This window comes from Mycolicibacterium wolinskyi (genome assembly GCF_002101965.1).
Lineage (GTDB): Bacteria > Actinomycetota > Actinomycetes > Mycobacteriales > Mycobacteriaceae > Mycobacterium > Mycobacterium wolinskyi.
This window is the reverse complement of the sequence record NZ_LQQA01000009.1, coordinates 1-57171: the sequence shown is the minus strand read 5'-3', so window position 1 is coordinate 57171 and position 57171 is coordinate 1. Positions and strand designations below refer to the sequence as shown.

Annotated in this window: 52 protein-coding genes, 2 tRNA genes and 1 pseudogene (2 of these 55 cut by a window edge); 35 read left to right on the top strand and 20 right to left on the bottom strand. The window is 66.1% G+C overall.

Annotated elements, in window-relative coordinates; all coding sequences use genetic code 11:
* A protein-coding gene (locus tag AWC31_RS07660) for a hypothetical protein (protein ID WP_085143694.1) crosses the window boundary here: on the top strand, positions 1 to 3 show its 3' portion. 273 nt of this gene lie to the left of the window's left edge; 3 of the gene's 276 nt are visible here — the last part of the coding sequence; its start codon lies beyond the left edge, outside the window; it ends in the stop codon at positions 1 to 3.
* Positions 1 to 740: the 3' portion of a hypothetical protein gene (locus AWC31_RS07655; RefSeq protein ID WP_207626319.1), read on the top strand. The gene continues 1 nt to the left of window position 1, outside the view; 740 of the gene's 741 nt are visible here — the last part of the coding sequence; only part of the start codon is in view: it crosses the left edge, with 2 bases visible at positions 1 to 2; the stop codon is at positions 738 to 740. The genes AWC31_RS07660 and AWC31_RS07655 overlap by 4 nt, the downstream gene beginning before the upstream one ends.
* Before the next feature lie 66 nt (positions 741 to 806).
* Complete coding sequence (locus tag AWC31_RS07650; RefSeq protein WP_085143693.1) at positions 807 to 1085, top strand: hypothetical protein; 279 nt, start codon at positions 807 to 809, stop codon at positions 1083 to 1085.
* On the top strand, positions 1069 to 1566 hold the full coding sequence (locus AWC31_RS07645) for a hypothetical protein (RefSeq protein WP_085143692.1): 498 nt from the start codon (positions 1069 to 1071) through the stop codon (positions 1564 to 1566). The genes AWC31_RS07650 and AWC31_RS07645 overlap by 17 nt, the downstream gene beginning before the upstream one ends.
* Before the next feature lie 129 nt (positions 1567 to 1695).
* Here the strand turns inward: AWC31_RS07645 and AWC31_RS07640 are convergent.
* Positions 1696 to 1771 (bottom strand) — tRNA-His (locus tag AWC31_RS07640).
* A 41-nt stretch (positions 1772 to 1812) separates the two neighbouring features.
* Positions 1813 to 2460 (bottom strand): oligoribonuclease, encoded by a 648-nt coding sequence (orn, locus tag AWC31_RS07635; RefSeq protein ID WP_085143848.1) that lies wholly within the window; start codon positions 2458 to 2460, stop codon positions 1813 to 1815.
* Between the two features lie 103 nt (positions 2461 to 2563).
* Here orn and AWC31_RS07630 point away from each other — a divergent pair, with 103 nt between their 5' ends.
* A complete protein-coding gene (locus AWC31_RS07630) occupies positions 2564 to 4141 on the top strand; it encodes a helicase HerA-like domain-containing protein (RefSeq protein ID WP_085143849.1) in 1578 nt (525 codons plus the stop codon).
* Between the two features lie 77 nt (positions 4142 to 4218).
* On the opposite strand, the gene cmrA is transcribed toward AWC31_RS07630, so the two are convergent.
* Positions 4219 to 5025: a mycolate reductase gene (gene cmrA, locus AWC31_RS07625; protein ID WP_085143691.1), complete on the bottom strand. Its 807-nt coding sequence runs from the start codon at positions 5023 to 5025 to the stop codon at positions 4219 to 4221.
* A gap of 32 nt (positions 5026 to 5057) precedes the next feature.
* Here cmrA and AWC31_RS07620 point away from each other — a divergent pair, with 32 nt between their 5' ends.
* Positions 5058 to 6362, top strand: coding sequence for an MFS transporter (locus AWC31_RS07620; protein ID WP_085143847.1), 1305 nt, complete (start codon positions 5058 to 5060; stop codon positions 6360 to 6362).
* Here the strand turns inward: AWC31_RS07620 and AWC31_RS07615 are convergent.
* Positions 6359 to 7114, bottom strand: coding sequence for an MmpS family transport accessory protein (locus AWC31_RS07615; protein WP_165765929.1), 756 nt, complete (start codon positions 7112 to 7114; stop codon positions 6359 to 6361). The genes AWC31_RS07620 and AWC31_RS07615 overlap by 4 nt on opposite strands.
* Positions 7115 to 7218: 104 nt before the next feature.
* Here AWC31_RS07615 and AWC31_RS07610 point away from each other — a divergent pair, with 104 nt between their 5' ends.
* Positions 7219 to 9087, top strand: a complete 1869-nt coding sequence (locus AWC31_RS07610; RefSeq protein WP_234816762.1) for a S9 family peptidase — start codon at positions 7219 to 7221, stop codon at positions 9085 to 9087.
* Here the strand turns inward: AWC31_RS07610 and AWC31_RS07605 are convergent.
* Positions 9084 to 9680 (bottom strand): SACE_7040 family transcriptional regulator, encoded by a 597-nt coding sequence (locus AWC31_RS07605; RefSeq protein WP_085143689.1) that lies wholly within the window; start codon positions 9678 to 9680, stop codon positions 9084 to 9086. The genes AWC31_RS07610 and AWC31_RS07605 overlap by 4 nt on opposite strands.
* Before the next feature lie 81 nt (positions 9681 to 9761).
* On the opposite strand from AWC31_RS07605, the gene AWC31_RS07600 reads away from it, so the two are divergent.
* The 8 genes from AWC31_RS07600 to AWC31_RS07565 all read left to right on the top strand — a co-directional run bounded on the left by AWC31_RS07600 (position 9762) and on the right by AWC31_RS07565 (position 19212).
* On the top strand, positions 9762 to 11303 hold the full coding sequence (locus AWC31_RS07600; protein ID WP_085143688.1) for a carboxyl transferase domain-containing protein: 1542 nt from the start codon (positions 9762 to 9764) through the stop codon (positions 11301 to 11303).
* 3 nt (positions 11304 to 11306) lie between these two features.
* Positions 11307 to 13304: an acetyl/propionyl/methylcrotonyl-CoA carboxylase subunit alpha gene (locus AWC31_RS07595; protein ID WP_085143687.1), complete on the top strand. Its 1998-nt coding sequence runs from the start codon at positions 11307 to 11309 to the stop codon at positions 13302 to 13304.
* Positions 13301 to 14464, top strand: a complete 1164-nt coding sequence (locus AWC31_RS07590) for an acyl-CoA dehydrogenase family protein (RefSeq protein WP_085143686.1) — start codon at positions 13301 to 13303, stop codon at positions 14462 to 14464. The genes AWC31_RS07595 and AWC31_RS07590 overlap by 4 nt, the downstream gene beginning before the upstream one ends.
* Positions 14461 to 14949, top strand: a complete 489-nt coding sequence (locus tag AWC31_RS07585; protein ID WP_085143685.1) for a MaoC family dehydratase — start codon at positions 14461 to 14463, stop codon at positions 14947 to 14949. Before AWC31_RS07590 ends, AWC31_RS07585 begins: the two co-directional genes overlap by 4 nt.
* The gene (locus tag AWC31_RS07580; protein ID WP_085143684.1) at positions 14949 to 15767 is read left to right on the top strand and encodes an HpcH/HpaI aldolase/citrate lyase family protein; all 819 of its coding nucleotides are present in this window, start codon (positions 14949 to 14951) and stop codon (positions 15765 to 15767) included. Before AWC31_RS07585 ends, AWC31_RS07580 begins: the two co-directional genes overlap by 1 nt.
* A 97-nt stretch (positions 15768 to 15864) precedes the next feature.
* Positions 15865 to 16953 (top strand): pyruvate dehydrogenase (acetyl-transferring) E1 component subunit alpha, encoded by a 1089-nt coding sequence (gene pdhA / locus AWC31_RS07575; protein WP_085143683.1) that lies wholly within the window; start codon positions 15865 to 15867, stop codon positions 16951 to 16953.
* 1 nt (position 16954) lies between these two features.
* Entirely contained in the window at positions 16955 to 18013 is a 1059-nt protein-coding gene (locus AWC31_RS07570) for an alpha-ketoacid dehydrogenase subunit beta (protein ID WP_085143682.1), read from the top strand.
* The gene (locus AWC31_RS07565; protein ID WP_085143681.1) at positions 18010 to 19212 is read left to right on the top strand and encodes a dihydrolipoamide acetyltransferase family protein; all 1203 of its coding nucleotides are present in this window, start codon (positions 18010 to 18012) and stop codon (positions 19210 to 19212) included. The genes AWC31_RS07570 and AWC31_RS07565 overlap by 4 nt, the downstream gene beginning before the upstream one ends.
* An 8-nt stretch (positions 19213 to 19220) precedes the next feature.
* Here the strand turns inward: AWC31_RS07565 and AWC31_RS07560 are convergent, their stop codons facing one another.
* A complete protein-coding gene (locus AWC31_RS07560) occupies positions 19221 to 19973 on the bottom strand; it encodes an enoyl-CoA hydratase (protein ID WP_085143680.1) in 753 nt (250 codons plus the stop codon).
* 10 nt (positions 19974 to 19983) lie between these two features.
* Positions 19984 to 20592: a class I SAM-dependent methyltransferase gene (locus tag AWC31_RS07555; protein WP_085143679.1), complete on the bottom strand. Its 609-nt coding sequence runs from the start codon at positions 20590 to 20592 to the stop codon at positions 19984 to 19986.
* 94 nt (positions 20593 to 20686) lie between these two features.
* Here AWC31_RS07555 and AWC31_RS07550 point away from each other — a divergent pair, with 94 nt between their 5' ends.
* A complete protein-coding gene (locus AWC31_RS07550; RefSeq protein WP_085143678.1) occupies positions 20687 to 21070 on the top strand; it encodes a hypothetical protein in 384 nt (127 codons plus the stop codon).
* 66 nt (positions 21071 to 21136) lie between these two features.
* Here the strand turns inward: AWC31_RS07550 and AWC31_RS07545 are convergent, their stop codons facing one another.
* Both AWC31_RS07545 and AWC31_RS07540 read right to left on the bottom strand, forming a co-directional pair.
* Positions 21137 to 21790, bottom strand: coding sequence for a hypothetical protein (locus tag AWC31_RS07545; protein WP_085143677.1), 654 nt, complete (start codon positions 21788 to 21790; stop codon positions 21137 to 21139).
* 9 nt (positions 21791 to 21799) lie between these two features.
* Entirely contained in the window at positions 21800 to 22489 is a 690-nt protein-coding gene (locus AWC31_RS07540; protein ID WP_085143676.1) for an MspA family porin, read from the bottom strand.
* On the opposite strand from AWC31_RS07540, the gene AWC31_RS37110 reads away from it, so the two are divergent.
* A complete protein-coding gene (locus AWC31_RS37110) occupies positions 22440 to 22841 on the top strand; it encodes a hypothetical protein (protein WP_165765927.1) in 402 nt (133 codons plus the stop codon). The two genes, AWC31_RS07540 and AWC31_RS37110, sit on opposite strands and share 50 nt — an antisense overlap.
* On the opposite strand, the gene AWC31_RS07535 is transcribed toward AWC31_RS37110, so the two are convergent.
* On the bottom strand, positions 22814 to 23512 hold the full coding sequence (locus AWC31_RS07535; RefSeq protein ID WP_085143675.1) for an MspA family porin: 699 nt from the start codon (positions 23510 to 23512) through the stop codon (positions 22814 to 22816). The genes AWC31_RS37110 and AWC31_RS07535 overlap by 28 nt on opposite strands.
* 379 nt (positions 23513 to 23891) lie before the next feature.
* Here AWC31_RS07535 and AWC31_RS07530 point away from each other — a divergent pair, with 379 nt between their 5' ends.
* Positions 23892 to 24500: an Rv2240c family protein gene (locus AWC31_RS07530; protein ID WP_234816761.1), complete on the top strand. Its 609-nt coding sequence runs from the start codon at positions 23892 to 23894 to the stop codon at positions 24498 to 24500.
* Positions 24460 to 25179: a sensor domain-containing protein gene (locus AWC31_RS07525; protein WP_234816760.1), complete on the top strand. Its 720-nt coding sequence runs from the start codon at positions 24460 to 24462 to the stop codon at positions 25177 to 25179. The genes AWC31_RS07530 and AWC31_RS07525 overlap by 41 nt, the downstream gene beginning before the upstream one ends.
* A gap of 88 nt (positions 25180 to 25267) precedes the next feature.
* Here the strand turns inward: AWC31_RS07525 and AWC31_RS07520 are convergent, their stop codons facing one another.
* From AWC31_RS07520 to AWC31_RS07510, 3 genes are all read right to left on the bottom strand, one after another.
* Complete coding sequence (locus tag AWC31_RS07520; RefSeq protein WP_085143673.1) at positions 25268 to 25753, bottom strand: DinB family protein; 486 nt, start codon at positions 25751 to 25753, stop codon at positions 25268 to 25270.
* A 39-nt stretch (positions 25754 to 25792) separates the two neighbouring features.
* Positions 25793 to 27328, bottom strand: coding sequence for an amino acid adenylation domain-containing protein (locus AWC31_RS07515; RefSeq protein ID WP_165765928.1), 1536 nt, complete (start codon positions 27326 to 27328; stop codon positions 25793 to 25795).
* A 615-nt stretch (positions 27329 to 27943) separates the two neighbouring features.
* Positions 27944 to 28016, bottom strand: a tRNA-Arg gene (locus tag AWC31_RS07510).
* Positions 28017 to 28153: 137 nt separating this feature from the next.
* Here AWC31_RS07510 and AWC31_RS07505 point away from each other — a divergent pair.
* The 9 genes from AWC31_RS07505 (at position 28154) to AWC31_RS07465 (ending at position 44043) form a co-directional block, all read left to right on the top strand.
* Positions 28154 to 29617: a wax ester/triacylglycerol synthase family O-acyltransferase gene (locus tag AWC31_RS07505; protein ID WP_085143671.1), complete on the top strand. Its 1464-nt coding sequence runs from the start codon at positions 28154 to 28156 to the stop codon at positions 29615 to 29617.
* Between the two features lie 32 nt (positions 29618 to 29649).
* On the top strand, positions 29650 to 31200 hold the full coding sequence (locus tag AWC31_RS07500; RefSeq protein ID WP_085143670.1) for an HAD-IB family hydrolase/lysophospholipid acyltransferase family protein: 1551 nt from the start codon (positions 29650 to 29652) through the stop codon (positions 31198 to 31200).
* A complete protein-coding gene (locus AWC31_RS07495) occupies positions 31197 to 33545 on the top strand; it encodes a glycerol-3-phosphate 1-O-acyltransferase (protein WP_085143669.1) in 2349 nt (782 codons plus the stop codon). The genes AWC31_RS07500 and AWC31_RS07495 overlap by 4 nt, the downstream gene beginning before the upstream one ends.
* Before the next feature lie 47 nt (positions 33546 to 33592).
* The gene (locus AWC31_RS07490) at positions 33593 to 35602 is read left to right on the top strand and encodes a bifunctional copper resistance protein CopD/cytochrome c oxidase assembly protein (protein WP_085143668.1); all 2010 of its coding nucleotides are present in this window, start codon (positions 33593 to 33595) and stop codon (positions 35600 to 35602) included.
* Positions 35603 to 35789: 187 nt separating this feature from the next.
* Positions 35790 to 36251, top strand: coding sequence for a single-stranded DNA-binding protein (locus AWC31_RS07485; RefSeq protein ID WP_085143667.1), 462 nt, complete (start codon positions 35790 to 35792; stop codon positions 36249 to 36251).
* A gap of 119 nt (positions 36252 to 36370) precedes the next feature.
* The gene (ettA, locus tag AWC31_RS07480) at positions 36371 to 38044 is read left to right on the top strand and encodes an energy-dependent translational throttle protein EttA (RefSeq protein WP_067847444.1); all 1674 of its coding nucleotides are present in this window, start codon (positions 36371 to 36373) and stop codon (positions 38042 to 38044) included.
* Positions 38045 to 38141: 97 nt separating this feature from the next.
* Positions 38142 to 42986: an NAD-glutamate dehydrogenase gene (locus AWC31_RS07475; protein ID WP_085143666.1), complete on the top strand. Its 4845-nt coding sequence runs from the start codon at positions 38142 to 38144 to the stop codon at positions 42984 to 42986.
* 44 nt (positions 42987 to 43030) lie between these two features.
* Positions 43031 to 43393 carry an acyl-CoA thioesterase gene (locus AWC31_RS07470; protein ID WP_085143844.1) on the top strand — a complete coding sequence of 121 codons (363 nt, stop codon included), beginning with the start codon at positions 43031 to 43033 and terminating at the stop codon, positions 43391 to 43393.
* Positions 43390 to 44043 carry a DUF8010 domain-containing protein gene (locus AWC31_RS07465; RefSeq protein WP_085143665.1) on the top strand — a complete coding sequence of 218 codons (654 nt, stop codon included), beginning with the start codon at positions 43390 to 43392 and terminating at the stop codon, positions 44041 to 44043. The genes AWC31_RS07470 and AWC31_RS07465 overlap by 4 nt, the downstream gene beginning before the upstream one ends.
* A 69-nt stretch (positions 44044 to 44112) precedes the next feature.
* On the opposite strand, the gene AWC31_RS07460 is transcribed toward AWC31_RS07465, so the two are convergent.
* Positions 44113 to 45651 carry a glycoside hydrolase family 13 protein gene (locus AWC31_RS07460; RefSeq protein WP_085143664.1) on the bottom strand — a complete coding sequence of 513 codons (1539 nt, stop codon included), beginning with the start codon at positions 45649 to 45651 and terminating at the stop codon, positions 44113 to 44115.
* Positions 45651 to 46055 (bottom strand): globin, encoded by a 405-nt coding sequence (locus tag AWC31_RS07455; protein ID WP_085143663.1) that lies wholly within the window; start codon positions 46053 to 46055, stop codon positions 45651 to 45653. The genes AWC31_RS07460 and AWC31_RS07455 overlap by 1 nt, the downstream gene beginning before the upstream one ends.
* Before the next feature lie 289 nt (positions 46056 to 46344).
* On the opposite strand from AWC31_RS07455, the gene AWC31_RS07450 reads away from it, so the two are divergent.
* From AWC31_RS07450 to AWC31_RS07440, 3 genes are read left to right on the top strand one after another with little or no spacing between them, the layout of a single operon-like run.
* Entirely contained in the window at positions 46345 to 46989 is a 645-nt protein-coding gene (locus AWC31_RS07450; RefSeq protein ID WP_067847435.1) for an HNH endonuclease, read from the top strand.
* A 52-nt stretch (positions 46990 to 47041) separates the two neighbouring features.
* Entirely contained in the window at positions 47042 to 47275 is a 234-nt protein-coding gene (gene ctaJ, locus AWC31_RS07445; protein WP_067847432.1) for an aa3-type cytochrome oxidase subunit CtaJ, read from the top strand.
* On the top strand, positions 47262 to 47747 hold the full coding sequence (locus AWC31_RS07440) for a DUF5130 domain-containing protein (RefSeq protein ID WP_085143662.1): 486 nt from the start codon (positions 47262 to 47264) through the stop codon (positions 47745 to 47747). Before ctaJ ends, AWC31_RS07440 begins: the two co-directional genes overlap by 14 nt.
* Positions 47748 to 47851: 104 nt before the next feature.
* On the opposite strand, the gene AWC31_RS07435 is transcribed toward AWC31_RS07440, so the two are convergent.
* From AWC31_RS07435 to AWC31_RS07415, 5 genes and pseudogenes are all read right to left on the bottom strand, one after another.
* The gene (locus tag AWC31_RS07435) at positions 47852 to 48196 is read right to left on the bottom strand and encodes an HNH endonuclease (protein ID WP_110774962.1); all 345 of its coding nucleotides are present in this window, start codon (positions 48194 to 48196) and stop codon (positions 47852 to 47854) included.
* 144 nt (positions 48197 to 48340) lie between these two features.
* A complete protein-coding gene (gene pepN / locus AWC31_RS07430; RefSeq protein WP_085143660.1) occupies positions 48341 to 50911 on the bottom strand; it encodes an aminopeptidase N in 2571 nt (856 codons plus the stop codon).
* 37 nt (positions 50912 to 50948) lie between these two features.
* Positions 50949 to 51332 carry a DUF732 domain-containing protein gene (locus tag AWC31_RS07425; protein WP_085143659.1) on the bottom strand — a complete coding sequence of 128 codons (384 nt, stop codon included), beginning with the start codon at positions 51330 to 51332 and terminating at the stop codon, positions 50949 to 50951.
* A 145-nt stretch (positions 51333 to 51477) separates the two neighbouring features.
* Positions 51478 to 51677, bottom strand: a pseudogene (locus AWC31_RS07420) (transposase); the annotation flags it as partial.
* Between the two features lie 253 nt (positions 51678 to 51930).
* Complete coding sequence (locus AWC31_RS07415; protein WP_207626317.1) at positions 51931 to 52263, bottom strand: MarR family winged helix-turn-helix transcriptional regulator; 333 nt, start codon at positions 52261 to 52263, stop codon at positions 51931 to 51933.
* Between the two features lie 232 nt (positions 52264 to 52495).
* Between AWC31_RS07415 and AWC31_RS07410 the strand changes: the two genes are divergently transcribed.
* The 4 genes from AWC31_RS07410 to AWC31_RS07395 all read left to right on the top strand — a co-directional run bounded on the left by AWC31_RS07410 (position 52496) and on the right by AWC31_RS07395 (position 56881).
* The gene (locus AWC31_RS07410; RefSeq protein WP_085143657.1) at positions 52496 to 53140 is read left to right on the top strand and encodes an FMN-dependent NADH-azoreductase; all 645 of its coding nucleotides are present in this window, start codon (positions 52496 to 52498) and stop codon (positions 53138 to 53140) included.
* A gap of 827 nt (positions 53141 to 53967) precedes the next feature.
* On the top strand, positions 53968 to 54567 hold the full coding sequence (locus tag AWC31_RS07405) for a TetR/AcrR family transcriptional regulator (RefSeq protein ID WP_085143656.1): 600 nt from the start codon (positions 53968 to 53970) through the stop codon (positions 54565 to 54567).
* Between the two features lie 36 nt (positions 54568 to 54603).
* Entirely contained in the window at positions 54604 to 55326 is a 723-nt protein-coding gene (locus tag AWC31_RS07400; protein WP_085143655.1) for a dienelactone hydrolase family protein, read from the top strand.
* A 37-nt stretch (positions 55327 to 55363) separates the two neighbouring features.
* On the top strand, positions 55364 to 56881 hold the full coding sequence (locus AWC31_RS07395) for an FAD-dependent monooxygenase (protein WP_110774961.1): 1518 nt from the start codon (positions 55364 to 55366) through the stop codon (positions 56879 to 56881).
* The last annotated feature ends 290 nt before the right edge of the window (positions 56882 to 57171 follow it).

Below are 57171 nucleotides of genomic sequence, written 5' to 3'. Positions count from 1 at the left end.
TGATCGTCAACATGCCCGCCGGCTCTGCCTCTCAAGGAATTCCTTCTCGCACAGAGATCGAAGAATGGAACACGTCCGATCTTGATAGTGCAGCATCGAGCTGGCGGCAGCGGGCGATCGAATCGGAGGAAGTGTTTGAGCAACACCGCCAGAACATTCTTTCGCCGGGCGGCACGGATTGGGAGGGCAACGCCAAGGACGCTGCGTTGGACCGCGTTGCCTCTGATATCGGCGTCGTTCGAAGCCAAAACGTCGTGCTGCGCGAGGCCGCGGGAATCGCACAGGACGGTGCTCACGATATCCGGGCCGTACAACGCAAAGCGCTGGATGCGATCGCTGAAGCCGAGGCGGATGGGTTCAGGGTCGGTGCCGATCTTTCGGTGACCGACACGCGGCGAATGACGATCTCTACCATGGCGGCCCGGCAGACCGTTGCCACCGAGCACGCCGAGAACATTCGATGGAACGCCGAGCAACTTGCCAACACAGACCAGTTGGTTGGCCGACGCCTTCGGGCCAAAGCCGCTGAGCTCGAAGGTATTCGGTTCGACGGTGAAGACGACGGCGACGGCGCAGTTCACCTCGTGGATAACGAAATCAGGGAGAATCCGCCACTGAACTCCCCGCCATACCCGATGTATGACGTGATCGCCGACGCCACCGACCTTGACGGCAACCATGTTGTCCTGCGGCGTGGTTACTACGACGCAGTTACGGGAAGGGGATTCGGTTGGGATTAGGCGTACTGGAAGCACGGCATCATCAACCCTAATGTGTTCAAAGACCTAATTTCACACAGCCGACCAGTGAGCAACGACAACGGAACCCTCGTCTACGACGTTCCGATCAACCGTGCCCATTGCACGAAGGGTCCCTTCGGGATGATCGACTGTCAGGACACCGGTGAGAGCGTGACGATAAGAATCGTCGTGAACAGCAGCGAAGGAAATCCTGTGGTACCAGATGGCGGACAGAAAGGTGTGATCACGATGTATCCGCTTGCGGGCGGGAGCGGAGTCGTGGAAGTGCAACCGGGCTGGACGCTGACACCGCCGTGGGTGAACAACAATGTCCCGATCAACTGAGGCCACCCCCGCCGAGCGCGAGTTCGCTGCCGACGTGCTGAGAAACTTGTTGCGCCGCATCGACTCTGAGAACCAGAAGCACGAACAGCAGACGGTTCTTGTCTCGCACGCTTGGACCGAGGGGGCGATGTTCTACGTGGTGTACAGCGCTCCGCCGTCCGACATCACGTGGGGATTGACACGTGACACCAGGGAGTCGATCGTCGACCTCGGTCCATGGACCGATCTGGATGAGGCAGTGCTCTACTACTACCTGTTGGATTTCGAGGAGAATTGGCCGGGTCGTTTCTCTCGTCAGCCTGGAGAGCCAGACGTCATCCGCTGGTCGGGGGACCTAAGCGAGGACCTTGTAGAGCACCCGTCAGATATTCCCGATGGCTATCGTCATTCACCGTCGGCAGGAGATACGGCCGTGGAGTCCGAGCCGCCTGGGCAAGGGCCTGTCACAAACGAACCTCGCCAATACGGCGACCCGCTGTAGCACTGTCTGTCATCGCACCCGAAAGTACGGATGCAATCACACAGGTGCCGCGCTATGTGGCAAGCGCATGAGCGGAACCCGTTGACCGGACCAAAACAAAGGTGGGGGCCGAAAACGGCCCCCACCTATTGGGGTGGCTGACGGGACTCGAACCCGCGACAGCCAGGATCACAACCTGGTGCTCTACCAACTGAACTACAGCCACCATCGCTGCCAAGCCTATCGGCACAAGCAGCGTCGTAGATACTAACCGCTCGGACGCTCTACAGCCGAATCGGTTGTCGTCGCGTCGGCCGACCGTGGCCCGAGCTCGCTCGCGATCGCGGCGATTTCGCTGGTAGAAGGCCCGGGCTGGGGGACGAACGCGGTCGCGCGGTAGTACTTCAGTTCGCGGATCGATTCGTGGATGTCGGCGAGCGCGCGGTGGGCGAGGCCTTTTTCGGGCTGGCCGAAGTAGATGCGCGGGTACCAGCGCCGGCACAGCTCCTTGATCGAGCTCACGTCGATCATCCGGTAGTGCAGATAATCGTCGAGTTTGGCCATGTCACGGGCGATGAACCCGCGGTCGGTCGCGATCGAGTTGCCGGCCAGCGGTGCGGTCTTGGCTTGTTTGACGTGGCCGCGGATGTAGTCGAGGACCATCTCCTCGGCCGTGGCGAGGTCGACGGTCGACTTCCGCACTTCCTCGATCAGCCCGGATCGGGTGTGCATCTGCTTGACGACGTCGATCATCGAGGTCAGCGCCTCGTCATCGGTGTGGATCACTACGTCCAGGCCGTCACCGAGGATGTTCAGATCCGCATCGGTGACCAGCACCGCGATCTCGATGAGACGATCGGACTTGAGGTCAAGGCCCGTCATCTCGCAGTCGATCCATACCAGTTCGTCTCGCACGAAGATCCACAGTATGCCCACGCCCGCCAACCAGCCGCCCATACCCACCGGTTGACGACTAATGTCAGATGCCGACTTGATCGCGCAAACGGGAGGACGCGGCATGACGACCGAATCGACAGCAAACCCCGCGCAGCAGATCGCTGCCGGCTACGCGGTCGAAGGCCAGGCACTGGAACTGGGCACTGTACTCGTCGACGGAGTCGCCGACCCGGCCGCCCAGGTGCGCATCCCGCTGGCCACCGTCAACCGGCACGGGCTGATCGCCGGCGCGACCGGTACCGGTAAGACGAAGTCCCTGCAGGTGATCGCCGAGCAGCTGTCGGCCGCGGGCGTCCCGGTGTTGATGGCCGACGTCAAAGGTGACCTGTCGGGCCTGTCGAAGCCGGGGGAGACCAACGAGAAGATCGATGAGCGCGCCAAAGACACCGGCGACAGCTGGGCTCCGACGGCGTTCCCGGTCGAGTTCCTGTCGCTTGGCACCAGCGGGATCGGGGTTCCGGTGCGGGCCACCATCACCAGCTTCGGCCCGATTCTGCTGTCAAAGGTGTTGGGGCTCAACACCACCCAGGAATCAACGCTGGGCCTGATCTTCCACTGGGCGGACCAGAAGGGCCTGCCGCTGCTCGACATCAAGGATCTGCGCTCGGTCATCCAGTTCCTCACCAGCGACGAGGGCAAGCCCGAACTCAAGGCACTGGGCGCGGTGTCGACGACGACCGCCGGCGTCATCCTGCGCGCGCTCGTCAACCTCGAAGCCGAGGGCGCCGACACGTTCTTCGGTGAGCCAGAACTGGAACCGAAGGATCTGCTGCGCGTGGACGCGCAGGGCCGCGGCGTCATCACGCTGCTTGAGCTCGGTGCGCAGGCCGCGCGGCCGGTGATGTTCTCGACGTTCCTGATGTGGGTTCTGGCCGATCTGTTCACGACGCTGCCCGAGGTCGGTGACGTCGACAAGCCGAAGCTGGTGTTCTTCTTCGACGAAGCCCACCTGTTGTTCAACGACGCGTCGAAGGCATTCCTCGAACAGGTGGAGCAGACCGTCAAGCTGATCCGCTCCAAGGGCGTCGGGGTGTTCTTCTGCACCCAGTTGCCCACCGATGTGCCGAACGAAGTGCTGTCGCAATTGGGGGCGCGGATCCAGCACGCGTTGCGCGCCTTCACACCTGACGATCAGAAGGCACTCACCAAGACGGTGCGCACCTACCCCAAGACCGATGTCTACGACCTGGAGAAGGCGCTGACGTCGCTCGGCATCGGTGAGGCCGTCGTCACGGTGTTGTCGGAGAAGGGTGCGCCGACGCCGGTCGCCTGGACCCGCATGCGGGCGCCGCGCTCGCTGATGGACACCATCGGGCCTGAGGCCATCACGGCCGCGGCCAAGGCGAGCCCACTGCAGGCCACGTACGGCCAGACCGTCGACCGGGATTCGGCCTACGAACGGCTGGCCGCCAAGCTGGCCCCGCCGCCCGCCGAGGGTGGCGACGCCGGCGGGTTCGCCGGTGTCGAGGCATCCGGTGACGTGGCACCCATGCCGGCACCGGCTCAGCCGGAGGAGCCTGGCTTCTTCGACAAGATGATGTCCAGCCCCGCGTTCAAGAGTGCGATGCGCTCGGCGGGCACCGTCATCGGCCGCGAGATCACGCGCAGCATCTTCGGGACGGGCCGCCGTCGCCGCTGACCCTTGCCGCGGAACTGCATTCCCGGTCGTTGAAGCTGACGTTTGACGACCGGGAATGCAGTTCCGGCGAAATAGAACTAGCCCCCGCCGAGCTTCTTGTAGACGGCGCCGACGATGGGGGTGACGATGGCCCGCGGCGCATAGCCGCTGGCGACCGACATCGCCTTGGACGTCACCCCGGGCACCACGCGCATCTTGTTCTGTTCCAAGCCATCCAGCGACAGCTTCGCGGTGTACTCGGTCGAGATCCACAGGAAGTCCGGGATCAGTTTCTCGACGAGCGACTGCTCGGACGCGTCGGGCAGCGTCTCGCGAACCGGTCCCGGCGCGAGCAGCGTGACATGCACGCCGTCCCGCTTGAGCTCGCCGCGCAGCGACTCGCTGAACGTGTTGGCGAAGGCCTTGGACGCGGCGTACGTCGCGTTGTTGGGGATCGGCGAATTGCCCGCCGCCGAGCCGGAAATCAGGATGCCGCCGGCCTTGCGGGCCACCATGCCGGGTAACACCGCGAGGACAAGGTCATGTACGCCAAGGACATTCAGCTGAACCTGGGCCTTCTCACCGGCCGGGTCGAGGTCTTTGACCGCACCGAACGTCGCGGTGCCCGCGTTCGCGCACAGGATCGAGATCTCGCGCGTCGACAGCTCATCGCACAGTTCGGTCCTGGCCGTCGGGTCGGCCAGGTCGACCGCGCGCACCTCGACGGTGACTCCGTAGCGCTCGGTGAGCCGCTGCGCCAGCGCGGTCAGCACATCCTCGCGCCGCGCGGTGACGATCAGGTGGTGACCCCGGGCGGCGAGCTCGGTGGCCAACGCTTCGCCGATGTTCTGCGAGGCGCCGGTTACCACGGCACGGGCGTTCGGATTGGGAGCGGGTACTGGCATCCCGCAATCGTAGAAGCCATAGGGTGGCGGTCATGACCAACCCCGGCCGGGCGCGGGTGCTCGCATGGGCATTGTGGGACTGCGGCGCGACCGGCCTGAACGCGGTCGTCATCACGTTCGTGTTCGCGGTGTACCTGACGGGGACCGTGGGGGCCGACCTGCCAGGAGACACGACCCCGGCCAGCTGGCTGGGCCGGGCGATGACGATCGCGGGTCTCGTCGTCGCGTTACTGGCGCCTGTCACCGGAATCTGGGTCGACTCGCCGCTACGGCGGCGCCGAGTGCTCGCGGTGACGACCGGTGCCGCGGTCGTGTTGACGGCGGCGATGAGCCTGATCCGCGACGATCACCGTTATCTGCTGCCGGGACTGGTGTTGTTGGCGTGCACGGCGGCGTGCAACGAGCTGGCGACCGTGCCCTACAACGCGATGCTGAGGCAGTTGTCCACCCCGGAGACATCGGGGCGGGTGTCCGGGCTCGGTCTGGCGTTGGGTTACGCAGGCAGCGTCGTGCTGTTGCTGCTGGCCTACGTCGGGTTCATCGCCGGTGACGGCGACACGCGCGGGCTGCTCGGCATCCCGGTGGCGGACGGGCAGAACGTCCGCGCGGTCATGTTGCTCGTCGCGGTGTGGTTCACCTTTTTCGCGCTGCCGCTGTTCATCGTCGTGCCGCGGGTGACCGACGCGGGGCCACCCGAACGGGTCGGGTTCCTGGGCGCCTACCGCAAGCTGTGGTCCGAGGTCCGCGGGGAATGGGAGCGCGACCGCCACGTGGTCTATTACCTGGTCGCCAGTGCGGTTTTCCGCGACGGGCTGGCCGGTGTGTTCGCCTTCGGTGCGGTGGTCGGCGTCAACGTCTACGGCATCTCGGACGCGAACGTGCTGCTGTTCGGGATCAGTGCCTGTGTGATCGCGGCGCTCGGAGCGGTCACCGGCGGGCTACTCGACGATCGACTGGGTTCCAAACCCGTCATCGTCGGATCGCTCGTCAGCATGATCGTGGTGGGACTCACGCTGATGGCGCTGTCCGGGCCGGTGGCCTTCTGGGCGTGCGGGTTGCTGCTGTGCCTGTTCATCGGGCCGACGCTGTCCGCGGCGCGTAACCTGATGTTGCGCATGTCGGTCGAAGGCAAAGAGGGCGTGGCGTTCGGTCTCTACACGACCGTGGGCCGCGCGGCGTCGTTCCTGGCGCCGTGGCTGTTCTTCATGTTCATCGACATCTTCGGCACGGACCGGGCCGGCTTGGGCGGCATCATCGTGGTGCTCGTGGCGGGCTTGGCCGGCATGCTCGCGGTGCGCACGCCCGCCCGGGCGGGCGTCGAATCCCGTACCCGCTAGCCCGAGCCCACGCAGATCGTCAGGCCCGACCCGGTGCGATGCTGCGTCTGGACTCCGTTGACCGAAACGGTGCACGACACCTCGGGGCCGAAGTTGAGCACGCTCACACTGGCGGTTTCACCGGCAGGCTCGGCGAGCTCGACGGTTTTGCTCCAGGGCAGCAACACGTTGAACTCCGTCTGGAACATGTTGCCGGTGTCCAGGTAGGTGATGTTGATCGCCCGGCCTTCCCCGGCGACCTCATACGTGACCGTCTCGGTCGCTCCAGGTGTCGTCGTGCCGGTGGGCGGGGTGGGCGGTGGGACGGGTATCGGCCGCGGGGCGCGCGATGTCGTCGTCGGCGGAGTGGTGCTCGGGGTGCTGAAGCTCGGTTCCGGGGCGATCGGCGGTGCGACGACGGTCTCTTGCCGCGAACCGTTCGCGATCACGAGGGCGATGACCAAACCGACGACGATCAGTACCGCGAGCGCGGCCAGCACCCACAACCACATGCGGGGTTCGCGACCGTCGGGCTCCTGCTGCTGCGGCGGCTCACCGGGTGGCGGATACCCCGCGCCGTACTGACCGGTGGCGTACGGGTCGTAGCCGTAGGGCGGGTACGACGGGAGCTGACGGGTGGTATTCGGCGCAGCGGGGTAGACGCCGTTGTACGGCGGCTGGTTCGCATACGCCGGATCCGGATAGTCCACGGGATAGCCGGAACCGAGCTGTTGGGTCGGTTCGGACCCGTCACGGCGTGGTGAATCAGTCATGCCCACCTCATGGCTGCAGGGTACCTGTGCGGGTGCTCAGTGCGCTGCGACCGAGGTGGGTCTGGATACCCTTCCAAGGGGTGACACAGGACGGAGGGAGGCTAGTGGCTTCGGCGAATCGGCACGTGCGGGTGAATTACGGCGCGTCGCTGTCCCCGGATGCGACGGCGTTCGCGCACCTGGTCGACGACGGCGGCTATCCACGCGCCGTTCAGCGGTTCCTGCGCGGCTGGCGGGCGAGTTCGTCGCGAGACGTGGAACTTCCCGTGGCCGGTGCGGTCACGCGGGTGATCCACTCTGCCGATGGCCATTGGCTCGCGTGCGAGGTGTCCCCGGAGGGCGGTACCCGTAGCCAGATCTGGGTCGTCACCACCGATCCCGATGATCGTGACGCACGTCGCATCGACTCATGGCCGGCCGACGCCGCCGAGGGCACGGCAGAGCTGATCGGGTGGGACGGCACGCAGGTAGCCGCGATCCTGACCGGTGACGACGGTGTCGGCAGCTCGTGTCTGATCGATCCGGCGACCGGCAACGTCGTTGTCCTCGACCGCCGGTCGGGCGGCAGGCTGGTCGACTCCTGGGCGGGTGCCTCGCTCGTGCGCGTCGGCCCGCGCGGCTACCGCGAGCTGATCATGCTGTGGGGCCAGACCGAGATGGCGCTGCTGCCGTACGACCCGGGCTCCACGACCGATGTCGGCGTCATCCTGGACGACCACCAGCCCCGGCGGTTGCGCAGCGGTTTCGAAGGCGATGCGACCACGCTGATCGAGCCCGCCAAGATGTATGGCGCCGGCAGCACCGATGGCTATGTCCGGGCATTGATCCGCAGTGAGAACGGGGCAAGCCATGCGCGGCTGCTCGAAGTCACGGTCACCGCCGACGGTGTGTCCTACCACGTGGTGGCCGAGCGTCCGGGGTACGAACTCGACGAGTTCGTCGTGAGCGACGATCTGTCCACCGTCGCACTGTTGTGGAACATCGACGGCTGCAGCGAGTTGCAGATCCTGCAGTACGCCGATGAGACGCTGTCCGAACCGATTCCGCTTCCCGGGATGGTGGCCAGTGAGCTGAGCATCAGTGCCGGCGGCTCCATGGTGGCGCTGACCGTTCAGGGCCCGTCGCTGCCGCCGACCGTCGAACTGGTCGATCCGCGCACGCGCGAGTGGGAACGGATCGACCGGGAACCGAGCCACGGACCACTCACCGGCACACCGACTTTGGCGCGGATCACCGCGCGCGATGGGCTGGACCTCAACGCGTGGCTCTACGAGCCGGACGTCGAGCCCATCGGGGCGATGATCTTCCTGCACGGCGGACCGGAAGGTCAGTCCCGGCCCGACTACAACGAGTTCTACCCGAAGCTACTGGATGCCGGTATCACGGTGCTGACCCCGAACGTGCGTGGATCCGGGGGATTCGGCCGGGCTTTCATGCACGCCGACGACAAGGAACTGCGCTTCGCGGCGATCGACGATGTCGCGGACTGCGTGCACTATCTCGTCGAGCGGGGCCTCGCGCGGGCCGATCGCATCGCCTGCAGCGGTTGGTCCTACGGCGGCTATCTGACCCAGGCGGCGTTGACGTTCCATCCCGAGCTGTTCGCCGCCGGGATCAGCATCTGCGGCATGAGCGATCTGAATACGTTCTACCGCAACACCGAACCCTGGATCGCCGCCGCGGCCTACCCGAAGTACGGGCACCCCATCGCCGATCGCGAACTGCTGGAGCGGCTTTCGCCGTTGTTGCGGGCGCATGCGCTGACCGCGCCACTGCTGCTGGTACACGGTGCCAACGACACCAACGTGCCGCCTAGCGAATCGCAGCAGATGTATGACGCGCTGCGTGCGCTCGGCCGCGATGTCGAGATGCTGGTATTCGAGGACGACGGTCACGAGATCATCAAGCGCGAGAACCGGGCAATCCTCGTCGACGCCATGGCGCGTTGGCTCACCAAGGCGTTCAGCGGCTAGACCGTCGCGGTCAGGGCGGCGATCGTCATGCGCCGCAGCACCTCGCGCGATTGTGCTTTGGGCGCAGCGGGTCTCACGCTGTGCGGCGTGGAGTTGAGCAGGCCGAAGGCGGCGTGTGCCATCACCCTGGCGTCGTCTTCGGGCAGGTCCCGGTCGAGTCGGGTGAGCACCGATACCCAGATCTCGACGTATTGGCGCTGAGCCCGGCGCACCTGCCGCTTGGCGGCGTCGGGCAGGTGGCCGAGGTCGCGATCCTGGATGCGGATCAGATCCGATTCCCCGAAGGCGAAATCCAGATGGAAATCGACCAGGCCGTCGAGCGCCTCGGCGGGATCGTCGGTGCGTGCGATGACTTCGCGGGCGCCGGCGAGCAGGCGGGTGCTGATACCCACCAGGAGTTCGACGAGCAGGGCTTCCTTGTTGGGGAAGTGCCGGTAGATCGCCGGCCCGCTCACGCCGACGGCAGCGCCGATGTCCTCGAGCCGGACCGCGAGGTATCCGCGTTCGGCCACCAGCCGTTCGGCGGCGGTGATCAGCTGGCTGCGGCGATCCGACTTGGCCTGGCTGCGGCGCGTCACGGCGCTGGCGGACATGGCGTCTCCGGAGGGTAGACAACTCGGTTAATCGTGACTAACATACCACGAGTTAGTCGCCATTAACTCAAATGGAGCTGCATGTCATCGCACCGCGACGAGCATCTGGCGTTGGTAGCCCAGCTGCGCGCCAAACTCGCCACCGCCGCCCTCGGCGGGCCCGAGCGGGCCCGCGAACGCCACGTCAGCCGGGGCAAGTTGTTGCCACGTGACCGCGTCGACGGCCTGCTCGACCCGGGCAGCCCGTTCCTGGAGATCGCTCCGCTGGCCGCCGACGGCATGTACGACGACGAATGCCCTGGCGCCGGGATGATCGCAGGTATCGGGCGCGTGTCGGGCCGCGAATGCCTGATCGTCGCCAACGATGCGACCGTCAAAGGTGGCACCTACTACCCGATCACGGTCAAGAAGCACCTGCGCGCACAGGAGATCGCGGCACAGAACCGTCTGCCGTGCATCTACCTCGTCGACTCCGGAGGCGCCTTCCTGCCGCGCCAGGACGAGGTGTTCCCGGACCGCGAGCACTTCGGCCGGATCTTCTACAACCAGGCCACCATGAGTGCGGCGGGCATCGCGCAGATCGCCGCGGTACTCGGTTCGTGCACCGCGGGCGGCGCCTATGTGCCTGCCATGAGCGACGAAGCGGTCATCGTGCGCAACCAGGGCACGATCTTCCTCGGCGGCCCGCCGCTCGTGAAGGCCGCGACCGGGGAAGTGGTGACCGCTGAAGAGCTCGGCGGCGGTGACCTGCACTCCAAGACCTCCGGAGTGACCGACCATCTGGCCCATGACGATCGCGACGCGCTGCGCATCGTGCGCAACATCGTGTCGACGCTCGGCCCTGCCGAGGCCCCGCCGTGGAACGCCGAGCCGACGGTCGACGCGGTCGCCGACCAGACCGAGCTCTACGACGTCGTGCCCGTCGACGCGCGGGTGCCCTATGACGTGCACGAGGTCATCACCCGCATCGTCGACGGCGGGCAGTTCAACGAGTTCAAGGCCGAATACGGCGCCACCCTGGTCACCGGGTTCGCCCGCATCCACGGCCACCCCGTCGGAATTGTCGCCAACAACGGTGTGCTGTTCGGTGAATCCGCGCTCAAGGGAGCACATTTCATCGAGCTGTGCGACAAGCGCAAGACACCGCTGCTGTTCCTGCAGAACATCTCGGGCTTCATGGTCGGCCGTGACTACGAGGCGGGCGGCATCGCCAAACACGGCGCCAAGATGGTCACCGCAGTCGCCTGTGCGCGGGTGCCGAAGCTGACCGTGGTCATCGGCGGGTCCTACGGCGCGGGCAACTACTCGATGTGTGGGCGCGCGTATTCGCCGCGGTTCCTGTGGATGTGGCCCAACGCGCGGATCTCGGTGATGGGCGGTGAGCAGGCCGCGTCGGTGCTGGCCACGGTGCGCGGCGAGATGACCGACGAGCAGGCCGAGGAGTTCAAGGCGCCGATCCGCGCACAGTACGAACACCAGGGCAACCCGTACTACTCCACGGCGCGGCTCTGGGATGACGGCGTGATCGATCCCGCGGACACCAGAACCGTGCTCGGGCTGGCTCTTTCGGTTGTGGGCCAGGCTCCGCTCGAGCCGGTCTCCTACGGCGTATTCCGGATGTGAGGCATGAGTTCTTCGGTATTTGACACTGTCCTGGTGGCCAACCGCGGCGAGATCGCCGTTCGCGTCATCCGCACGTTGCGCGCCATGGGAATTCGTTCGGTCGCGGTGTTCAGTGACGCCGATGCCGGTGCGCGCCATGTGGCGGCCGCCGACGTCGCGGTCAACATCGGCCCCGCAGCGGCCCGGCAGAGCTATCTCAAGATCGACGCCGTCGTCGACGCCGCCCGCCGTACCGGAGCGCAGGCCGTGCACCCGGGGTACGGATTCCTCTCCGAGAACGCCGATTTCGCGGCCGCACTGCAGGACGCCGGCATCGTGTTCATCGGACCGCCCGCATCGGCGATCGCGACGATGGGCGACAAGATCGCGGCCAAGGCCGCCGTGTCGGCCTTCGGGGTGCCCGTCGTCCCTGGCATCTCACGTCCCGGGCTCACCGACGATGACCTTATCGCCGGGGCCGAAGAGGTCGGCTACCCCGTGCTGGTCAAGCCGTCGGCAGGCGGCGGCGGCAAGGGCATGCGGGTGGTCGAACGGGCCGCCGACCTGCCCGCCGCCCTGGTCAGTGCCCGCCGCGAGGCCGGCGCCGCGTTCGGTGACGACACGTTGTTCCTCGAACGATTCGTGTTGCGGCCCCGCCACATCGAAGTCCAGGTGCTCGCCGACGGTCACGGCAACGTGATTCACCTCGGCGAGCGGGAATGCAGCCTGCAGCGGCGCCACCAGAAGGTCATCGAGGAGGCGCCCTCTCCGCTGCTCGATGCGCCCACTCGGGCCAGGATCGGCGCCGCGGCCTGTGACACCGCGCGTAGTGTCGACTACACGGGTGCCGGCACGGTGGAGTTCATCGTCTCCGCCGACCGGCCCGATGAGTTCTTCTTCATGGAGATGAACACCCGCCTGCAGGTCGAGCATCCGGTGACCGAGATGGTCACCGGCATCGACCTGGTCGAGCAGCAGATCCGCATCGCCGGCGGCGACAAACTCGCGATCGACCAGGACGACATCGTCATGACCGGTCACGCCGTCGAGGCCAGGGTCTACGCCGAAGACCCCGCCAACGGATTCCTGCCGACCGGAGGCCCGGTGCTCGGGCTCGGTGAGCCGACCGGGGTCGGGGTGCGGGTCGATTCGGGGCTCGCGGCGGGCATGGTGATCGGCAGCGACTACGACCCGATGCTGTCGAAGGTCATCGCCCACGCCGACGACCGAGCGGCCGCGCTGCAGCGGCTCGACCGGGCGCTCGCCGACACCGCGGTGCTCGGCGTCACCACCAACACCGAATTCCTGCGGTTCCTGCTGGCCGATCCCGACGTTGCGGCCGGGCGGCTCGACACCGGTCTGCTCGATCGGCGCGCACCGGACTTCACCCGGACCGCTCCCGGAGATCAGGAGCTCATCGCCGCCGCGGCCTACAAGTGGGTTCGGCACTGGACCGCGGCAGGCGACGATCTCTGGCGGCTGCCGTCGGGCTGGCGATTAGGCGAACGCGCGCCCGCGGTCTTCCGCCTGCGCGCGGCCGAGCGTACCGATCACGTGTACCTGACCGGCACACCCGGCCACGCGACCGCCACCGTCGAACACGGCGAAACCCACACGGTGAGTGCCGCTCTCGGCGACGGCCGGTTGACCCTGACGCTGGACGGGCTCCGCACCGACTACCTCGTCGCGGTGACCGACGGCCAGATCTGGCTGTCCGGCGGTGGGCGCACATTCCTCGTCGAGGAAGTACGCGAGGCGCCCGTTCGCCCCGACGACGAACACAGCGGCGACGCCGAACTCGCCAGCCCCATGCCGGGTTCGGTCGTCGCGGTGGGAGTTGACAGTGGTGCCGAGGTGGCCGCCGGAACCGTCGTCGTCACCGTCGAGGCCATGAAGATGGAACACGCGTTGACCGCACCCGTTGACGGTGTGGCCGAACTACTCGTCGCCGTCGGCGACCAGGTCAAGGTGGGTCAGCCGTTGGCCCGAATCACCGCTCGCACACAGGAGAACGAATCATGAGCGACTTCTTGTCCACCGGAACGCTGCCCGACCACTATGAACAGTTGGCCAAGACCGTCCGCGACTTCGCGCAGAGCGTGGTCGCACCCGTCGCCGCGAAACACGATGAGGAACACTCGTTCCCGTATGAGGTCGTGGCGGGCATGGCCGACATGGGTCTGTTCGGTCTGCCGTTCCCCGAAGAATACGGCGGGATGGGCGGCGACTACTTCGCGCTGTGCCTCGCCCTGGAGGAACTCGGCAAGGTCGACCAGAGCGTCGCCATCACGCTGGAGGCCGGTGTGTCGCTCGGTGCGATGCCGGTGTACCGCTTCGGCAATGACGCACAGAAGCAGGAGTGGCTGCCGCTGCTCGCGAGCGGCAAGGCGTTGGGCGCGTTCGGCCTGACCGAGGCCGGTGGCGGCAGCGACGCCGGCGCTACGAAGACCACCGCGCGCCTCGACGACGGTCACTGGGTGATCAACGGCTCCAAGCAGTTCATCACCAACTCGGGTACCGACATCACCAAGCTTGTCACGGTCACCGCGGTGACCGGCGAGAAGCCCGACGGCAAGAAGGAGATCTCGTCGATCCTCGTGCCGGTGCCGATCGAGGGCTTCACTGCTGAACCGGCTTACAACAAGGTCGGCTGGAACGCCTCGGACACCCACCCGCTGAGCTTCGACGACGTCCGGGTGCCTGCCGAGAACCTGCTCGGCGAACGCGGCCGCGGCTACGCCAACTTCCTGCGGATCCTCGACGAGGGCCGCATCGCGATCGCCGCCCTGTCGGTCGGTGTGGCGCAGGGCTGTGTCGACGAATGTGTCCGCTACGCCAAGGAACGCCAGGCATTCGGCGCGGCCATCGGCACCTACCAGGCGATCGCCTTCAAGATCGCCAGGATGGAGGCGCGTGCGCACACGGCCCGCGCGGCCTACTACGACGCCGCCGCGCTGATGCTGGCCGGCAAGCCGTTCAAGAAGGCGGCCTCGGTGGCCAAGCTCGTGTCCAGTGAGGCCGCGATGGACAATGCGCGTGACGCCACCCAGATCTTCGGGGGCTACGGCTTCATGAACGAGTACCCGGTGGCCCGGCACTACCGTGACAGCAAGATCCTCGAAATCGGGGAAGGCACAACGGAAGTACAGCTCATGCTGATCGCGCGGGAGGCGGGCCTGTGACCGAACCGAGAATCGTCGAGCAGCGGGGGCTGTGGTTCGAGGAGTTCGAGACCGGCGTGCGCTACCTGCACCGGCCCGGGCGCACGATCACCGAAGCCGACAACGTGCTGTTCACCACGCTCACCATGAACACTCAGGCGCTGCACCTCGACGCGGCCTTCTCCGACGCACTGCCGCCGTTCAACCAGCGGCTGGTGAACTCGATGTTCACGCTGTCCACGCTCGTCGGACTTTCGGTCGCCCAACTGACCCAGGGCACCATCGTCGGCAATCTGGGATTCTCTGAAATCTCGTTCCCCAAACCGCTTTTCCACGGTGACACGCTCTACGCCGAAACCGAGATCACCGACAAGCGGGCGTCCAAGAGCCGGCTTGGGGAGGGCATCGTGACCTTCGCCCACACCGGCCGCAATCAGCACGGCGACATCGTCGCCACCGCGTCGCGCAAAACCATGGTTCGGATGCGTCCGGCGGAGGAGGCATAGTGGCACTGGCGAATACCGGACCCGGCTGGCTGTTCTGCCCGGCCGACCGGCCAGAGCGGTTCGAAAAGGCCGCGGCGGCAGCCGATGTGGTGATCCTCGACCTCGAAGACGGCGTCGCGGCAAAGGACCGGGAGGCCGCGCGGCAGGCGCTGCTCGAAACCCGGCTCGACCCGTCGCGCACCGTCGTGCGGGTCAATCCGACCACCACGCCCGACCACGAACTCGACTTGAAGGCAGTCGCGGCCACCGACTACACGACGGTCATGCTCGCCAAGTCAGAGCACCCCGACCAAGTGCGGGCGCTGGCGCCGCTGGACGTCGTCGTGCTCATCGAGACACCGCTCGCCGCGCTCAACGTCGTGTCGCTGGTGCAGCCCGACAACGCGTTCGCGGTGATGTGGGGAGCCGAGGACCTGTTCGCGGTCACCGGCGGCACAGCAAACCGGCGTGACGACGGCAGCTACCGCGACGTCGCCCAGCACGTGCGGTCACAGACACTGCTGGCGGCCAAGGCGTACGGCCGCATGGCGCTCGATTCGGTGTACCTCGACATCAAGGATCTCGACGGGCTGCGCGCCGAGGCCGACGACGCGGTCGCGGTCGGATTCGACGCCAAGGTGGCCATCCATCCGACCCAGGTCTCGGTCATCCGGGCGGCGTACGAGCCGACGGCTGAGCAGGCCGAATGGGCGCGACACGTACTCGCCGAAGCTCGCGTTCAGCGGGGCGTGTTCCAGTTCGGGGGCATAATGGTGGATGCCCCAGTGCTGCGACGTGCCGAGCGGATTGTCCAGCTAGCGCCACACCCAGGCGACTAGCCGGCGGCCCCTCACCAGGGGTTTTGTTCGTACCGCCGCTGCGCTGAGCACCTCACGGAATGACGGCGCAACATGCCGTCACCGACAAGGAGGCGGTATGGCCATCGGTGTTGAGCCTGTTGAGCTCGAGCTGGATCCGGTGCGGCTTGTCGATGCCGACGGATCACCCACCACGGAAACTCGCTACAGCCGCGAGCTACCTCCCGAAACTCTCGCGTGGCTCTACGAGTCGATGGTCGTCACGCGCGACCTCGACACCGAGTTCGTCAACCTGCAACGCCAGGGTGAGCTCGCGCTGTTCGCGTCGTGCCGAGGGCAGGAGGCTGCCCAGATCGGTGCGGCAGCATGTCTGCGCAAAACCGATTGGCTGTTTCCGCAATACCGCGAGATCGGCGCGTTCCTCCTGCGCGGCATCACCCCGGGCCAGATGGGCGCGGTGTGGCGCGGCAAATGGCACGGCGGCCTCGAGTTCACCAGCAAGTGCGTCGCGCCCATCGCCATTCCCATCGGGACCCACGGGCTGCACGCGGTCGGCGCGGCGATGGCCGCGCAACGGCTCGGTGAGGATTCCGTGACGGTCGCCTTCCTCGGTGACGGGGCCACCAGCGAGGGTGACGCCCATGAGGCGCTGAATCTCGCATCGGTCTTCGGCGCGCCGTGCGTGTTCTTCGTGCAGAACAACCAGTGGGCCATCTCGGTGCCCGTCAGTCGACAACAAGCCGGACCTTCGATCGCGCACCGCGCCATCGGGTACGGCATGCCCGGCATCCGGGTCGACGGTAACGACGTACTGGCCTGCTATGCCGTGATGGCCGAGGCCGCCGAGCGAGCCCGCCACGGCGGCGGGCCGACCCTGATCGAGGCGATCACCTACCGGATGGGACCGCACACCACGTCCGACGATCCGACCCGGTACCGCTCGACCGACGAGGTCGACGAGTGGCGAGCCCGCGATCCGATAGCGAGGTACCGAACGTATCTGGAGTCAGTCGGTGTCTGGTCGGAGCGACTGCAGGAGCGGGTGGCGGCGCGATCGGTGCGGCTGTGCGCGGAGCTGCGGGAGGCAATCGCCGGAGCGCCCGACTTCGACCCCGCCGAGATGTTCGACAGCGTCTACGCCGAGATCACCCCGGATCTGGCGCGGCAACGCGATCAGCTGGTCGCGGAACTGGCGAAGGAGGCATGACATGACCCAGATCATCGACCGGCCTGCCGCTCAAGGTGATTCGCCCGAGCCATGGGGTCCGATCCTGACGCAGGTGCCGGTTGCGACCGAGCTGACAATGGTGCAGGCGATCAACCAGGCCCTGCACGACGCGATGGCCGCCGACGACCGCGTGCTGGTGTTCGGTGAGGATGTCGCCACGCTCGGCGGGGTCTTCCGGGTCACCGACGGCCTCACCGAAACCTTCGGCATCGAACGGTGTTTCGACACTCCGCTGGCGGAGTCGGCGATCATCGGGATCGCGGTCGGATTCGCGATACGGGGCTTCGTTCCCGTTCCCGAGATCCAGTTCGACGGGTTCAGCTACCCGGCGTTCGACCAGATCGCCAGCCATCTGGCCAAGTACCGCATGCGAACCCACGGCGATGTCGACATGCCGGTGACCGTGCGAATCCCGTCGTTCGGCGGGATCGGTGCGGTCGAACATCACTCCGAATCCACCGAAAGTTATTGGCTGCACACCGCGGGTCTCAAAGTTGTGGTGCCCTCGACGCCGAGCGACGCGTACTGGCTGCTGCGACAGTCGATCACCAGCCCGGACCCGGTGATGTTCCTGGAGCCCAAGCGTCGCTACTGGGCCAAGGAACCCGTCGACACCGATACGCCGGGTCTGCCGATCGGGCGGGCAGCGGTGCGGCGCACCGGCACCGATGTCACGGTGCTCACCTACGGCGGGCTGGTCGCGACTGCGCTCAACGCGGCGGAGCTGGCCGCCGAACGTGGCTGGCGTATGGAGGTCGTCGACCTGCGCTCGCTCAACCCGCTCGATTTCGACACGGTCGCCGATTCGATTCGTCGCACCGGCCGCGCCGTCGTGATGCACGAAGGCCCGCGGACGCTGGGCTTCGGCGCCGAACTGGCCGCACGGATATCTGAGGAGCTGTTCTACGATCTGGAAGCTCCGGTGTTGCGCGCCACCGGTTTTGACACTCCGTATCCGCCGGCCAGGCTGGAGAAAGTGTGGCTACCCGGCGTCGACCGGCTCCTCGACTGTGTCGAGCGCGCCATGGGGCAGCCGTGAGCGCCAAGGAGTTCCTGGTTCCCGACCTCGGCGAGGGACTCCAGGACGCCACCATCACGAGCTGGAACGTGGCGGTCGGTGACACCGTCGAGCTGAACCAGACGCTGTGCACGGTGGAGACCAACAAGGCCGAGGTCGAGATTCCGAGCCCATACGCCGGGCAGGTACTCGAACTCGGTGGTGCGGCCGGCGAGACGCTCGCCGTCGGCTCGCTGCTGGTGCGCATCGGCACCGTTGAAAGCTCGGCAAGCCCGGTACCTGCGGCCACGAATGGCACTGGCGCGCACCGCAAACCGGTGCTCGTCGGCTACGGCACCGACGACGCCATGGACGTCAGCCGCCGTGCGACGGCGCCGTCCACGCCACCGACCGTGCGTGCCAGGGCCAAGCCACCGGTGCGTAAACTGGCCGCCGAACTGCATGTCGACCTGGATGCCCTGAGCCCGGGATCCGGTCCAGAAGGCATCGTCACACGCGATGATGTGCTCGCCGCCGCAGGCAGCTCGGAACTGCGTACTGTCGGTGGGGTGCAGGCGGAGATGGCGCGCCGAATGGCGTTGTCCCGGCACGAGATTCCTGACGCCCATGCCCGGATCGACGTGGACGGCGCGGCGCTGCTGCGGCTCCGGGATTCGATCCGTGCCGCTGATGCCGAGTTGCCGGTCACGCCGTTTGTGCTCACGCTGAGGTTGCTCACCATCGCGCTGCGCCATCATCCGATCTTGAACTCGACCTGGGTGGAGACCACCGGTGGCCCGCAGATTCATCAGCACCCCTCGGTGCACCTCGGGTTCGGCGTGGCCGCGCCGCGCGGCCTGCTGGTACCCGTCGTGCGGGACGCGGACCGCCTCACCACGCGGAAGCTCGCCGGCGTCGTCGCGCGACTGGTGGAGGGCGCCCGGGCCGGCACGCTCAAACCGCCCGAGCTGACCGGATCGACCTTCACGGTCTCGAACTTCGGCGCGCTGGGAATGGACGACGGGGTGCCGGTGATCAACTACCCGGAGGCCGCGATCCTCGGAATGGGGTCGCTGAAACCGCGGCCGGTCGTCATCGACGGGGCGGTGGTTGCGCGGCCGACGATGTCATTGACCTGTGCGTTCGACCATCGCATCGCAGATGGCGCGCGGGTGGGTGCGTTCTTGCGCGAGTTGCGGCAGTTGATCGAAGAACCGGAACTGGCGCTGCTCGAGCTGTAGTTGAGGTGCTACTTGCGTTTGGCGGCGGCCAAACGCTGTGCGAACTCAGGCGATTCGATCGACCGTGCCTGCGGGCCGAGTTCGGTGTCCACGGCGATGCGGTGCTGATCCGAATCGACGACGCCGGGATTCGCGGTGGCCCGCATCGACGCCTTGGTGGCCAGTACCACCTCGCGTGGCGCACCGGCCGGCCCGGCGGCGAGTTCACGTGCGGCGGCCACCGGATCGTCGGCGACGCTGAGCGCGAGGCCGTGGCGCACCGCCGCTTCGGCATCGAATCGCATGCCGAACAGCAGCGACGCCCGGGCCACCTGGGGACCCACCGCGCGCTGCAGCATCCACGTCGCGCCACCGCCGGGATGGATGCCGAGCTTCTGGAACCGTGGATCGAACAACGCGGCCGGCCCGGCGATACGCACATCGGCGGCCAGCGCGAGGTTCAGGCCGGCCCCGACCGCCGGGCCGTTGACCGCCGCGATCGTCGGCAACGAACAGTGGGCAACGGCAAGGAAGCCGTCGTAGATCTTGCGCAAACCCTCCTCGGTCGCCGCACCGAGCGCCGTGAGGTCCGCGCCCGCGCAGAACGCTTTGCCTGCGCCGGTGACGATGACTGCATGTACACCCGAATTGGCTTCCGCTTCCTGCACCGCGGCGCGCAATGCGGCCGACATCTCGAACGTCACGGCGTTGCGGCGGTCGGGATCGTTGACAGTGAGCACTGCGACACGGTCGACAAGATCGACCAAAACGGATTCTGACACGGCACTGAGCCTAGTTCCCGTTGCGCCACCGCAGTAGGTAGCGGTAGTACAGGGCACGCCGAATCGTGGCTCCCGGCAGAATCGCGTCGGCGGCACGGCGGATCTCGTCGAGGCTCTCCGCGGGCTCGGCGACGGTCACGCCGATGTCCCTCGTCTCGCGATGCCACCACGAACCCGCCCGGGCCGCCGGCAGGCACAACGCCGACCACAGCCAGTCCCGAACCGTCTTGTTGGCCGACAACCCCACCACTGCGATCTCACCCGACGGAGTCAGCAACCCGCGCGCCTTCGTGAGCGCACCGCGCAGATCCATGTGGTGCAGGCTTGCCACCATCGTGATGAGGTCGAACCGGCGTGGCCCGGGATCGAAGTCAGCGAAACCGGCTTGGGTGACGGTCGTGTGGGGGTGGTCGGCAAGTCGGCGCCACGCGCGTTGCAGCGCCGCGGGTTCCGGGTCGATCGCGGTCACCGAGCGCGACACCGGAGCCAACCGCTGTGCCAACAGGCCGTCGCCGCAACCGACGTCGAGAACGTCACCGCGCCGCTGCGCGGCGATCTTCACCAGCCACGGGTGATAGGCGGCGTTGTGATTCCAGTACGTGTCGCTCGGTGGTGTCACCCCTCCGACTGTGCCATCAACCACGGGTGAGATTTCACCTGGCCGTCAGCTGCCGCCGGACACATCGCGTATACCGTTGGGGGACAATGTCTTTATGCTGGATACCCGTCCCGACCAGGATGCGCCGGAGCGGACGCCATGGCACGAGTCGGACTGGGCCATGGTTGTCGCGGGCATCGGTGGTCTGCTGGTGATCGGCGCGCTCGCATTCGCCGTCTTCATGACATCGCACCAGTCGACGCTGCCGGTGCCGCCGCACGAAACGACGACGTCCACGCTGACCACAGCGTCGACGACACGACACATCCTGACCTCGTCGACGACACGTCCGACTCCCGTGACCACCAGCGAGCTCACCCAACCGGCGATCGTGCCGCCCGCACCGGAAGAGCCGCCGGCAAGCACGTCCGAGCCCGCGACCACCACGATGACGAACCCCTACGCGACGACGACCGTCGCGAATGCGGGGGCCGTGTGAGGACGCACGGCGGTCCGGCCGGCTCCTGCAACCAATGCCTGGTCACAGGAGCGGCCGGTTGGCCGGTCACGGGATGGGCGGCGGCGCCTGCGGTGCCGCCGGGTCGGCGGGCGGCGCGGGCTCGGGCAGGTATTGCACGAGGCCCGGTGGGACGTTGGTTCCCGGCGGTGGTGCCGTGCCGGGCAGGGGCTGACCGAGCTGCTCCTTGGGAAGCTGGCCGAGCAGCGAACCCCGGAGGTTGCCGTTCTTGTACAGCTCGTGCAACTGCTTGATGTAGTCGATCCCGGAGATGTCGGCGTTTTCCTGTCCGGGTGCCACGCCCACCACCGACCCCTGGCCGGGGGCCGAGGGTACTTCGTTCTGCGGCAGCACGTAGCCGTTGTTGAACGCCCTCAGGTTGGGCGGCGTGCCCGGCGGCCCGCCCGGAGACGCGTTCTGGGCCAGCAGACTCTTGGGGTCGAGGGTCACACCTTCGGGAAGGCCGAGCGGGCCTGCGGTCGGCGTGCCGGTCTGCTCAAGCAGCGCAAGTCCGTTGGGCCCCAACGGAGCACCGATCCCGGGCACTGTCGGGCCGGGCGGGGGCGGTGGTGGCGGTGGCGCGTGAACCGCCGGATTGGCGGGTGCATCCGGGGCCGGTTCGGCGCCGGCGGCCGCCGCTGAGGCGACCGCCGCCCCGAGAGCCAGGATGCCGGCCGCCACGACGCGGTGTGTCGGCTTCACGGGGTTACCTCAGACTGCCTTGGTGATGCCGTAGTACGCGACGACGTCGTCGGTGTCGGTCGTCGAGCTGGTCAGGATCGCGTAGGACCGCAGGAAGGACTGGCCTGCGCAGCCGTCGAGCTTGATGTGGACGTCTTTGATCGTGACGCGCACCGGTGCGGCCTTGAAGGACTTCTTGGTCACCGAAACGTTGTTCACGGTACCGGGCTTGAGGTGGATTTCGAGGGTTCCGGACAGCGGAACGCTCAGTCCGGTCGGGATCAGGCCGCCGAGCGTGGATCCGGAGGTGCTGAGGCCGACCGAGCCGATCAGTCGGACCTGGCCGAGCTCGATACCGCAGCCGATCTGGTAGCCGGTGTCCAATGTTCCGCCGGTAAGGGTGGATTCGCCCGAGCCCGACACACTGCCGGTGAAGGTGGCCGCGACCATGTACTCGCGCGAGGACACGGCGGTGGTCAAAGGCGCGACGGGCAATTGGCTTTCGTTGGATGCCGCGACCGTCAGAGTCCAGCCGTCAGGAGTGGTGACCACGCCCGGCGCCGCGGACGCGACGACGCCATTGTCCGGGGGCGGCGGAGCGTCGGCCACCGGTGCGGCGGGATCCGGTGGCGGAGGTACGGGTTCGGCTGACGCAAGCGGAGCCACCGCGATGGGGGCCAACATGCAGACTGCAGCCAGTTTGGCAAAACGATTCAACATGCGTGAACTTGCGCCTCTCATGGGTCTGAATCCACTGGATCGACGAATTGTCGGAGAAGCCAAGGGATTCAAGGAATCTGTCGCGACGAATCATGAACGGATGGCATTGCGAGACGGTGAACTGTCGGGCAACAGATCGGGCCGCGCGACCGTCCAATGGGCATGCTGGAGCTGTGATGTTCCTGCAAACGCACTGGGGCGGGCGGTAACCAACATGCCCGACCGGATATTCCTGAATATCAATGTATTCAAATACGACCAACAAAAAGCGTGGTCGAACCAGGCAAACCCGGCTCGACCACGCTTTCCGAATCTTGGTGTGTGTCAGACGGCCTTGGTGACACCGAGGTAGGTGATGACGTCGTCGGTGTTCTCGGTCGATGCGGTGAGCGTCGCGTACGAGCGGATGAACGACTGGCCGGCGCACTGGTCGAACTTGATGCGGACACCGGTGATGGTGACGCGGGTGGAATCACCTTTGAAGGTCTTCTTGTCGATGGGGACGATCGTCACGGTGCCCGGCTTGAGGTACACCTTGCCCTGAAGATTGATACCGGTACCGAAACCCACATCGGTGGCCGCGCCGGTGAACGGCACCCTGATGGAGGGGGAAAAGCTTGCGCCCGGGTTGATCTCGGTCTCGTCCGAGACGATTCCGCAGCCGATCTGCTGGCCGGCTTCGAGCGTCCCACCGGTCAGTTTGGTCTTGCCGGAACCGGTGATCGTGCCGGTGAACGTGCCCGCCACCAGGTACTCGCGCGAGGACACCGCGGTGGTCAGCGGCGCCACCGGCAACTGGCTCTCATTGCTGCCCGTGACGGTCACGTGCCAGCCGTCGGGGGTATCGAGGACGCCCGGAGGGGCCGACGGCACTGCGCCGGTGTCCGGCGCGGGCGGTGCCGGTGCGGCGACCGGCGCGGCGGGATCCGGTGGCGGAGGTACGGGTTCGGCTGACGCAAGCGGAGCCACCGCGATCGGGGCTAACATGCAGACTGCAGCCAGGGTGGCAAAACGATTCAACATGCGTGAACTTGCGCCTCTCATGGGGACTGAATCCGCTGGGGCCGACACAACTTCGGAGAAGCCAAGGGATTCAAGGGATCTGTCGCGACGAATCATGAACTGATCGCATTTCGAAACGGTGAACAAAGCGCCAACACATCGCGCCGCATTCCCATCTGGCAGGGTTTTCCGGAAACTGTGAGCTTCCTGGTAATTGCCTGCGCACCAACGTAATACATTCAATTGTGGGGTCTGAGGCCCCGGACATGCAATGGACGGCAGGTTGAGCGGGAGCATTTGCCGGTCGTTCACCTTTGAGACACATGTTGCGCCGACGGTATGGGAGCAATGGCCGGCGATGCCCGATTGCGTGTTGTCAGTTGGATTTTTGGAGGACTAGGTGAGGTCGTCAAACCTGTGTGGGCGAGGTCTGGCGGTGCTCGGTGTCGCACTGGGCATCGGAATCGCAGTGGGGCCAACGGCGTCTGCCGATCCCGACGCGGTCGTTCAGACCGAGGCGGGCGCGGTTGCCCCCGCGCCTGCAGCACCCGCCGCACCGGTGGCTGTTCCGGATCCGACGGCTCCGGCGCCCGATCCGATGGCCGCGGGCCCGGTGCCTGCCGGTGACGCCAGCCCGGCAGCGGTCGCGGCGTGCTCGCTTTTCGCCGAGGCGGTGGACAACGCATCGGTGTTCTACGGGGATTTCGCGGACACGATCGACGGCAGCACCCGTCCGGACTACTCGGACCCGATCGTCAGTACCACCAACGTGAGCGGTCGTACCGCGCTGCGGGAATCGGCTGCGAAGGCGATGAATGCGGCTGGGACACCGGGGTTGTCACCCGATATCGCCGGCCCGATGCGTGCCTGGTCGGTGGACGCGACCAAGCTGTTGCTGAAGATGGGGTTGCGGGGCAGCGGGGACACGCTGAATGTGACGGCCAGCGAACTCAACGACGATGCCCACAATGCCCAGATGGCGTGCGCGCTGGCCGGTACGCATGCCTGAGCGTCGCCTGCTGCGCTGTGTGACCGCCTTCCTGGCCCTGCTGATCACGCTCACCGGGTGCGCGGGACACGGCAACGTCGATGCGGAGCCCACCGTTGTCGGCGACGCCGATCTCAACGGACTGCTACTCAGCACCGATCAGATGAACACCCTGATGGCGACCACCGGGATGACGCCGCATCCGATGGTGACCACGATGGGCGATCACCGCAATCTGCTGCCCAACCTCAATTGCCTTGGGGTATGGCAGGTTAACGAGGCGGCGATTTACGGCGACGGGTGGGACGCGCTGCGTCAGCAGCTGTTGCGTTCACCGGATACCGACAACTGGGACAACCTCGTCGTGCAATCGGTGGTCTCCTACCCGTCCGAGCAGGATGCCCGTGACTTCTATCGGGAGTCGGCCGATCGGTGGTCGAAGTGCGCCGGCCACAACGTCAACATCAATCTCAACGGTCAGCAGTTACCCAAGTGGAGGAGTGGGGCGCTGGCGGAGACCGACACCGAGTTGTCGATGCCGTTCACGCGTGGAACGGGTGTGCAGACGCGGTCATGCCAGCGTGTGTTGGCGGTAGAGGCGAACGTGATCATCGATGTCCAGGCCTGCAAACCCGCGTCGGAAACCGTCACTCAGGCGGCGATGGTCGCGGACACCATCAAGGCGTCGCTGCGCAGGTAGCGCTTTGCAGCCGCCGACCGTGGGGCCTGTGCACACCATCGGGCCAAATTCCGTGCTCCAGGCCCACGCTCGGCGACAAGTGAACGAGTCAACGGCCCGTCGACCCGTCGATGAGCTCCCGCAGGATGTCCATGTGTCCCGCGTGGCGGCCGGTTTCTTCGATCATGTGCGTGAGTGCCCACCGCATGGATGGCGGTTGGCCTTGACGGGTCGGACGCGCGCACGGTGACTCCAGATCGGCGCAGGACTCGATCGCCTCATTGGCCTGGGCGGTAACCCGTTCGTATTCAGCGGTAAGCGACTGCACGGTGCTGTCGGCGGCAGCGTGGAACGTCGCGGGCCAGTCGGCGACCGCCTCGCCCAGGAACGTGAACCGCTCGACGTTGACCAGATGGTTGAGCAGCCCGAGGAGATTCGTCCCGGACGGGACTCCGGGTTGGCGCACGAGCGGTTCGGGCGCGCCCTGCACCTTCGCGATCACGCACTCGCGCAGGTAATCGAGGAATCCGAGTAGAACTTCGCGTTCGCTGCCGCCCGTCGCGGGCGGTGGCATGTCTTTTCGCCGCCGTGCCATGAGACGACAGTAGCCACTCCGCGGCGCACCGCGAACAAGTCATGACACTTGTTGGAACAGCCGCAGTGCCGCGCGGTCGACCTTGCCGTTCATGCTGAGCGGGATACGGTCGAGCACGATGATCTCGTCGGGACGCATCGGCGGATGCAACCGGGTGGTCAAGTACGCACGGAGCTCATCGATGTCGATCCCGTTGTCGCTCTTGGCTTCGACAAAGGCGACGAGGCTTCCCTGGCCGCCGGCGACGGTGGGCGGTTTGTACACCACGACAGCTTCTTCGACGGCCGGATGGTCATGGATGGTGGCCTCGATCTCCGCCGGTTCGATCCGCAGACCGTTGATCTCGATCTGTGAGTCGTACCGCCCCAGCCACACGAAGGTGCCGTCGATACGCCGGCGAACGAGATCTCCGGTGCGGTAGTACCGCGACGCGGGAATTGGATCGAATGGGTTGTGTCCGAACCGTTCCGCTGTCTTGCCCGGCAGATTGCAATAGCCGCGGGCAAGTCCCGCACCGCCGATGAACAGTTCACCGACCTCGCCCGGTGCCACCAGCTCGCCGTCGTCGCCGACGACGTATGCAGTGACATTGTCAAGGGGCGTGCCGATCGGCATCAACGCTTCGTCACGCAGATCGTCCCGCGCTGCGGTGAGATACAGGAGCGAGGTCACGGTCGCTTCGGTCACGCCGTAAGCGGCGACCCACCAGACATTCTCGGCGCCCGGAAGCGACATCCACTCCTCGAACTTGGCGGTGTAGATCTTGTCGCTGCCGACGATCACCAACCGCAGCGTATGGGGTACCGCAATGCCGGTCTGCTGCAGATATGTCGTCCACCGGTGCCATAGCGGCGAGGAGATGTTGAGCACGGTGTAGCCGTCGTCGAGGATGTCCTCGGTGAACTCGCGCATCGACGGTGACCGGTGCGGCGCGTCCACCAGCGTGCACCCCGACACCAGCGGCGGCAGTATCTCCTCGGTGGCCATGTCGAAGGCGGCGGGCGCCATCATCGGCAACCGGTCACCCGGCCGCAGCTCAAGGTGCTTGCGCATCGATGTCGCATGGTTGCTCACCGCGGAGTGTGTGATCAGGACGCCCTTGGGGCGACCGGTCGAGCCTGACGTATAGGCAACGTACGCGAGGTTGTCGGGAGCGACGCCGGCAGCGGGGACCGGGGTCGTAGCGCGTGAAAGTCCTTGCGTGAGATCGGACATCAGCACCGTCGTGCGTTCGCCGGTCAAGCTGCTCGGCAGCGGAATGTCGGACAGGATGCACATCGGATCGCTGTCGTCGATCATGTAGCGCACGCGCTCAACCGGCAACTGCGGATCGAGCAGTAGATACGCGCCGCCTGCCTTCAGTACGGACAGCAGCTGGACCACAGTGGTCAGCGAGTCATGCGCCCAGCAGCCGACCACGGTTTCGGGATGCACTCCGCCGAGTTGAAGCCGGTATGCGATGGCGTCGGTGAGTCGATCGAGTTCGGCGTACGTGTAGGCGGTCTGGCGGCCGATTATCGCGATGACGTCCGGGGTGCGGAGCGTTTGCGCCCTGAACATTGCATGGATCAGCACTGATGTCCTTTGATGCGGAGATTTTGCGCACGGGAAGTCGTGGTGGCGGAACTGCGAATTCTCGCCAAATGGCATCCGCTCGTCCCATACCGGCCCGGCGGTCGAATGCGGAATATGAATTACGGATGGTCCTCGATATTTCGACGTCAAAGGCCGGTGTCGAGGTAAAAGTCAGCTGTCAGGTGCGGACAGCCCGAGAGTGGTTACCGACTCTGCACGCGCGTGCTCCTTGTGCCACACGGAAACTGACAACGCTACCGTAGCTTAGCCGGTGACTTTATGTCGAGTATCGAGGCCATTCGCTACCGCATCTAATTCGCCTTGCTAACGATTGGTCTTTTTGGTGCTTTACAGCAATTCATCAGGCAGCAGAGCGGCGCGTTTCCAGTGCATGAAATGAAAGGGTGCCGGTGCTTCAGCAACAGGTCGGACAATTTCTGTCAGGCTCAACAAAAGGTATATACCGTCAGTCGCGGGCTCGCGCCCCGCGGTCGAAGGTGCGGATTACCGCGGGCGAGACCGGACCGATCCGGCGCCCAACGTTGGCTTGTGTGCGAGATTTCGCCGAAATGTCGCACACAAGCCAACGCTCGCCGGCCAATGCACATGAAAATGCGCCCCCGGCAGGGATCGAACCTGCGACCAACCGCTTAGAAGGCGGCTGCTCTATCCGCTGAGCTACGGAGGCAGCGCCGGATGAGTGTATCGTGCCGGGCCCCGCGCCCCGCCACCTGTGACACCCGGGAAAGCCGACCCGTGACCATCGGTAGCGGACTAGCGTGGACGCTGCACTTGGCGGCCAGGTGAGGGGAGAGGGACCACGCTATGAGCGACGTGCCGGAGCTTGACGCGGCCGGACTGCCCGAGGAGCTGAGTGCAGTCGACCAGCTGCTGCATCGCGGGGAGGCCAACCCCCGGACCCGCTCGGGCATCATGGGCGTCGAGATCCTCGACACCACTCCGGATTGGGAGCGGTTTCGGGATCGCTTCGACATCGCCTCGCGCAAGGTCCTGCGGTTGCGCCAGAAGGTCGTCATGCCGACCCTGCCCACCGCGGCACCGCGATGGGTCGTCGATCCCGACTTCAACCTGGACTATCACGTACGCCGCACGCGCGTACCGGAACCGGGCACCCTGCGCGAGGTCCTCGATCTCGCCGAGGTGGCGATGCAGTCCCCGATGGACATCTCGCGGCCGCTGTGGAGCGCGACTCTCGTCGAAGGCTTGGCTGGTGGACGCGCCGCCACGATCCTGCATCTCAGCCACGCCGTGACCGATGGTGTCGGTGGTGTCGAGATGTTCGCCAGTATCTACGATCTCGAGCGGGATCCCGAACCGAAAGCGCCGCCGCCGCTGCCGATCCCGCAGGATCTGTCTCCCAATGACCTGATGCGGCAAGGCATCAACCGGTTGCCGGGCTCGATCGCGGGCGGTCTGCTCGGCGTGCTCGGAGGCGCGGCCCGTGCCGCCACCCGCGTGGTGCGCGATCCGGTGTCGGCGGTCAGCGGCGTTGTCGATTACGCGATGTCGGGTGCACGGGTGATGGGGCCGGCCGCCGAGCCGTCGCCGCTGTTGCGACGACGCAGCCTCGCGTCGCGCAGCGAAGCGATCGACATTCCGTTCAGCGATCTGCACCGCGCGGCCAAGGCCGCCGGCGGGTCCATCAACGACGCGTATCTGGCCGGCTTGTGCGGTGCGTTGCGGCGCTACCACGACGCCAAGGGCATTCCGGTGCAAACGCTGCCGATGGCGGTGCCGGTGAACCTGCGATCCGAGGACGACGCGGCGGGCGGCAACCGGTTCGCCGGGGTCAACCTGGCGGCGCCGATCGGCATCACCGACCCCGAAACGCGTATCAAGGCCGTGCGATCCCAGATGACCAGTAAGCGGGAAGAGCGGGCCATCGATGTGGTCGGTGCGATCGCACCGGTGCTCAGCCTGCTGCCCGACACGTTCCTGGAGTCGATGGCCGGTTCGGTGGTGAACTCCGACGTGCAGGCCAGCAACGTCCCGGTTTTCGCGGGGGACACCTACATCGCCGGGGCAAAGATCCTGCGGCACTACGGCCTCGGGCCGTTGCCGGGGGTCGCGATGATGGTCGTGCTGATCTCGCGATCGGGCTACATCACGGTCACCGCTCGCTACGACCGGGCCGCCATCACCGACGAACCGTTGTTCGCCCGGTGCCTGCTGGAAGGTTTCGACGAGGTGCTGGCACTGGGCGGCGACGGCCGCGCGACGCCCGCCTCGTTCACCGCCCCCACCACGGACGGGAGTTCCGCGCAGTGAGTTCAGCAGGGACACCGGGCAATTCGAGGCAGATGCGGTTGCCGGGCACATTGGCCGAGATCGAGGCGAGCCCGGAGGGACCCGAGATCGGCGCGTTCTTCGATCTGGACGGCACCCTCGTGGCCGGCTTCACCGGGGTGATCATGACGCGGGATCGGCTGCGGCGCCGGCAGATGGGCGTCGGCGAGTTCATCGGAATGGTCCAGGCCGGGCTCAATCACCAACTGGGTCGCTCTGAGTTCGAAGACCTGATCGGCAAGGGCGCCAGGATGCTGCGCGGCAACTCGCTCAGCGATCTCGACGAACTGGGGGAGCGGCTGTTCGTCCAGCATGTGCAGAGCCGCATCTATCCCGAGATGCGCGCGATGGTGCGTGCGCACATGGAGCGCGGTCACACCGTAGTGCTCAGCTCGTCGGCGTTGACGGTCCAGGTCGAGCCGGTCGCCCGGTTTCTGGGCATCGACAACGTGCTGAGCAACAAGTTCGAGACCGACGACGAGGGCTTGATCACCGGCGAGGTCAAGACGCCGATCATCTGGGGGGCGGGAAAAGCCCATGCCGTACAGAAGTTCGCGGCGGCCAACGGCATCGATCTGGCGAAGAGCTACTTCTACGCCGACGGCGATGAGGACGTCGCGTTGATGTACCTCGTGGGCAATCCGCGTCCCACCAACCCGGCGGGGAAACTGGCCGCCGTTGCCGCCAAACGCGGTTGGCCGGTTCTCCGGTTCACCAGTCGTAGTGGCAGCAGTCCGATAGCGCAATTGCGGACGGTGGCAGGTGTGGCGTCCCTCATGCCCGTGGCGGCGGGTGCGATCGGCTGGGGGCTGCTCAATCGCAATCGACGCAGCGGCGTCAACTTCTTCACCTCGACGTGGAGCCGGGTGCTGCTGGCGGCCACCGGTGTGAACCTCAACGTGCTGGGAGAAGAGAACCTCACGGCGCAGCGGCCCGCGGTGTTCATCTTCAACCACCGCAATCAGGCCGATCCGATCATCGCCGGGACACTGGTGCGCGACAACTTCACCGGGGTCGCCAAGAAGGAACTGTCCAACGATCCCCTGGTGGGCACGCTCGGGCGGGTGATGGATGCCGCGTTCATCGATCGCGAGGATCCGCAGAAGGCCGTCGAGGGTCTGCACAAGGTGGAAGAGCTTGCGCGCAAAGGCTTGTCGATCCTGATCGCCCCGGAGGGCACGCGGCTGGACACCACGGCGGTTGGGCCGTTCAAGAAGGGCCCGTTCCGCATCGCGATGGCCGCGGGCATTCCGATCGTTCCCATCGTGATCCGCAACGCCGAGGTGATCGCCGCCCGCGACTCGAGCACGTTCAACCCCGGCACCGTCGATGTCGCGGTGTACCCGCCGATTCCGGTGGACGACTGGACCGTCGACAATCTGGCCGAACGCATCGACGCCGTCCGGCAGATCTACCTCGACACCCTCAAATCCTGGCCGCACGACGAACTTCCGCAGTTCGACATCTACGCGCGGCCCAAGGCGGCCAAGAAGGCGCCGCGTAAAGCCGCCAAGAAAACGCCGACGAAGGCCGGCCCGAAGCCCACCCCGAAGGGCCGGCCGTGAGCGTCCCCACCGACTATTTCGCGAGCTTCACCACGACCGACGACGCGCTGGTGCTGGCTTCGGTGTCCTCGCAGGCCGAATTGCAACTGCTCAACGACTGGCTCAAAAAGCAGCGGCAGGAGCATCCGGACTCCAAAGTCGAGGTACTGCAACTGCCTGCGGCCGACGAGCCGACGCCGGGCATGCTGGCCCGGCTGGTCGAAGAGCTCGAGGCCGACGAAGACCGGCTCGTTGTCCCCGTGCGCGTGTTCTGGGTGCCCGCCGGGTTGCCCACGCGGCTGAAAGTGGTCGCGTTGATGTCGGGCCGCGACACCTACCGGCCGCCCGAGATCCTGCAGCGCCGGATTCTGCGCAAAGACCCGGCACGAGCCAGGATGGTGGCCGGCGAACCGGCCAAGGTGTCCGAGCTGCGCAAGCAGTGGAGTGAGACGACGGTCGCCGAAAACCCAAGAGAGTTCGCGCATTTCGTGCTTCGTCGGGCTGCGCTGGCGATCGAACGAGTGGAGCTGAGGCTGCTCGGGCCGGAATACAAGTCACCGCGGCTGGTCAAACCCGAGATGCTGGCATCGGCCCGGTTCCGGCAAGGGCTCGAACAGATTCCCGGTGCGACGGTCGAGCAGGCCGGCGAGATGCTCGACGAACTCGCGACCGGATGGAGCCGGTTCTCGGTCGATCTGATCCCGGCGCTGGGCCGCGCGATCTTCAGCCGGGGCTTCGACCCGCGCATCGACTACGACCGCACCGAGATCGAGGCGATGCGCCATGCGCTGGAGTTACATCCGGCGGTGCTGCTGTTCTCGCACCGCTCCTACCTCGACGGCGCGATCGTGCCGGTCGCCATGCAGGAGAACCGGCTGCCGCCGGTGCACACGTTCGCCGGCATCAACCTGTCATTCGGCTTCATGGGCCCGCTGCTGCGGCACTCCGGGGTCATCTTCATCCGCCGCAAGCTCGATGATCCGCTCTACAAATACGTGCTGCGGCAGTACGTCGGCTACATCGTCGAGAAACGGTTCAACCTCAACTGGTCCATCGAGGGCACCCGGTCGCGGACGGGAAAGATGTTGCCGCCCAAGCTCGGACTGCTCGCCTACGTCGCGGACGCCTACCTCGACGGTCGCAGCGACGACATCCTTCTGCAGCCGGTGTCCATCAGCTTCGATCAGCTGCACGAGACCGCCGAATACGCCGCATACGCCCGCGGCGGGGAGAAGACACCCGAAGGCCTCAGCTGGCTCTACAACTTCATCAAGGCCCAAGGTGAACGCAACTACGGCAAGATCTATGTCCGGTTCCCCGAAGCGGTTTCGATGCGCGAGTACCTCGGTGAACCGCACGGCCCGATCGCGCGGGACGCGGCGGCCAAACGCCTGGCCATGCAGAAGATGGCGTTCGAGGTGGCATGGCGGATCCTGCGGGTGACCCCGGTCAACGCCACCGGTCTGGTGTCCGCGTTGCTGCTCGCCACGCGCGGAGTCGCGCTCACGCTGGATCAGCTGCACCACACCCTGCAGGACTCGCTCGACTACCTGGAACGCAAGAACACCCCGATGACCAACAGTGCGCTGCGGCTCCGCACGCCCGACGGGGTGCGTTCGGCGGTCGACGCCTTGTCCAACGGTCACCCGGTGACTTTGGTCGACGGCGGACGTGAACCGGTCTGGCGCATCGCCCCCGAGGACGAACTCGAAGCCGCGTTCTATCGCAACTCGTTGATCCACGCGTTCCTGGAGACGTCGATCGTCGAGCTGGCACTCGCGCACGCCGCGCGCGTCGAAGACGATCCGCTGCAATGCTTCTGGACGCAGGTGATGCGGCTGCGCGACCTGCTGAAGTTCGATTTCTACTTCGCCGACTCGGCCGCGTTCCGCGAGAACGTGGCCGAGGAGATGTCCTGGCATGAGGATTGGGAGTCGCATGTCGCCGCGGGCGGCGAGGAGATCTACCAACTGATGCGCGCCAAGCAGCCGCTCATCGCCGGGGCGATGTTGCGTCCGTTCTTCGAGGCATACGAGATCGTCGCCGATGTGCTGCGCGACGCACCGCCCGAGATCGCCGAGAAGGACCTCACGAAGCTCGCATTGGGGGTCGGCCGCCAGTACGCCGCGCAGGGCCGGGTGCGCAGCAACGAGTCGGTGTCAGCCCTGCTGTTCGCCACCGCGAGGCAGGTCGCCGCCGATCAGGACCTACTCGAGTCCGGTCCGGACCTCAGGGCACGCCGTGCGGCGTTCCGTGACGAGCTGCGCGCCATCCTCGCCGACATGGACCAGGTCGAGCAGATCGCGCGCGAACAGTTCTATGCGAGGGAGGCGGAGCGGCGTCAACTCCGCGGTGAGCCTGCATAGCCCGTGGGCCTTCGGTTGTGGTCTGAGCCACGCCATACCCTGAGAACATGACTTCGCCCGGCCGCGTGGCCTCCGACGTGCGCAACAGCGCGGTGTGGCCTGTGCTCGTCGGAGTCGGCGTGCTGGCCGGAGCCGTCGCGGCCGGTATCGGTGCGTTGTCCCTCGCGGACGCGCTTACCGCCACCGGCTTGCCCAATCCCGGCCCCGTCACCACATACGGCCTGCCGTTCGTGCGGGCGGCCGGCGAGATCGCCGCCGTGGTGGCTGTCGGGTCGTTTCTGTTCGCGGCGTTCCTGGTGCCCCCGCAGACCAACGGCGTGCTCGACGTCGCGGGCTATCGGGCGCTGCGGCTCGGATCCGCGGCATCGGCGGTGTGGACGGTGTGTGCTGCGCTCCTGGTTCCGCTGACGATCTCCGACGTATCCGGCCAGCCGTTCCTCGACCACGTCGGTCCTGTCGAGGTGTGGTCGGCCACGAGCCTGGTCGACATCGCCGGGGCGTGGCGCTGGACGGCCATCCTGGCCGCGGCCGTGACGATCGCCAGCCTGCCGGTCTTGCGCTGGGCATGGACGCCGGTGCTGTTGGCGGCGTCGATGCTCACGTTGGTGCCGCTCGCGCTGACCGGGCACTCGTCGGCGGGCGGTGCCCACGATCTCGCGACCAACAGCTTGTTCGTCCACCTGATGGCCGGCGCGCTGTGGGCCGGCGGCCTGTTGGCCCTGCTGGCGCACGCGCTGCGGGGCGGTGAGCACGCCGATTTGGCTGCGCGGCGGTTCTCGGCCCTCGCCCTGTGGTGCTTCGTCGCGATGGGTGTCAGCGGCGTGCTCAACGCCCTGGTGCGCATGCAGATCGCCGACCTGTTCCGCACGTCCTACGGCTGGCTGATCGTCGGCAAGATCGTCGCCCTCGTCCTGCTGGGAGCTCTGGGCTGGCAGCAGCGGCGCAGCGGGGTGGCCGCGCTGGCGGCCGACCCGACCGCACGCCGCCCGCTCATCCGGTTGGCGCTCACCGAGGCCGTACTGTTCGGCGTGACGTTCGGCATCGCCGTCGGGCTGGGCCGAACACCGCCGCCTCCCGAACGGGCCGAGCCGAGCGCGACGGAGGTCGCGATCGGATACGACTTCTCGGGGCCACCCACGGTCGCGCGAGTGCTGTTCGACTGGCGGTTCGACCTGCTGTTGGGAACCGCGGCGATTATCGGTGCGCTCGTCTACCTGGCCGCGGTGTACCGGCTGCGCCGCCGCGGGGATGCCTGGCCGATCGGGCGGACGGCCGCCTGGCTGTTGGGCTGCGCGGCGTTGTTGTTCACCACGTCGTCGGGCCTCGGCCGATACATGCCCGCGATGTTCAGCATGCACATGATCGCCCACATGCTGCTGTCGATGTTGGTGCCCGTGTTGCTGGTGCTCGGCGCGCCGGTGACGCTCGCGCTGCGGGCGCTTCCGGCGGCAGGCCGCGACGCCCCGCCCGGCCCCCGAGAATGGCTGTTGGCCGCGCTGCACTCCCGGGTGTCGCAGTTCCTGACCCACCCTGTGGTCGCGACGGTGTTGTTCGTCGCCGGGTTCTACGGGTTGTACTTCGGCGGGATCTTCGACGCCGCGGTCAGCAACCACGCGGCGCACGTCATGATGAACGTGCACTTCCTGCTGTCGGGCTACCTGTTCTATTGGGTGGTGATCGGGGTCGACCCGACCCCGCGCCCGATACCGCACATCGGCAAGATCGCGATGGTGTTCGCGTCACTGCCGCTGCACGCGTTCTTCGGCGTGGTCATGATGGGCATGCAGAACGTGCTCGGGGAGTCGTTCTACCGTTCGCTGCAGCTGAGCTGGCACACCGACCTGCTCGCCGATCAGAAACTCGGTGGCGGAATCGCTTGGGCGGCGGGCGAAGTGCCGCTCGTCATCGTGATGCTCGCACTGTTGATCCAGTGGCGGCGCACCGATCAGCGCACCGCCAAACGACTGGACCGGGCCGCCGACCGCGACGACGACGCCGATCTCGCGGCCTACAACGCGATGTTGGCCGAGATGGCCCGTCGCGATCAGAAGCGCTAGGCGCGCGCCCGGTCGATGGCGTCAGGGTCATCCCGGTTATCCCCAACTTGGACTTCATCCACAATCACGCGTTCCCGCCGCCCGCCGGACCCCGCCGATGTCGGGGCGCCGACGGTCAATGACCGGGTAGGACGCGCCCGGATTCCCACCGGGTGCCGTCGCAACCAGGTAGCGAAAGGGAATAGAAATGTTCGAGACACCGTTCACTGTGGTCGGCACCATCGTCACCAATCCGGTTCGGCTGCGCTTCGGCGAGCAGGAGTTGTACAAATTCCGCGTCGCGAGCAATTCGCGCCGACGCACCCCGCAGGGCACATGGGAGCCGGGCAACTCCCTGTATGTGACCGTCAACTGCTGGGGAAACCTGGCCACCGGGGCCAGCGCATCCCTCACGAAGGGCGACGCCGTCGTCGTGGTCGGCCACGTCTACACCAGCGAGTACGAGGACAAGGAAGGCGTGCGGCGGTCATCGGTCGAGGTGCGGGCCACCGCGGTCGGGCCGGATCTGTCGCGGTGCACCGCCAAGGTCTCACCGCTGCCGAAACCGAACGCGGTGGCTGAGCCCGAGCCCGCAGGCACGGCGGACGACGCGGACATCCAGGCCGATACCGAACCCCTGGACGAGGAGGCGCTGCCACTGACGGCTTAGCCGTATCCGGCCACGCCTAGGATGGGCCGCGAGCACGTACGGGCTTGCCGCGACTTTCGCGCGAGCCCCGCTGGACGACCCGATAGCTCCCGATAGCTTCAGAAAGGCACATCAACGGCATGGCCGAATTCATCTACACGATGCGGAAGGTCCGCAAGGCGCACGGCGACAAGGTCATCCTTGACGACGTCAGTCTGAACTTCCTTCCCGGCGCGAAGATCGGCGTCGTCGGCCCGAACGGTGCCGGCAAGTCGAGCGTCTTGCGGATCATGGCCGGTCTGGACCACGCCAACAACGGTGACGCGATCCTCGCCCCCGGCGCTTCGGTCGGCATCCTGCAGCAGGAGCCGCCGCTCGACGAGACCAAGACGGTCCGCGAGAACGTCGAGGACGGCGTGGCGATCAAGGCCAAGCTGAACCGGTACAACGAGGTGGCCGAGCTGATGGCCACCGACTACACCGATGAGCTCATGGAAGAGATGGGCAAGCTCCAGGAGGAGCTCGACGCCGCCGACGCCTGGGACATCGACAGCCAGCTCGAGCAGGCGATGGACGCGCTGCGGTGCCCGCCGCCCGACGACCCGGTGACCCACCTGTCCGGTGGTGAACGCCGCCGCGTCGCGCTGTGCAAGCTGCTGCTGTCCAAGCCGGACCTGCTGCTGCTCGACGAGCCAACCAACCACCTCGACGCCGAGAGCGTGCTGTGGCTCGAACAGCACCTGGCCAGTTACAAGGGCGCGATCCTCGCCGTCACGCACGACCGGTACTTCCTCGACAACGTCGCCGAGTGGATCCTCGAGCTCGACCGCGGCCGGGCCTACCCGTACGAGGGCAACTACTCGACCTACCTGGAGAAGAAGGCCGAGCGCCTCGAAGTCCAGGGCAAGAAGGACCAGAAGCTCCAGAAGCGGCTCAAGGACGAGCTGGCCTGGGTCCGTTCGGGTGCCAAGGCCCGGCAGGCCAAGAACAAGGCCCGCCTGCAGCGCTACGAAGAGATGGCCGCGGAAGCGGAGAAGACGCGCAAGCTCGACTTCGAGGAGATCCAGATCCCGGCTCCGCCGCGACTGGGCAACGTCGTGGTCGAGGTCGAGCACCTCGACAAGGGCTTCGAGGGCCGCACGTTGATCAAGGACCTGTCGTTCACCCTGCCGCGCAACGGCATCGTCGGCGTCATCGGTCCCAACGGTGTCGGCAAGACCACGCTGTTCAAGACCATCGTCGGGCTCGAGCAGCCCGACAGCGGCACGGTCAAGATCGGCGACACGGTCAAGCTGTCCTACGTCGACCAGAGCCGTGCGGGCATCGATCCCAACAAGACGGTGTGGCAGGTCGTCTCCGATGGCCTGGACTACATCGAGGTCGGCCAGAACGAGATCCCGTCCCGGGCATACGTCTCGGCGTTCGGGTTCAAGGGCCCCGATCAGCAGAAGCCCGCGGGCGTCCTGTCGGGCGGTGAACGCAACCGCCTCAACCTCGCGCTGACCCTCAAGGAGGGCGGCAACCTGATCCTGCTCGACGAGCCGACCAACGACCTCGACGTCGAGACGTTGTCGTCGCTGGAGAACGCGCTGGAGAACTTCCCCGGCTGCGCCGTCGTGATCTCGCACGACCGGTGGTTCCTCGACCGCACCTGCACGCACATCCTGGCGTGGGAGGGCGACGACGACAACGAGGCCAAGTGGTTCTGGTTCGAGGGCAACTTCGGTGCCTACGAGGAGAACAAGATCCAGCGGCTGGGTGCGGAGGCGGCGCGTCCGCACCGCGTGACCCACCGGAGACTGACCCGGGACTGATCCGGGACCGGGGTAGGAGCGGAGCGACTCGGGGGACGACTAAGGTCGCGGTTACGTACCAGTGCCGGTACGAGGACGTGAGTCAGGAGTGATCCGTATGACGGCGTATCCGGGATCCGTTCCAGGACAGGAGAAAAGCGAACGGGAAGGGCAGGACGCCACGTCGGCGGTGATCCGTCGCCTCGCCGTGGCATTCCTCTCGACCTATCGGGCTCCGCAGGCCGATGCCCCCGGCGTCGCGGCGACCGGGCCGCTGTCCGTCGGCGCTCCCGAGCAGCTGGCCTCCGACGCGACCGTGGCAGCTCATTACGAGCTGGGCCGTCGCCGTGCGCCGGGGGAGACCAAGGTCGCGGTCTACCCGGGCGATGCCGACACTGGTCCGGCTCTGCAGATCGTCACCGACCAGGCGCCGCTGCTTGTCGACTCCGTCACGGTGCTGCTGCACCGGCACGGCGTGGCGTACACGGCCATCATGAACCCGGTGTTCCGGGTGCGGCGCGGCGCCGACGGGCAGTTGCTCGACATTCGTCCCGCGGCCGAAGCGGCCGGGGCCGAGGGTGTCGACGAATGTTGGATCCTCGTCCCGATCACCGGTGCGGCCGACGGCGGGGCACTGACCGAAGCGACGCGCCTGGTCCCCGGCATCCTCGCCGAGGCGCGCCAGATCGGGCTGGACTCCGGTGCGATGGCCGCCGCACTCCACGGCCTGGCCAACGACCTCGCCACCGACGTCCGAGGGCATTTTCCGAACGCCGACCGCAAGGACGTCGCCGCGCTGCTGCGGTGGCTGTCCGACGGGCACTTCGTGCTTCTGGGCTACCAGCAGTGCGCCATCAGCGACGGGCAGGCCTCCGTCGACCCGGCCAGCAGGCTCGGGGTGCTGAGGCTGCGGGAGGACGTGTTGCCACCGCTGACCAACGCCGACGATCTGTTGGTCCTGGCACAGGCGACCATTCCGAGCTACCTGCGGTACGGGGCATACCCGTACATCGTCGTCGTACGGGAGAACGCAGCTGCGTCGCGGGTGATCGAACACCGCTTCGTCGGGCTGTTCACCGTCGCGGCGATGAACGCCAACGCACTCGACATCCCGTTGATCTCGCGGCGTGTCGAGGAAGCCCTGGCGATGGCGCACCGCGACCCGAGCCATCCCGGTCAGCTTCTGCGCGACATCGTCCAGACCATTCCCCGCCCAGAGCTCTTCGCGCTGAGTTCCAAGCAGCTGCTGGAGATGGCGCTGGCCGTGATCGATCTGGGATCGCGGCGCCGTACGCTGCTGTTCCTCCGTGCCGACCAGCTCGCCCATTTCGTGTCGTGCCTGGTGTATCTGCCGCGTGACCGCTATACGACCGCGGTGCGGCTCGAGATGCAGAACATCCTGGTTCGCGAACTCGGCGGCACGAGCATCGACTACTCGGCTCGAGTGAGTGAGTCCCCATGGGCCGTCGTGCATTTCACCGTCAAGCTGCCCGACGGGACGCCGGCGAACACCGTCGACACGTCCACCGAGAACGAAGCCCGCATCCAGGCCCTGCTGACCGAGGCGACCCGCAACTGGGCCGACCGGATGACGAGCGCGGCCGCTGCCGCCGAGCTCAATCCCGCAGCGGTCGAGCACTACGCCCGGGCCTTCCCCGAGGATTACAAACAGGCCGTCGTGCCGGCCGACGCGATCAAAGACATCGCGATCATCGAAGCGCTGCAACCCAATTCGGTGAAATTGGTGTTCACCGAGGGCGATGAGGATCCGATCGCCAAGCTCACGTGGTATTTGGGTGGGCAGTCGGCGTCGTTGAGTGAATTGTTGCCGATGCTGCAGTCGATGGGTGTGGTGGTGTTGGAGGAGCGGCCGTTCACGGTCGCTCGGGCCGATGGTTTGCCGGTGTGGATCTATCAGTTCAAGATCTCGCGGCACCGCAGTATCCCGGCTGCTACCGATGCCGCCACGGCCGAGCGGTTCGCCGATGCGGTGACCGCGATCTGGCATGGCCGGGTGGAGATCGACCGGTTCAACGAGCTGGTGTTGCGGGCGGGGTTGACCTGGCAGCAGGTGGTGATCCTGCGGGCGTATGCGAAGTATCTGCGGCAGGCGGGTTTTGCCTACAGTCAGTCGCACATCGAGTCGGTGCTCAACGACAATCCGCATACGTCGCGGTCGCTGGTGGAGTTGTTCGAGGCGCTGTTCGATCCGTCCGAGGACGGCTCGCAGAGCCGCGATGCCCAGGGTGCGGCCGCCGCGGTGGCCGCCGATATCGATGCGCTGGTCAGTTTGGACACCGACCGGGTGTTGCGGGCGTTCGCGTCATTGATCCAGGCGACGTTGCGTACCAACTACTTTGTGCAGAGCCCGGATTCGGCTCGGGCGCGTAATGTGTTGGCGCTCAAGCTCAACCCCGGTTTGATCGATGAGTTGCCGCTTCCGCGGCCGAAGTTCGAGATCTTCGTGTACTCGCCGCGGGTGGAGGGGGTGCATCTGCGGTTCGGGTTCGTCGCGCGGGGCGGGTTGCGCTGGTCGGACCGCCGCGAGGATTTCCGCACCGAGATCCTGGGCCTGGTCAAGGCGCAGGCGGTCAAGAATGCCGTCATCGTGCCGGTCGGGGCCAAAGGCGGGTTCGTCGTCAAACATCCGCCGGTGGCCACCGGCGATGCCGCGGTCGATCGGGAGGCCACCCGCGCCGAAGGGGTGGCGTGCTATCAGCTGTTCATCTCGGGCCTGCTCGATGTCACCGACAACGTCGACAAGGCCACCGGTGCGGTGGTGACTCCGGCCGATGTGGTGCGTCGCGACGGGGAGGACGCCTATCTGGTGGTGGCCGCCGACAAGGGCACCGCGACGTTTTCCGACATCGCCAACGAGGTGGCCAAGTCCTACGGGTTCTGGCTGGGTGACGCGTTCGCCTCGGGCGGGTCGATCGGCTATGACCACAAGGCGATGGGCATCACCGCCAAGGGTGCCTGGGAGTCGGTCAAACGCCATTTCCGCGAGATGGGCGTCGACACCCAGAGCCAGGATTTCACCGTGGTCGGCATCGGCGACATGAGCGGGGACGTGTTCGGCAACGGCATGTTGCTGTCCCAACACATCCGATTGGTGGCCGCGTTCGACCACCGCCACATCTTCCTCGACCCCGACCCCGACGCGGCCGCCTCGTGGGCCGAACGTCGTCGGCTGTTCGAACTGCCGCGCTCGTCGTGGGAGGACTACGACCGCGCGTTGATCAGCGAGGGCGGCGGGGTGTACAGCCGCCAACAGAAGTCGATCCCGATCAGCCGCCAGGTGCGTACGGCGCTCGGGATCGAGGCCAACGTGGAGGAGTTGACTCCGCCGGCGTTGATGAAGGCCATCCTGCGTGCACCCGTCGATTTGTTGTGGAACGGCGGCATCGGCACCTACGTGAAGGCCGAGTCCGAGGCAGACATCGATGTCGGGGACCGCGCCAACGACGCGATCCGGGTGTGCGGTAATCAGGTGCGGGCCAAGGTGATCGGTGAGGGCGGCAACCTCGGGGTGACATCGCTGGGGCGCATCGAGTTCGATTTGGCGGGCGGGCGGATCAACACCGACGCGCTGGACAACTCGGCCGGGGTGGACTGCTCCGACCACGAGGTCAACATCAAGATTCTCATCGACTCGCTGGTGACCGCGGGCAAAGTCACCCCGGACGAGCGCACCGAGCTGTTGTTGTCGATGACCGACGAGGTCGGCGAGTTGGTGCTCGTCGACAATCAAGACCAGAACGATCTGATGGGCACCAGCCGCGCCAACGCCGCCAGCATGCTGTCGGTGCATGCCCGCATGATCCGCGACTTCGTCGCCAACCGCGGCCTCAACCGCGAGCTGGAGGCCTTACCGTCGGAGAAGGAGATCCGTCGTCGCACCGAGGCCGGGATCGGTTTGACCTCACCGGAACTGGCCACGTTGATGGCCCACGTCAAGCTCGCCCTCAAAGAGGACGTGTTGGCCAGCGATCTGCCCGATCAGGAGGTGTTCGCCTCGCGGCTGCCGTCCTATTTCCCGGTCAAGCTGCGCGAGCAGTTCGGCAGTGAAATCCGGGCGCATCAACTGCGCCGCGAAATCGTGACCACCATGCTGGTCAACGACCTCGTCGACACCAGCGGCATCAGCTACGCCTACCGCATCACCGAAGACGTCGGCGTCGGCCCCGTCGACGCGGTACGCGCCTACGTCGCCACCAACGCCATCTTCAACGTCGGCACCGTGTGGCGCCACATCCGCGCCGCCGCCGACACCGGCGTACCCACCTCGGTCACCGACCGCATGACCCTCGACCTGCGCCGCCTCGTCGACCGCGCCGGCCGCTGGCTGCTCAACTACCGGCCCCAACCCCTGGCCGTCGGCGCCGAGATCAACCGGTTCGCCGCCAACGTCGCGATGCTCACCCCACGCATGTCCGAATGGCTACGCGGCGACGACAAAGCCATCGTCGCCAAGGAAGCGGGGGAGTTCGCCGCGCAGGGCGTCTCGGAGGAGCTGGCCTACACGGTGGCGACCGGGCTGTACCAGTACAGTCTGCTCGACGTCATCGACATCGCCGACATCGTCGACCGCGATCCGGTCGAGGTCGCCGATACGTACTTCGCGCTCATGGACCACCTCGGAGCCGACGGACTGCTCACCGCGGTGTCCCGGCTCAGTCGCGACGATCGGTGGCATTCGCTGGCACGCCTGGCCATACGCGACGACATCTACGGCTCGCTGCGGGCCCTGTGCTTCGACGTGCTCGGTGTCGGCGAACCCGACGAGACCGGCGAGGAGAAGATCGCCGAGTGGGAGATGACCAACAGCTCCCGGGTGACACGTGCCCGCCGCACACTCACGGAGATATACGAAGATGGGGAGCGGGATCTGGCCACACTTTCCGTCGCGGCCCGCCAGATCCGCAGCATGACGCGAACGAGTGGAACGGGAACGACTGGGTGACGAGCTTTGTAGCGCCGGTGCACGTGCGCTGGTCCGACATCGACATGTACCAGCACATCAACCACGCCACCATGGTGACCATCCTCGAAGAGGCCCGGATACCGTTCCTGCGTGAGCCTTTCGGCGAGGAGATCACGACCATCGGCCTGCTCATCGCCGAGGTCAACATCGTCTACAAAGGACAGTTGCGGCTCGTGGATTCCCCGCTGCAGGTGACCATGTGGTCGAAGCGGGTGCGTGCGGTCGACTTCACGATCGGTTACGAGGTGCGGTCGGTGTCCGCCGCGCCGGACTCGAAGCCTTCGGTGATCGCCGAAACCCAACTGGCTGCCGTGCACATCGAAGAGCAACGGCTGCAACGCTTGTCACCCGCACAACGCGCATATTTAGAGCACCATCTGCGATGACCGGCCCCGAACGAGGCCTCTGGGTGGAGGATCCGCGTCATCGCGAGGATCTGATGGCGTTCGTCGAACGCGCACTTCGCCTCGACGAGGCCGCGGTGGTCAGATTGCGTGAGCGTGCTCCCGAGCTCGTGGTGGCTTGGGTGGCAACGGGTTTCGACGTGCTCGCCAGCCGCGTGGTGTCGGCGCGGGTGCGTCCGTCCGACCTGTCGGCGGGGGCCGATGCCCTCGCTGCGGGATTGTCGGCGCCTGGCGGCTACGTGGATCCGGGTTTTCCGATGGATTCGGCGTGGCGCGGTGGGTTGCCGCCCGAGGCCGGCTTCGCCCATCTTGACGACGTCCCGGCCCGGGTGATGCTCGACCTGGCGCAGCAGGGCATCGCGCTCGCCAAGGAGCACAGCAGCGCCCACGGCCCGCCGGCCTCGCTGCTGGACCAGGAGGTGGTCGGTGTCAGCGCGAACGACATCAGTGTGGGAATTCCGATGCGGTGTGTATTCGCCTTGACGGCAATGGGTTTCCTGCCGCAGTCGGGTGACGAGGTGAGCGCCGACGAGATCGTGCGGGTGCGGGCGCATCCGGCGTGGCTGCGAATCGACGCGAGGTTCGGTTCGGTCTACCGGCGCCGCGGCGGCGACCCGGCCTTACTTCTCTAGCGCGAGCAGACGCGTTGGTACCCAAGAACGCTCGTTCTTGGGTACCTACGCGTCTGCTGGGCGGGGGGATCAGACCATCCACACCGCGGTGTTGGGCGGCAGAACGCCACCGGTGAGCGGACCGCTGGCCAACAGGATCTCACCGGCGGGCAACGGCAGGGGATCGGGTCCGGTGTTGAGTGCGCATACCAGCCCGCCGGGCCGCCGGAACGTTGCCTCGTCGAGCCATTCGATGCCGCCGCCGTCGAATTCGGCGCGGCCGGAACGCAATTGCACGGCCTCACGGTAGAAGTTCAAGGTGGAAGCCGGGTCGGCAAGCTCGTGTTCGACCGTCAACGTGGCCCAGTCCTCGGGCATCGGCAACCAGGTGTCGGCGGTCGTCGAGAACCCGAACGGCGGCGCGGTACCCGACCACGGCATCGGCACCCGGCACCCGTCGCGGCCGCGCTCGGTATGTCCGGACCGTTCCCAAACCGGATCCTGCAGGACCTCGTCGGGCAGGTCGACGTTGGCCAGGCCGAGTTCCTCGCCGTTGTAGATGAACACCGCGCCCGGCAGCGCGAGCATCACCAGTGCCATCGCGCGAGCCCGCGCCAGGCCGAGCGGGCCGCCGCCGTAGCGGGTGACCTCACGTTCCACGTCGTGGTTGGACAGCGTCCACGTCGGCGTCGCACCCTCAAGGGCCGCCGCGGCCATCGCGTTGTCGATCGCGTCGCGGATCTCGGTCGCGTCGAATTCTGCTTGTACCAACCGGAAGTTGAACCCCAGGTGCAGCTCGTCGGGCCGCAGGTAGCGGGCGAAGCGCTCGTTGCCGTGCACCCACACCTCGCCGATCGCCACGGCGCCCGGATAGTCGTCGAGCACCGTGCGGATGAACCGGTGGATGTCGTGCACGCTGTCGTTGTCGAAGCGGGGGTCGTCGTCGCTGTTGCGCAGCAGCGCGGTGTCGGTCACCGACATGTCCGGCAGGTCGGGCGGCTTGGCCATGCCATGGGCGACGTCGATGCGGAACCCGTCGACCCCACGGTCCAGCCAGAACCGCAGCGTCTTCTCCAGATCCTCGAACACCTCGGGGTTTTCCCAGTTCAGATCCGGCTGTCCAGGATCGAACAAGTGGAGATACCACTGCCCGGGTGTGCCGTCGGGTTCGGTGACGCGCGTCCACGCCGGGCCGCCGAACACCGACACCCAGTTGTTGGGTGGTGTCGCACCGTCGGGCCCGAGGCCGTCGCGGAAGATGTAGCGATCGCGGCGGCCCGGGTTGGCCAACGCTTCGACGAACCACGGATGAGCCGAGCTGGTGTGGTTGGGCACCAGATCCATCGTCACGCGGATGCCTCGGGCGTGCGCCGCGTCGAGCAATCGGTCCAGGGACTCCAGATCACCGAACAGGGGATCGACGTCGCGCGGGTCGGCGACGTCGTAGCCGTGGTCGGCCATCGGCGACACCATCACGGGATTGAGCCACAAGGCGTTGACTCCGAGCGCCGACAAGTAGTCGAGTTCGGCCCGTATCCCGTCGAGGTCCCCGACGCCGTCCCCGTTGCTGTCGCGAAACGAGCGCGGGTAGGCCTGGTAGAACACGGCCTGCGACCACCACTCGGCCATCAGAACGCCGAGTTGACCATCGAGTCCGCCGCCATCTCCAGATAATCCAGCAACGCCTTGCGATGTGGGTCGTCGAGCGTCGCGGAATCGATCTCACCGACCGCGATGTGCATGTTCCGCAGCCAGGCGTCGCGTTCGAGGTAGCCGATGCGGAACGGGGCATGCCGCATCCGCAACCGCGGATGGCCACGCTGGTCGGAATAGGTCCGCGGCCCGCCCCAGTACTGCTCGAGGAACATTCGCAGGCGCTCCTCGGCGCCCTCGAAATCGTCCTCGGGATACAGCGGATGCAGGATCTCGTCCTCGCGCACCAGTTGGTAGAACCTCGACACGATGGCGCGGAACGTGTCGTGGCCACCGACTTCGTCGTAGAAGGATCGTTGAGCGGCCGTCACACCCTCCATTGTGCCGATCAACCGCGGGCGCCGCGTTCCGGTGGTGTCAGCAGTGGTGGCGCGGGTCCGCGCACTTGTAGATATGACGACGTCGATGAACAGGCCAGGGGGTAATCACGCGTGGAGGCGTGGGTGTCCAGAGGCGCATTTCTACAGATGTAAAGCTCGCCCAGGCGCTACTGCATTAGCCGGGCTAATTGATTCGTCATGCGGTGTTCACTCAACCGCCCAGGAAACTCACTCAGAATTGTCGTGCGATCGCGCGAGATCCGTGGTGGACTGTGTCCTCGGAGGCTCTATGGCGCACAGCAAAAAAGGCCACTCACGACGGACCGGTCACTTATCCGGCCCATCGGGACCTCACGCGCCGAACCGCCCGCTGCACAGCGTCGAAACCTTCGCGACGAGCAATCCCGAAGCGTCACTGTGGGGCCGCCGCCGGGTTCTCCTGCTCAATTCGACCTACGAACCGCTGACCGCGCTGCCGCTGCGCCGCGCGGTCATCATGTTGATGTGCGGTAAAGCCGACGTCGTCCATGACGACCCGGCAGGCCCGCTCATCCATTCGGCGACCAGGACGATCGTCGTCCCGTCGGTGATCCGGCTGCGCACGTTCGTGCGGGTGCCCTATCGGGCCCGCATCCCGATGACCCGCGCGGCGCTGATGCACCGCGACCGGTTTCGCTGCGCCTACTGCGGCGGCCGGGCCGACACCGTCGACCATGTGGTGCCGCGCAGCCGCGGCGGTGAGCATTCGTGGGAGAACTGCGTCGCGGCGTGCGCGTCGTGCAACCACCGCAAGGCCGACCACCTGCTGGCCGAGCTCGGGTGGACGCTGCGGGCGGTGCCGATGCCGCCCAAAGGCCAGCATTGGCGATTGCTGTCGACCATCAAAGAGCTCGACCCGGCCTGGGTGCGCTATCTCGGCGAGGGCGCGGCGTGACGGACGCCTTACTGTCGGCGCGCCGACACATCGCGACTGATACGGTTTGCGCGTGAGCACAGCACTTACCCATTCCCTCCTCGGAGGGGTTCCGCTGGTGTTGTTCGCGGTCCTGGCGTTGATCTACCTCACCCGTAAGGGACCGCACCCGGACACGTACAAGATGTCCGACCCGTGGACCCACGAGCCGATCCTGTGGGCCGCCGAGGAGCCCCGCGATCACGGGCATGCAGGGCACGATTCGCACGGAGTCACGATTGGAGGCGGCGCAAGTGGCAAGTGGTAGCCATACAACGGAACTCGCGACGGCCCCGCCCGCTGATCTCGACCTGCCCTACGGCTACGCGCTGACGTCCAGCGGGCGGATCTCCGGCGTCACCGAACCCGGTGAGTTGTCGGTGCACTACCCGTTCCCGACCATGGACCTCGTCGTGCTCGACGACGCCCTGAAGTACGGGTCGCGCGCGGCCAAGGCCCGGTTCGCCGTCTACATCGGCGGTCTCGGCGTGGACACCGCGGCGACCGCCCGCGAGATCCTGGCCAAGGTGCCGACGCCCAACAACGCGGTGCTGCTCGCGGTCTCACCCGACCAGCACGCGATCGAGGTCGTCTACGGCGCCGACGTCAAAGGCCGTGGTATCGAAGAGGCCGCACCGCTCGGCGTCTCGGCAGCCGCCGCGTCCTTCAAGGAAGGCAACCTCATCGACGGGCTGATCAGCGCCGTGCGCGTGCTGTCGGCCGGCGTCTCACCTGCCTGAGCCTGTTTGCTTTGCACCTTGCACCTTGCACCGCGAGCGACCGTGTTTGTACGCCGACACTCCGTGATCGGCGTACAAACACGGTCGCTCGTCGCATCTCAGCGCTACGGCGCGGTCAGGCTCGCACGAATCTCCACGTAGCGCGTCAAGAACTTCCGCTCGTCGAGGCGTTTGCGGCGCAGCCACCCGGTGACCTCGTCATTGCATTTGCTCGCATTGCATGACGCGCACGCGGGCACCACGTTGTCGACGGTGTAGCGCCCGCCTCGAGATATCGCCATCACGCAGTCCCGCTGAAACGGGCCGTCCGTGGCGCAGCAGTAGGCGCATCCACCCCACGCGGTCTTGATCGCTTCCCATTGCGCGTCGGTGAGGTCGTTGACGACGGCATCGAGCCGACGCTTACGCCTGCGCGAATACCGGGCACTACGAGTTCGACTGACCGCCACGGGCCAAGCGTATGAGCCCGGCGAGCGACCGCGTTTGTACAGCGATCACGGCGTGTCGCTGTACAAACACGGTCGCTCGCGGTGCCAGGGGACCCGCGGTGCCAGCCAACCCGCGGTGCCAGCCAACCCGCGGTACCAAGCCTGCTAGCTGACGTCGAAGGCGCGGGCGCGGAGCGAGCGCTCGACGCCAGCGCGGCCTTCCAGGACGAGCCGACGGAGTGCGGGTGGCACCTCCGGATCGGACAGGAAGCGGTCGGCGGCGTCGAGCCCGTCCTGGCTGATGTCCCAGGACGGGTAGAGCCCGATCACGACGGTCTGGGCGACTTCGCTGGATCGCCGCTCCCATACCCCGGAGATCGCGCCGAAGTAGCGGTCCCGGAACGGCGCGAGCAGCTGCTCCTGTCCGGGCTGCACGAATCCGCCGACGATCGCGCGGGTGGTGATGTTGGCGATGGTGTCGTCTTCGATCACCTGCTCCCATGCCCCGTCCTTGACGGCTGCCTGCGGGCGCGCGGCAGAGGCCGCCGCGGCGTGGCGCCTGCCTGCCGCGGTTAGGTCACGCTGCACTTCGGCGTCGATGAACGGGGTCTCGGTGCCGTCGGCGTCGATCTGCCCGGAGCGCGCGAGCGCGGTCACGATGCGCCACCGCAGGTCGGTGTCGACCACGAGGCCGGGCAGGCCGAGCGAACCCTGATCCTTGTCGAGCAGATCGGCCAGCAGCACCGCGTGATGCGTCGACAGCACCGAGGTGGTCAGCGCGTTGACGAACGCGAGCTGGTGATCGGAGCCGGGCTCGGCGCCGCGGGCCAATTCCACCAGGCGGTCGGCGAAGGCCGGCCAGCCTTCGGCGTAGGCCCACCCCGGCTCGGCGTAGGCGCCGAGCGCGGTTTGCGCCTGCAGCAGCAGCCGCTGCGCCACGCCGACCTCGGACTCGGCGTGGATACCGCCGGTCACCAGCGCCACGAAGTCGCGGGCCTTCATCTCGGCTTCGCGCGTCATCTCCCAGGCCGCAGACCAGGCCAGCGTGCGGGGCAGCGAATCGGCGATGTCGGCGATGCGGGTCAGCACGGTCGACAGTGAATCGGGGTCGAGCCGCAGCGAGCAGTAGGTCAGATCGTCGTCGTTGACGAGGATCAGCTTGCCGCGTGAAACACCGACGAGCCCAGGGACTTCCGTCGACTCGCCTTCGACGTCGAGCTCTTCGCGGTGTACGCGCACGAGCTTGCCGTCCACGTCGTCGTACACGCCGACCGCGAGGCGATGCACCCGGGTCTCACCGGCGCCGGGGGCAGCGCCCGACTGCGCGATCGCGAAGCGGGTGAACGCACCGGACGAGTCGACGTCGAAGTCGGCGCGCAACGTGTTCAAACCCGTTGTCTTGAGCCACTGTTGGCCCCAGCCCGACAGGTCGCGGCCGGACGCCTTCTCCAGCGCGCCCAGCAGGTCACCGAACGTGGCGTTCGCGAAGGCGTGATCGCGGAAGTAATCGCGCAGCCCGGCCAGGAACTCCTCGAGCCCGACGTAGGCAACGAGCTGCTTGAGCACCGAAGCGCCCTTGGCGTAGGTGATTCCGTCGAAGTTCACCTCCACGGCGGCCAGATCCGGGATGTCGGCGGCGACCGGATGCGTCGAGGGCAGCTGATCCTGCCGGTAGGCCCAGGACTTCTCGACGTTGGCGAACGTCGTCCACGCCTGCTTGTACTCGGTCGCCTCGGCCTGGCACAGCACCGACGCGAACGTCGCGAACGATTCGTTGAGCCACAGGTCATCCCACCACGTCATGGTGACGAGGTCGCCGAACCACATGTGCGCCATCTCGTGCAGCACGGTCTCGGCCCGGCGCTCGTACGAGTAGCGCGTGACCTTCGACCGGAAGACGTAGTCCTCCAGGAAGGTCACCGCACCCGCGTTCTCCATGGCGCCCGCGTTGAACTCCGGCACGAACAACTGGTCGTACTTGCCGAACGCGTACGGGGTGCCGAAGTTGGCGTGGTAGAAGCCGAAACCCTGCTTGGTCTCGGTGAACAGCCGGTCGGCGTCCATGAACTCGGCGAGCGACTTGCGGCAGAACAGGCCGAGCGGGATCTTGCCGTGTTCGTCGGAGTACTCGTCACGCCACACCGCGTACGGGCCGGCGATCAACGCGACGAGGTATGTGCTCATCCGCGGAGTCGTGGCGAAGGTGTGCGTGCCGCCCTCGGCCGAGATCGTCGCGCCGTTCGAGATGACCTCCCAGTGTGGGGGCGCGGTGACCGCGACGTCGAAGGTCGCCTTGAGGTCGGGCTGGTCGAAGCACGCGAACATGCGCTTCGCATCGGCGGTTTCGAACTGCGAATACAGGTAGACCTCGTCGTCGACGGGGTCGACGAACCGGTGCAGGCCCTCGCCGGTGTTGGAGTAGAAGCAGTCGGCGTCGATCACGACGACGTTGTTCTCGGCGAGCCCGACGAGCGGGATACCGGTCGATTCGTCATATGCCGATACGTCGATGGGCTTGCCGTTGAGCGTCGCGCTGTGGATCTTGGCGGCCGCGAGGTCGATGACGGTGTCAGCACCGGCCAGCGCGGTGAACTCCACGGTCGTCGTCGAGCGAAAGGTGCGCTCGCTCGGCTTGCCTTGTCCGTCGGTGAGGTCGAGGACGATCCGGTAGTTGTCGACGGTGACCAGAGCCGCGCGCTCGATGGCCTGATCGCGAGTGAGATTGGGAAGTACCACCCGTCCAACCTAATGGCTGGCCGCGGGTCGGGCCCGGCTACGGGCGCAAAGCGGTCAACCCGCCCAGCCCGGGGACCGTCAGCATGCGCAACAGGGTGCCGTCGCCGATCTGCGACATCATCTGCGGGCAGTACATCGAGATGGCGATGCCGGCGAAGAACGACGCTATCTCGGGGGACAGGCCGCCGTCGCCGCGCAGCTTGGTGGCGACCGATGCGAAGTTCTTGCCGGGCTCGACCAGCATCGGGCAGACCTGCTGGCCCAGGTTGACGGCAGTGGCCGGATCGTTGTACCCCACGCCGGCGTTGTTGAGCGCGCTCAAAAACGAGTCGTCGACGGGGTCGGCGTTGGCGGGTGCGGCGGTCAACACCCCTGCGGCGGCGACGGCCGCGATCAACGGCACGACGGTGCGAGCGATCATGATTTCTCCTCAGTTGTCACGGAGAGCACTCAGAGCGCTCTAGTACCTTGAGCAACGTTGGTTTACCAGGGTCACAGTGGCAACACGATTCGGTAAAGATCCGCACACTATGCGTTTCCTGTGCGTCATCTTCTGTAGAGATGCAATCGGTCAACACCGTCCCGGCATGAATGCCGTTACGGATGTTTTCGGTCCCGGCACCGGGCGGATCGTGTTTCTCATAGCCCAGTGCTCGGTCATCTCCTCGTTGAGCGCGCTTTCGAGCAACGTTCTGGTCAGCTGTTTGAGCAAACCCTCGGGCCCAGTCAGCGACAAACCTTGCTCCTTCGCCAGCCGCACCAAACTCGACCGCAGCCTGCTGCTCTGCAGACTGCTCAACCTGCTTCTTCTTCGCCACATCATCCAGTGTCGTCATCACGGCACACTCCCCGCCGAGCAACGCTCAGCGTGTCAGGCCAGAAACACCGATAAATTCACAGTCCCGAGGTCGACAGCGGGAGTCTGCATCATTCACTTGCTGCGCAACACATTTCGCCTCACATCCCGCAAGTACTGGGATGAGATTAACCAGCGTGGATCGCGTCTATCTGCGCAATGGTCATGACTTGCGGATGTGAGTGTTATGGGCGTTCAGTTCGGCTCTGGCTAGGTGGTGGAGCAGTGTCCTTAGGCTCTGTTGTTGTTCGGGGTCGAGTGGCGCGAGCAGGCTTTCCTCGGCGGCTTTGAGGCGTCGGCGTGCGCGAGAGAGTGTGGTGCGGCCTTTCTTGGTCAACTCGAGGTGTCGGGTGCGGCGATCATTGGGGGCCGGCGTGCGTGTCACCAAGCCTGCGTCCTCTAGATCGTCGAGCAGGTAGGTCATGATTGTGCGGTCGACTCCGAGGTAGTGGGCAAGCGCGAGTTGACTGCGTGGTGGCCCGTGCTGCGTCGTCATCAGTACTTGGTAGCCGCGGGGACCGCCGGGCAGATCGCTCAGTAGGTCATCGGTGAGTCGACGATATCGGCGAACGACGGCGTGCAAGGCCCAGCCTAGGTCCGTCCCGTCTTCACCCCGCGTGCTCACTGCGTCAGCCTAACTCACTATGCGGTGTAGAATATGGTCTGTTTTTCATACGATCGTGGATGTAGATGTTCTGGGAGAGCCAACAAATTGAAGGAGGGGACTCATGCGCACCCTGTGCCGCGTCGATAGCAGCATCCAAGGCGACAGATCGGTGACACGTGAGATCTCCGACACGCTGGAACGCGCTTGGCGTGCCGCTGTTCCCGACGGGAAGGTTATTCAACGTGACCTGCTGACCACGCCACTGTCCCCGGCTACCTGGACCGACGCGCTCGCCGCTCGCGTAACCGAAGAACGCACCCCCGAGCAACAGGTCGCCGTTAACCTTGCCGCTGAACTAGCCGACGACCTACTCGGGGCGGACGCCATCGTCATCGGCGCGCCGCTGTACAACTGGGGGCCGTCCGGGCATATCAAGTGCTGGATCGACATGCTGTGGACTGACCCTCGCTTCGCGCCTCAGACTTACCCTCTGCGCGGCAAGCCGATCGCATTGGTCGCTGCCCGTGGCGGCGGGACATCGCCCGGCGCACCCCATGAGGGGTGGGACCACTCGATGCCATACCTGTTGCGAACCTTCGGACCTGATGTATTTGGCGGCGACGTCAACCTGATCGAAACAGAGTTAACGCTCGCCGACCGCAGTCCGGCGATGGCACACCTTCGCCAGAATGCGGCCGAACTGCGCGCCCAGAGTCACGTACTGGCCGAGCAGATCGGCGCCACATTGGCCAAACGTGCAGCCTGATATGACCCTTCAGCGACTTGAGGTCAGGCAACGTCGGTTCTGATCGATCCAGGTGGTTGCGGTGGATTGATGTCGGTAAGCCGTTCGAGTGGTTTTTGAAATACCGCGCCAGCGCCAGCGCGGACCCGGTCGACCAGGTGGTCGTTGACGGTACGCCCATGAGCCCATAGCGCATCGGTCAGCTCACAGACTCCCTGGACGCCCCCGATGTTCTTGGGTTGTGTATTTCTCTGCATATCGTCGCAATCGCAGTGGGGCGTGGTGATATAGCCTGCGCGCCAACGCCATCAGCCAGGCTTGTCGAACTAGCCCCGCTGCTCACACGCAGCGGAGAGCACCTCGCGGAGCACGTCGAGAGGTCCAGCACCCGGCCACCGACAGCTGTCCGGGCGACGTCATCTCCATACCGCGAGCCGGCCCCCACCGCCACCAAAAAGCGACCGACGCCGACTTGCGCCGCGGCAGCCACCGTGGCGGCCATCGCTCCGGCGGAGAACATGTACATTCCGTCGACCCACGATAGGAGTCGTTGCGTCGAATGCTGATCGGCAATATCGGCCTTCACTATCTCAACGTCTACCGGAAGCATTACGGATGACGGGTCACATTTCACGGCAACAACGTCGACGTCCTCCACTTGCAAGTGGCCGACAGGGCAGTGCCAACGTGGCCCGTCGTGCCAGTAACGAGGACTCTCATGCTTTGGCAATTCCCTTCGTCGGGATCGGTGTGTGACCGCTGTTCCGTGGAGGGCCGCCGACGGTACCGGACAGACTCCGCCGAGTGCACGGTAGCGGAAACGATCGTTTTCGTTTAGCGTGGCGAATATGCCTCGGTTGAGTGAAGAAACCCGCGAGCGTCGACGTCAGCACATTCTGGCGAGCGCGTGGATGTGCTTTTCTCGCAATGGTTTTCAGGCGACATCGATGGATGAGGTGATCGCAGCGTCGGGTATGTCCTCGGCCGCGGTCTACCGATATTTCCGCAGTAAGGAAGAGATCATCCATGCCAGCGCGAGGGAGGGGGTGGGGCGGGTGGCCGGTGTCTTTGCGGCCTTGCTCGCAAGTGAGCCGTGCCTGTCGCCGGCGCAGAGTTTCGAGCTGTTTGAGGCTGAGCTGCGTAGGAGGACTGACAATCCGGGCTATGACATGACCCGTATTGCGTTGCAGGCGTGGGCCGAGGCGTTGCGTGACCCGGTGTTACACGATCTGCACCAAGAGCAGTATCGGGGCGCGCTCGACATCGCGACCAAGCTCGCACGACGTTGGCGCGATGTCGGTTATCTACCGGCGACTGCGGAACCCGAGGCGGTCGCGACGACGCTGTTCACTGTGCTGCATGGGCTCATCGTCGTCCACCTCACCGTTGGCGGCGTCGATTTCGGCGCGCTTCGCGCCGGGCTCGCCGCACTGGGCTCTGCGGTCTGAGTACCACTTTTTCCCTTTTCACTGTGAGGAGAGCGCATGACTGATATTGACCTGGCAAGTTTTGCCGCCACTCGTGCGGGCTCACCGTGCTTGCGTGGATACCTTGCCACGCCGGCGGGCGCTGGACCGTGGCCGGGCGTGGTGGTGTTGCATGAGGGGTTCGGCCTAACTGAAGCCATGCGTTGGCACGCCGACAGGCTCGCCGGTTTCGGCTATCTCGCGCTCGCGGTCGATTTGTACACCGATGGTCCCAAGGCGCGGTGCATGATTGCCACGATGCGCGCGATGCACCGGGGCCACGGTCGCGCGTTCGCCGATATCGCCGCTGCGCGTGATTACCTGATCGGCCGTGACGACTGCACGGGCAAGACCGGGGTTATCGGTTTTTGTTTGGGGGGCAGTTTCGCGCTGCTTACGGCGTCGAATGGGTTTGACGCGGCGTCGGTGAACTACGGTCCGCTGCCGAAAGATCTCGACGCGGCACTTGTCGGGGCATGTCCGGTCGTGGCCAGCTACGGCGCTAAAGATCCGACGCTGCGTGGGGCGGCGAGCAAACTCGACGCGGCGTTGGAGAAAACCGGCGTGGTCTATGACCTCAAGGAATATCCGGCGGCCAGCCACGCCTTCCTCAACGATGTCGATGCCGGACCTCGCTTGTTGCAGCCCCTGGTGCGGGTCACGGGCATGGGCCCCGAACCCGAATCCGCACGCGACGCGTGGAACCGGATCGAGATCTTCTTCGCCGCCTATCTGCGCTGATCTAGCGCACCCACATCCCTTGGCAGAAAGACCAATAATGACACCTACACAGCAGCCGAAACTGCCGATCCTCGTCGTGGGAGCCGGGCCCACCGGCCTGTCCCTGGCCATGGAACTACACGTAGGCGGTGCAGAGGTGATCCTGCTGGACCGGCGGCCGAATCGTGGTGTCGACGGGTCGCGCGCGGCTGGCATGGCGCCCCGCACGATCGAGATGCTTGACCAGCGTGGGATCGCTGGACGATTCCTGGAGAAAGGCATGTCCCTCGGTTTCGGAAACTTCGCCGCGATCCCTCTCGACTTCAGCCAGTTGCCGACGCGATATCCGTTCTCGCTGGGAATCTTGCAGGCCGAGACCGAAGTGCAACTCGAAGCGCGCCTCACCGAGCTGGGGGTTCCGGTCCACTGGTCGTGCGAAGTCGTCGAACTGCGCCAGGATGACGGCGGCGTCGAGCTCACCTACATCGGGCCGGATGGGTCGCAGACGATCTCAGGTAGTTATGTGGCGGGCTGTGACGGTGGGCGTTCAACGATCCGGAAACTTGCCCACATCGACTTTCCTGGAATCCCAGCCACCACATCGTGCATTATTGCCGATGCGGCGCTCGCCGACCCGCCTGCCGCCCCCATCTTTCTACAACGCTTCGACGGGGGCGTGTTCACCTGCATCCAGCTCCGGCCTGGCTGGCATCGCGTCCTCGCTGCACAGGCTCCGGGCACGAAAATGAAAACCGGCGCAGTAACTCTCGACGAGCTTCGCGCGGAGATGGTCCGGATCGTCGGGACCGACTACGGCCTGCAAGACGCCACGTGGCTGTCGCGGTTCGGCAATGCTGCGCGCCAAGCTGCCCAATACCGAAAGGGCAGAGTCTTTCTCGCCGGAGACTCCGCCCATATCCACACTCCTGCAGGTGGCCAGGGCATGAACACCAGCATGCAAGACGCGTTCAACCTGGGTTGGAAGCTTGCTGCCGTGTGGCGCGGCGATGCTGAAGACGGCCTGCTCGACACCTATCACGACGAGCGCCATCCCGTGGGTGAGCGGGTCCTGCGAAATACCAAAGCCCAAGAGGCATTGCTTAACATCGGCGAGCCGACCACCGAGCTCCGCGAAATTTTCACTGTGTTAACCAGATTCCCCGAAGCCAACAAGTACCTGGGCGAGATGATTTCAGGGCTGGATGTTCACTACGAAACTGATGGTCAACACCCACTTGTCGGCCACCGAGTGCCAGACATCGACATCACAAGCCCCGACGCCGTACGGATCTTTGAACTGCTCTCCGACGCCCTGGGAGTGCTGGTGAACTTCAACCAGAATGTTCAACTGGCCAAACAGGTCGAGGGTTGGGCAGGGAGAGTTCGGTATGTCGCCGCGACGTGCCCCGAACAACCATGGGCAATTCCCGGACTCGGTGAAATACCGGCCCCATCGTCGCTGCTCATTCGACCGGACGGGTACGTGGCATGGGCCAATTCGGAAAGCTCTGACCTGACGGGCCTGCGCGACGCCCTCACCAGGTGGTTCGGCCTCGGTCTGACTGTGACAGGTTGATCCAGACCCGTTAGGACCGGTTTGTTTTGGCCCCACTCCAGTGTTGATCCATCGAACAGGGTTGCGATGGAGAGGAGCCTGGGGTGGAGGTTCGCAGCGATTCACCATGATGCCCGTGTCGAAGGTCTGTCGATCCGCGAGCGGGTAGAAGCCTTTGTGCCCCAGGAACATCCGCCGGGCGCCGAAGCCGAGGTCGACTTCGGTGAGGTCTGGTCGTCAGCGCTCGCCGAGGATACAGTCCTCCGGTGGGTAGACAGTCGCTCGCCACCGTTCGCAACTGCCGCCGTTGC

Bases quoted from the DNA above. Each gene is read 5' to 3' on its own strand.
- pdhA (WP_085143683.1), top strand. From the start codon at position 15,865: ATGGCCATCGGTGTTGAGCCTGTTGAGCTCGAGCTGGATCCGGTGCGG.
- AWC31_RS07395 (WP_110774961.1), top strand. From the start codon at position 55,364: ATGACACCTACACAGCAGCCGAAACTGCCGATCCTCGTCGTGGGAGCC.
- AWC31_RS07410 (WP_085143657.1), top strand. From the start codon at position 52,496: ATGCGCACCCTGTGCCGCGTCGATAGCAGCATCCAAGGCGACAGATCG.
- AWC31_RS07450 (WP_067847435.1), top strand. From the start codon at position 46,345: ATGGCGCACAGCAAAAAAGGCCACTCACGACGGACCGGTCACTTATCC.
- AWC31_RS07415 (WP_207626317.1), bottom strand. From the start codon at position 52,263: ATGACGACGCAGCACGGGCCACCACGCAGTCAACTCGCGCTTGCCCAC.
- AWC31_RS07615 (WP_165765929.1), bottom strand. From the start codon at position 7,114: ATGACTGATTCACCACGCCGTGACGGGTCCGAACCGACCCAACAGCTC.
- AWC31_RS07455 (WP_085143663.1), bottom strand. From the start codon at position 46,055: ATGGAGGGTGTGACGGCCGCTCAACGATCCTTCTACGACGAAGTCGGT.
- ettA (WP_067847444.1), top strand. From the start codon at position 36,371: ATGGCCGAATTCATCTACACGATGCGGAAGGTCCGCAAGGCGCACGGC.
- AWC31_RS07475 (WP_085143666.1), top strand. From the start codon at position 38,142: ATGACGGCGTATCCGGGATCCGTTCCAGGACAGGAGAAAAGCGAACGG.
- AWC31_RS07490 (WP_085143668.1), top strand. From the start codon at position 33,593: ATGACTTCGCCCGGCCGCGTGGCCTCCGACGTGCGCAACAGCGCGGTG.
- AWC31_RS07465 (WP_085143665.1), top strand. From the start codon at position 43,390: ATGACCGGCCCCGAACGAGGCCTCTGGGTGGAGGATCCGCGTCATCGC.
- AWC31_RS07605 (WP_085143689.1), bottom strand. From the start codon at position 9,680: ATGTCCGCCAGCGCCGTGACGCGCCGCAGCCAGGCCAAGTCGGATCGC.
- AWC31_RS07535 (WP_085143675.1), bottom strand. From the start codon at position 23,512: ATGTTGAATCGTTTTGCCACCCTGGCTGCAGTCTGCATGTTAGCCCCG.
- AWC31_RS07520 (WP_085143673.1), bottom strand. From the start codon at position 25,753: ATGGCACGGCGGCGAAAAGACATGCCACCGCCCGCGACGGGCGGCAGC.
- AWC31_RS07630 (WP_085143849.1), top strand. From the start codon at position 2,564: ATGACGACCGAATCGACAGCAAACCCCGCGCAGCAGATCGCTGCCGGC.
- AWC31_RS07595 (WP_085143687.1), top strand. From the start codon at position 11,307: ATGAGTTCTTCGGTATTTGACACTGTCCTGGTGGCCAACCGCGGCGAG.
- AWC31_RS07400 (WP_085143655.1), top strand. From the start codon at position 54,604: ATGACTGATATTGACCTGGCAAGTTTTGCCGCCACTCGTGCGGGCTCA.
- AWC31_RS07600 (WP_085143688.1), top strand. From the start codon at position 9,762: ATGTCATCGCACCGCGACGAGCATCTGGCGTTGGTAGCCCAGCTGCGC.
- AWC31_RS37110 (WP_165765927.1), top strand. From the start codon at position 22,440: ATGGGGGCCAACATGCAGACTGCAGCCAGTTTGGCAAAACGATTCAAC.
- AWC31_RS07425 (WP_085143659.1), bottom strand. From the start codon at position 51,332: ATGATCGCTCGCACCGTCGTGCCGTTGATCGCGGCCGTCGCCGCCGCA.
- AWC31_RS07505 (WP_085143671.1), top strand. From the start codon at position 28,154: ATGAGCGACGTGCCGGAGCTTGACGCGGCCGGACTGCCCGAGGAGCTG.
- AWC31_RS07540 (WP_085143676.1), bottom strand. From the start codon at position 22,489: ATGTTGAATCGTTTTGCCAAACTGGCTGCAGTCTGCATGTTGGCCCCC.
- AWC31_RS07470 (WP_085143844.1), top strand. From the start codon at position 43,031: ATGTACCAGCACATCAACCACGCCACCATGGTGACCATCCTCGAAGAG.
- AWC31_RS07590 (WP_085143686.1), top strand. From the start codon at position 13,301: ATGAGCGACTTCTTGTCCACCGGAACGCTGCCCGACCACTATGAACAG.
- AWC31_RS07525 (WP_234816760.1), top strand. From the start codon at position 24,460: ATGCCCAGATGGCGTGCGCGCTGGCCGGTACGCATGCCTGAGCGTCGC.
- AWC31_RS07485 (WP_085143667.1), top strand. From the start codon at position 35,790: ATGTTCGAGACACCGTTCACTGTGGTCGGCACCATCGTCACCAATCCG.
- AWC31_RS07500 (WP_085143670.1), top strand. From the start codon at position 29,650: ATGCGGTTGCCGGGCACATTGGCCGAGATCGAGGCGAGCCCGGAGGGA.
- AWC31_RS07570 (WP_085143682.1), top strand. From the start codon at position 16,955: ATGACCCAGATCATCGACCGGCCTGCCGCTCAAGGTGATTCGCCCGAG.
- AWC31_RS07550 (WP_085143678.1), top strand. From the start codon at position 20,687: ATGCTGGATACCCGTCCCGACCAGGATGCGCCGGAGCGGACGCCATGG.
- AWC31_RS07405 (WP_085143656.1), top strand. From the start codon at position 53,968: ATGCCTCGGTTGAGTGAAGAAACCCGCGAGCGTCGACGTCAGCACATT.
- cmrA (WP_085143691.1), bottom strand. From the start codon at position 5,025: ATGCCAGTACCCGCTCCCAATCCGAACGCCCGTGCCGTGGTAACCGGC.
- AWC31_RS07645 (WP_085143692.1), top strand. From the start codon at position 1,069: ATGTCCCGATCAACTGAGGCCACCCCCGCCGAGCGCGAGTTCGCTGCC.
- AWC31_RS07460 (WP_085143664.1), bottom strand. From the start codon at position 45,651: ATGGCCGAGTGGTGGTCGCAGGCCGTGTTCTACCAGGCCTACCCGCGC.
- AWC31_RS07620 (WP_085143847.1), top strand. From the start codon at position 5,058: ATGACCAACCCCGGCCGGGCGCGGGTGCTCGCATGGGCATTGTGGGAC.